The following is a 51,480-nucleotide window of genomic DNA, read 5'->3' as shown; positions in this document are numbered from 1 at the left end:
CCTGTTCGGGCTTCATCTGCCCTTGGCCCGGGAAAGCCTGCTGCGGGTCCTGGTCGTAATCCTTGAGCCACTTGCGCAGCACATTCAGATGGATCCCCAAGTCCCGGGAGGCTTGCGCCACCGATGTTCCCCGCTCCCGCACCAGCTTGACCGCCTCAACCTTGAACTCTCGGGTAAAGGTCCGCTTTGCCATTTGCCACCTCCGGTTTCATCATCACACCTAAACCAGGTGTCTGTGAAACCGGCAGCAGTCCACTGTCAGTCATCGCAGGACCGCCATACTGATGCTGCTGAACCAGAAACTACGACTTTCATTCTCACTTGCTATCTCGCTCTCGCCGATACTGATCAGATCAGTAAGGGAATACTCCTACTGAATCCGCCAAGCATGGCTACACCCGGAATAATAGACCCAGCAATTCCCCCTGCCATTTGCATCCTCACAACGCTTCATCGCTCTAGCTGTTGCTTCTTCAATAGTCGGCGCACCAGATGCAAATGAACTTTGAGTGCTCGACCCCACAGCAGCACATTGGTTCTTAAAGACCAAGCTCACACTGCATGTCCCACCTCGTTTGCGACATTCGTCAACAGCAGCAGCTTTAGCCAATCGCTTACTTCTCAAGTCGGTGACGATACCGAACACGCCTTTAGCGTCGCTAGCTATTGCACCCCAACTATCTACCCATACAGCTTGAGGCTCAGGCGGCATATCTCTGGATAAATCACTGGAATCAACCAGAGAAGAAGGACCACACTGCGCACCGCCAGCCGCTACACCCTGCGGGCAAGCCGTCTGCGCTCCGGCGGCAGCAGATGTCATTAACAGCATCGTAGCAACTAGCAATTCAGCCTTCATCTCACGTCTCCGGAAACTTGAACTCCTTCTTAGGTACCGCCTGCTGATGCGGTGATGAATCAGCTCTGCTCGCAATACGACCACCGCGATCTGATGCGTAGCTGGAACCGACACGTGTACCGGCGAGAGGATCGCTATCAAGACGTGCTTGCGACCCTGGCTGCACGCCACCCGGGTTCCCCCCATGCCCCGGTGGATAGCTGTTGCCTCCACCCCAACGACCGTCTCGCGAGGCACGAGCGCCACCATCGCTGCTGAAGGCGGTATAGGGAGTGAACGCACCCAGCATGCCTTGGAAAAAGGCCGCAGCCATCGGCGGAGCCGTCACGATCAAGGCCGTCAGAATCAGCCCCAGGCCACCTTGTTGCAACGCCATGCTGTTGACGCCTTCCGTACTCGCGCCGGTGAATTTCCCCACCCAGAATGCAGCGGACACTGCCAGCACCATCTTCAAAGCAATAGCGACCATGACGCTCAACAGCGCCAGCGAGAACATCGTTCCGATGCCATAGAACAGCCATTTACTGAACAACTGCTTGGTCTGCTCAAACAGCAGGCAGAGGATGAACATGGGCCCCAGGCCAATAAACAGTGCCATCGCCACCTTGTTGAGCAGCAGCATCGCACCACCCGTGATCGCAGGGCCTGCAATGCCGATTCCCGTAAACCAGAGATTGCGATTCTTTGCCTCGTTCACGATCTCGCTTTCACCGACGTCGATCGAGTCGATGCTCGAAAGCGCAACCTGCATATAGGCGAGGCTCCGGTCGATGTCGTCGTAGGCATCGGTGTCCCGGCCGGTCACGACAGCAGTGATTGCCGCGTTCACATCGTTGCTGAGGAACTCGAAGATCCGCGGACCGCCGAACGTCATGCCGGTAGCAATGCCGACAATCAGCGTTGCCCGCAGGGAATCGCTGACCAGCGCCATCAGCGAATCCCGCGATCGCCCTGTTACGATCCGCCAGCCTTGCAGCATGATCCATATCGTCATTGCCGACAGCGCAACCAGCCCGATCCAGCGCAGCGTTCGCCCCAACAGCTCGATTCCGAACTGATCGATCTCATGCTGCAGAAAATCATTGACGAGCTTGAAGAAGACGATGTTGGTCGTATCCTCAAACAGGGCGATGGGATACTGGAGCCACCCCAGCCAACCGGCATCAAGCACTCCGCTGATCAGTTCCATTGCTTCCACTTCCTATAACCGTTCGTCATCGGAATCTGCACCAGCCGCTGTTCCAACCATGCTCGGCTCGGAACCTGGCAGCGCCCACAGCCACGCGCTACTCCTGTATCTTCAGCGCGGCCTTCAGGACCGCGCCTTGCACCACAGAGCCGAACACGCGGTTCTCACCGCGCATCGCCTTCTGGGCAAGATACTGTTGGTCCTTCCGGAGCGACGCGATGTATCCGTCATAAGCAACCAACACGGTTTGGGTGTACTGCATGTCCATCGAACCACGGGCAACGAATCGTTCGATGTCGTTGCTGTTGCTTGTGATTTCCCCGGAGGTAGCGCCGGCACCCATCGCTTCGCGCGCCCTGGCGAGCCTTTCAAGCTTGCCGCTTTCCTCCATGATCCGCTCGAGCATTCGTACTTGTTCGTTGTAACGCTCGCTCTCGGCCAACACAATCCGCATGCAGATCTCGAGCTGCTGTTCCGCAATGTCGCCGGACATGTCGGGTATGAATGGCTTCCACAGACTCGAAAGACTGGGCGTGTCCGACGCGCCCGGACACCGCTCCCTTGTGATTCTCGCGATGTCGGCAGTCGATCGCTCCTTGAAGCCTGCGCCCATCTTCATGGAAGCGTCCATGAAATTCGCCATGGAACTCAGCTTAGCCTCGTACTCCTTCACCATCTGTGCAAGGTGGCGGGCCTGCTCCGCTTTGTCCCAGCTGTATTGGGCGGCATCCTTCGCCTCGGCCCACAGCTGGGTGAAGATGTTCTGGATGGTATGAACGACGTCATGGAAAACGAATGCGTTGGCACTCCCGACGGGAAGGACAGCCGCCAGAAGCGCTGCCAGCAACGCGGCCTTCCTCCCCGCTTTCGCGGACCCTGTGGATTTGCCATTGACGGGTGCAATCTTCTTGATGTCCATCGCGCAGATCTCCTGACTCCATGATGAAGGTTCAATCCATTCGGATGCTGATGCACAGATACCGCACAGGATCCGCCCTACGTTGTTCTCACAACAATCCCGATCAGCCGCTCGCTTCCGCAAGACGAGTTTCCCCGGCTACTTGACTCCTTCCAGACCCTTTGCGCATTGAATAGAACGTCTCGAGCCACTGCTCCGGCTTCAGCTCGTCGGCATTCATGCCAAGCTCACCGGCGTTCTCTTCCAGCACGTTGTGCATGATCTCGATGTTGTCCGTGGAAGCAGAAATGACGGCCAAGGCATCATCCATTCCACGCAGATTGAGCTGGCATACGCTGGACGCGTGGCCCTGCTTGACCAGGAAGCAGCGCGACCGTTCGTCCAGGCTCTTGACAACCTGGTACTCGGCATCGGTGAGCTTCAGTCCTTCGACGTAGTCCTCGCGGCTTGCGTTCGGGTTCGGCAGCAGCACGAGCGTTGCAGTCTGCTCGATCAGTGCGGCTGAGATATCGCTCTGCAATGCATCTTCGGGGCTTTGCGTGGCGAAGATTCCAAGCCCGTTCTGCTTGCGGATCGTCTTCTGCTTGTTCTTGGCGAATTCCTTGAGGCCGCCGCTGCCGTCGAGGATCTTCCAGAACTCGTCCATGACGTAGATCAGCGGGCGCCCGTCGATCAGTTCCTCGAGGCGATGCAGCAGGTAGTTGATGACCGGAATCCGGACCTCGGGATTGTCGATGATGTCCGTGTAGTCGAAGCCGATGATGTTGGCCTTCTGCAGATCGATGGTGTCGACCGGATTGTCGAACACCCAGCCCAGCGAGTTCCCGGCGGTCCACTTGCGCATCCGCGCGAAGAGACCGTCATCGCCCATGTTGGGCAGGCTCTTCTGGAAGTTCGTCATGCTGCGCAGGTGCATGGGCGTGTCGAGCATGTTCTCGACCGCGCGGTAGATGTCTTCCTCGTCGCGCGCCGTGTAGACACTTTTCGCGGCCAGCACCTTGGCGAGATCGGCGAGGAACTGCACGTTGGCCGCATTGCGTTCGCACTGGAACGGATTGAATCCGGTTGATCGGCCATTCTCGAGCGCCAGGTAGTTGCCCCCGCAGGCCCTGACGAAGATCTCCGCACCGCGATCCTTGTCGAAGAAGAAGATCGTCGGCGAGGGCTGGAGCTTCTGTACCTGGCTCAGCAGGAAGTTGATCAAGGCCGTCTTGCCGGTACCGGACTTGCCAATGACCATGGTGTTCGCGATCGCCTTCTCGCCGAAGGAGTTCTCGCCCGGGTGAGTTGCGTGGAAATTGAAGTAGTACGGTTGTCCGTTCGTCGTCTGCAACGTCGTGACGCAATCACCCCAAGGGTTGTTCTCCTTCTTGCCCGTCGCAAAGTTGTGCAGGGGCGACAGGCCGAGGAAGTTGAGCGAGCTCACGTTCGCCAGGCGCGTGCGGTACTTCCAGTTCCCCGGAAACTGGGAATAGAACGACGACACCACGGCCAGGTCTTCCTTGGCCGACACGAAACCGGCATTCGACAGTTCGGCGCGCGCGGTCGCGATGTTCTGCGAAAGCCTGTCCTGGCTGTCGGCATAGAGGGTCAGGATGAAGTGATACTCGCCCAGGACGAAATTGCCCGATGCAAGCTGGTCCATCGCCTGGTCGAGTTCGATGATCTGACTGACCGCCTTGTCGCCCGACGAGATCATCATGCCCTTGGTGCGATCCAGCACCTTCAGCGCGTCCTGTCGCCCCATGGGGCTGAAGGAATGGGTGATGACGTACTCGAAGTCGAGGTATTTCAACCCGTTCATGATGCCCGGGTGTGTCGTGTCCGAGTATTCCTTGATGTTGAGAATCGCGCCGAAGTGGTTCGCGCCCACCGGCGTGTTGATGATGAAGTCCCCGGTCTTGTCCGAGAACATCAGCCGGCTGACCGGCAGGTACCTGCCGATGGGCGCCTTGAGCACCGGAACCGGTTCGTCGACACGGTTCAGGACATAGCCGAAATGCTCCAGGACTTCGGAGAACACGATGCCGTTGGGGGCCTCGTACATCCCGAGGCGGGTGGGCGCGTACTCCTTCAGCACCGCCTCGAGGTTGCTTGCCAGCTCCTGCAGCTTGGCAATGGCCTGGTCCTGCTGCGACTGCAGCAAAGCTGTGTCGGCGGACTTCTCCACGAACCGCTTGCCCGATACAACGGGCCTGTACAGCATGGTCAGGTACAACTCGTTCTGCATGATCTTCCGGGATGACAGCGCTTCGAAGTAGGCGTCGGACATTGCCTGGTTGAATGCCTGCTCGAACCGGCTGCGATCGCGGATCTTGCGTTTTCTCCGGATGTCGTGCACCCAGAACGCGACATTGACGAAATCCGGGGCGCGCAACGTCTGCAACAGGCGATTGAATGTGTTGTGGCGATGCTCGATCTCCCATTCCTCGCGACCGACGAATGGCAGACCGCCAAGATGCCAAACCATCAGGTAATCACCACCCGCCGTCTTGACCACTGTCGGAGCGACATGGGCCGAGAAGGGAATGAACTCTTCGATGGTGGTATCTGGCTTGAACATCAGGTAGCTGTTGCCTTGGTTCTTCGTGTTGCCCTGGATTCGCCTGGCATGCATCCGTTGCCGGAGGGCCTGCCGATCTAATCGATCGGCAGGCGTCGTCATGCCGCGTGTGTCATTTGCCGGCCGGCTTGCCTCGGTAAAGATTGGGCGAGAACACCCACATCCCGTCATGCAGTGCCCGGTTGCGCGTCCGCAGCTTGAGTTGCCACCTGAGGCCGAGCAGCCGGAAGATCATTTCGTCCCTGCGCGCCATCTGCCGCATCACGAAGATGACGGCAGGCAGCAACAGCAGGCAGAAGAAGTTCACGTACACCGCCAGGAGGAAGCACCCGCCCGCGCCGAAGGCGAAGGGAACGTAGGGCACGCCCATGATCATGGCCGGGCGCGTGCAACCCCTGAACAGGACGTTCTTATGCATAGATCGGCTGCAGGGACTGGATCAGCATCGCCATGTCGCCCAGGCACTGGTCACTCTGGTTGGGCATGAGCATCTTGGCGAACTGGGCAGCACCACCGATCAGCAAGCCACCGATCAGTACCGGAGCGACGTCGGAAATCCGCTTGTGGGCGAACGCGATCTGGTAACCGGCAAAGATCACCGCGATGGTGACGACCGCGATCGACGCGATGTTCAGGATGTTGTTGATGTTCGAGAAGAACTTGCAGACCGCCCCGTTCTCGCCGATCGCATCCTGTGCCCAGGCCGACGCCGGCATCAGCGCGAACAACGCGACGATTATCGCCTTCTGGGCATCCGACCACGCCGCTCCGGCCTTGTTGACGAAGTTGCTCTGCTTCATGGAGTTTTTCATTGCTGGTCCCTCAGTTGGGTGGTGTGGAAAGCTTGCGAACTCCGCACGACCGTGCGGCACTGCTAGAAAACAAAGGCCGTATCGATACTGTCCTGCTCGCGCCCCGCGATTGCAGCACCAGTCCCCGGTGGCAATGCCGCGACGATGGTCGGGGCCGTTGCCGGGCGACTCTCCCTGGCCTCACTGGCAACCGGCCCGACGAGTGAAACGCGCGCGGGGATACCTGGCGATGGGCGCAAGGCTGCTCCTGGGGCGGCATCGTGAATCCGCTCATCGGTGGGCCAGGTTGGAGCATGCCGCTCTACATCCCCTCGCTCCCCGATTCGGCTTGGAGAGTCCGCGCGCCCCCGGGCGCCGGCCGTTCTCCGGTCGACAACATCAATGGCCAGGTTCTGGTCCGACGACCTGGAATCCGCCATGCGAATCGACGCATAGATCTTCTGCACGTAACCGTGCCGGAACCCGGTGGTGAAATCCCCGGAGTAGTAGCAACTAAAGGATTTCGGCCAACTCTCGTTCGAACGCGAATAGCATTCGGCTAGAATGCGCGCGCCGGCCTGCAGGTTGGGGCACGCCTGGAATGCCTTCTCGTAGGAGTCGAGGCCGTACTTGCCGAGGTTTTTCCGGTTGACCTGCGCCAGGCCAACGGAAAAGTTGTACCCGCGCTGCTCGAGCATCCGGACGGTTGCCAACGCTTCGGGCAGGGTTTTGGGCTGGCGTACCAGTCGTCCGCCGACCACACCGATCGCGTACGGATTGAATGAAGATTCAACCCGAACCACGTGCTGCATGACTTCTGCAGGCACTGCCAGATCCTGGCATCCCATGAGTTCCATTCCCGGGAACACAGCCGCCCCTTATCCTTCAGCCGACTTGAATACTACGTGCCTGCCATGGCACGTGCCAGACATCATTATGAGACGTCGCCCACAGTACTCGAGTAACACCACGCGGCTAATCGCTGTCGGATCGTCGCCGGACTCCCTCTTCCGGATGATTGCGGACAGTCCAGCAGACATGCAAACGCGCAGCACAATCATTCCGAGATCCCCCGCTGCGGATTGAAATCGATTCCCGTGATGTAGCGGCGTCCGCCATGCGCCTTGATGTGGACGAGGATGTCGATGGTCATCATCAGAAGACGCTTGATGACCGAGAACTCCAGCCCCGCTCCCTCTGCAGAGGCTTTCACCATCAGCGCGAGCTGGTCCCATGTCTGCGCGGTGCTGCCGGAATGGCAGCTCGTGATCGAGCCGGGATGTCCGGACGCGCAGTTGCGGATGAAGTAGAAGGATTCGTCGCCACGCAGTTCCGCCAGGATGATGCGGTCGGGCTTCATTCGCAGGCAGGCCTCCATGCAGCTCTTGGCCGTGACATTGCTCGCGCTCTGGCCGCCCTTGGAGTACAGCAGGTGCACCACGTTGGGCTGGGTGATGAAAAGTTCACGGGCATCCTCGATGGTCACCAGGCGCTCGTCGTCGGCGATGTGGTTCACCAGCGATTTCATGAACGTGGTCTTGCCGCTGCCGGTCGCGCCGGATACGACGATATTCTTGCGGTAGTGGACCGCCTTCCTGAAGAACTCGGCAAACTGGCTGCTTCGTCGCAGCTCCAGCAGCTCGCGATCGTGGTCGCTCAGTTCGTCGGTGGCATCGAGAATTTCGTCGAAGAAGCCATCCTGCTGGTACTGCTGCAGGGTTCTTGTCTGCTTCGACGGCAACCGGATGGTGATCGACACCTTGCCCGCGTCGCACGCCGGCGGAATCACGAACTGCGCTCGTTGCCCCGTCGGGAACGTCAGCGACACTACGGGATCGGCGTCGGTGATGCGCTGCCCTGTATTGCTCTCGTTCACCACGGCCGTGCAGAACTGGCGCGCCCGTTCGAACGTGAGGTTCGGGACTTCGACGCGGCTCCAGCCGCCCGCACCCTCGAGGTACACTTCACCGGGGCGATTGATGCATATCTCGGTGACGTCCGGAGACGCCATGTATCCCAGGATGCCGAGGACTTCGTACTGGTAATCCAGGAAGTCGTTGGAAATCCTGGCCAGGGGAGTGTTGTCGGCGTCCATGCCCGGCTCCGTGTAATGACTGCCCGCGTCAATTGACGCGAGGCAGCACTCCCGTGAAGTCGATGTCCTGGGCGACGTATACGTTCAGCACGGTGCCCTGGTTGACCGTGACCGTCGCGGGTCGGCTGGCACTGCGTTCGACCGCCTGGTCGGCGAGTCGCTGCATCGCCCGCGCCGTGTTGCTCTCGAACGGTTGCTCGACCACCGCGCCATTGCCGTAATAGGCGGTGGTCCTGGGGCCGTTCTTCTCGCCGGCGTACTTGAACCCGTCGCTGATCAGGCTGATCAGAAGAGCCGAGGCAATCCGGCTGGGCCAGTGCGCGCTGTAGTCGCCAGGATGCCCCGCACCGCCGAGGCCATCGACACCGGGACTGACCATGTTGATATCGATCCCCGTCGGTGTGGTGATGCGGTCCCAGATCACGGCCACGCGCGGGCCGGTAGCATCCGTGTCATACCGCCCCAGGATCCTGGACCCCTTGGGAACGAGCGTCCTGCGGCCATTGAACGAGTAGACCGGCTCGGCCACCACGCACGAGGTGAACCCGGGAATGTCCGTCACGATGCGCATCGCAAGCACGCAGCGGATGTATGTCCCCCTGACGAGAAGCGCGTCGGGGTTGTTCAGGAATTGCGCCGTACCTTTCTCGTTGGAAGGCTTGGATTCGGCCTTCGCAGGCGCCAGACCGTTGGCCTGCAGCATGGCCTGGACGAAAGGATCCTGCGCCTGGGATTCGGCGCCAGATTCCTGCTGCTGTGCCCCGGCGGTGCTGGCCATCCTGCGCTCCATCAGCGTTGATTGCCTGGGCTGCTGCGCAAGGTCGCCCGGCCCCGGCTGCGGCATTCGCGAGCTGTCGCCCATCGGCAGTGGTGGCAACTCGGGTTCCTCGCGTTCGGGAGTCCGGGCGAGCTCGATGGGTGGGGTCGGCTGCGGCAGTTCGCGCGGCAGTTCGGGAATCACGACCTGCTCTTCGACCGGCCGCCGCTCTTCTTCCTCGCCGGAAGTCGCACTCCTGTAGATGAAAATCGCCGCCACCACCAGCAGCAGGATGATGCCCGCGAGAAAGCCAAGCGCCTTGCGGTTCAACCTCTGGTCTTCGTTCGAGCGCAGGAACGGCGCGTTCGCATCCAGGTCGGGAGCGCCTTGCTCCTGATGGCCGGCGAAGTACGGATTCGCCCCTTCGCCGAACTGACCCGTACCGCGGGAGTCCTGCGCCGACTGGCCGTGGGGATCATTCTGTCCGGGAGGAGTGTTCTGGCTCACTGTTCTGTGTTCCTTCTCAGGCCGACAACCTGCTTGCCGTAACGGATCACAAGGTAACGATAGGTTCCGTGCACCACGATCGTGTCGTTCTCGACCGTGGTGTTCACGACGTAATCGTCGCCACTCTCGCGTTCCCTGGCAAAGACCGCCGGGAAGTTCCCGGTCGGGATGTTCCGCAGGTCGCTCATCCGGATGTAGGTGAACTGCCCGTCGTCGTAGACGTTCACCGGAACGAGCCATGCGCTTTTCTTGCGTGCGGAATAGTCGTAATTGAAGTTGTAGACACGATCGCTTGCCAGCGCAGTATCAAGTTCCGGCGCGGTGTCCGCCTCGGCAACGAACTCGGTGTTGCCCGGATACTTGAAGGTGATCTTGTACTGGACGCCATCCCGCTTGGCCTGTTCCAGCGCCTGCCAGTCGGTGGCCACGACCTTGAGTTCGAAGATGTAGGAATGGGTCGCGGTGCGAACCATCATGTTGGTGTCCACGTCCACGTTCCTGGGCTTCAGGTAGAACACGTTCTCGCGCCTGTTGAGCTCCCAGCCGCTGCTGAAGCCCGTGCTGTAGTCGATGATCTTCTCGTTGGGGCTCAGCTCGATCTGGGTCGTGATCCCGAGACCGGTGCGCACCGTATAGATCTTGTCCGGCTCGTACACGTACTCCTGGATCGCCTGAGCCTTGGCGGTGAGCGCCAGGGCCGAGGTCGCCAGGCAGGCGATGGCGGCGAAGCCGCGGAAAGTCTCGCGGTTCATCGGGTAGCGGCTCCGTTGGTGCTGTTCGTGTGCGCGTCGCTGGTGGCGGTTCCATCGCCATACTCCGGCGCCGGCGGAGCAGCGTCCTCCGGCTGGAAGACTTCTGCTGCCGGCATCGCAACCGTGGGATCGACATCCATCGAGGAGCTCAGCGGCTGGATCGGCGAGGCCGTGGAATAGTCGTTATCGACCCGGTAACCGGTCACCTGGAATCCGAGCGGGTTCTCGATGCGATAGCGGTCATCCATCTTCAGGTTGTTCTTGTAGGAAAACAGCATCGTGATGATCTTGTTGTCCAGCGCATTGGAGCTGCCATTGCCCTTGTTCACGACACGGCGTTCGATGCGAACGGTGGCCCCGCGCGGGGCGCCGCTGCCGTCCTTGGTCAGGACGATGCTGGAGATCTTCACGCGAACCGCCTGACTCGTCCCGTAGAGCTTGCGTGGGTTCATCGGATTATCCGCGGAGAACTGGGCGCGGTACTCGCCTGCAATGTTGCCGGCGGACATCGCGTACACGGTGACCCAGTCGCGCAAACCCAACAGCACGCTGTCGTAGGATTCGCGGGCCAGCACGTAGTGCGACACGTTGCTGCGGTTGATCGCCTCCTGCGCGGTGATCTGGTTGCTGGCGAAATCGCCGCGCAGTCGCGCCACGGTGCTGGTCCCGGTATAGGCATCCGCCATCACCAGGTAGGGCACCTTCTCCTTCAGCGGCAGCATCAGGAAGTAGCCGCAGGCCAGGATCAACGCCATCAGGATCGCGCTGAACGCAACCCACCACGCTCGACGCTCGCTCCTGCGCGCCAGATCGGCAACAGTCACCTCGAAGTTGACGGACCTCGAGACAATGTTGTCGATGTTCGGCGTTGCTGTTTTTTTGCTGAGCTTCATGAAATGCTCGAAATGAGAATGTCGCGGGAACTCATGCGGCAATCCGGCTCACGGTTCACTGGCACGCTCATGGAGTGTCAGCGCCGCCACCGACGCCGTCGCCGCCCGTGCGCAACCTGACGACGATTTGACGATCGTCGCTCGTGATCGAGACACCTTCCGCGGAGTAGGCGGAGTTGAGGCGTGAAACAGCGTCCTCGAGGTTCGTCGTCCGGATATCTGCGACGTCGCGGTACAAGGTGAAATCGGACGAATGCAGGTATGACAGCGTCCGCTTCGAATCCTTCGCCCAGCGCGTCAGCATCGACTTCAGCGTCCGGTCCATCGGCGACGGATAGAACACGTAGTCCTGATAGAGCGGAATGGACTGTGGCGCCTCCGCAAAATGATTCACCGGACGCCAACGGCCATTGATGTCAGGCGCGTGGGTCACGCAGCCTGCCAGGGACAGGGCGAACAACAGGAGCGGCAACATGGGACCGAGTCTGGATTTCACGCTTCACCCGTCAGAATGGTTCGAAAACGAGCAACAGCGCTGTTGCGTGCTGTGCGCAGGCAAGCCGGCAGGTGACCGGCAGCGGAACCGCTACGGCCGTCTTGGATTCGAATGAGATCGAGTGAGGCTGCGCGCAGATCCGTTCGGCGCTCGCACTCGATGCAGATGACAGAGCCCCGGCGCCAATCCACCCGGATCGGCACGCACGCAAGAATCGCCGGAACCGCGTCCCCCTGTGGGCGGACTTGCCTGTCCTCATCACCATCCGCTTCCGTTGCGTCCCCAATAATGACCGTCGTCACAAGCACGATCATGCATGAACAAAAACTATCTGGAATGTAAATGCCGGTCAAGCGCCTTTCTGTGGAAAACCATCCATCGCACCCGATTCCCCGGAACCAAAACGCTAAAGTTTGATCTGCGGCACATCTATCTTCGGTAACAGGCGCCTGGTGAAATGGCGATCCTGGTAGTACTTGATCTTGTCGCACATCACCGGGTGAGGAATTCCCTCGTAGAGGAATACCTCCTTGTCGAATCCCATCGCCTTGAGCTCCTGGGGCAGCATCAGGGCACGACGTTCTTCCGATTCATTGCGCGAGAAATCCCGCCCGCGCGTGAGGTTGTGCTTGCGCACCGTCGTGTAACCGAGCATTTCCGAGTAATCGTTGGCGTCCTGCTGCTCCCGGGGTGCATAGATGATCTGCAGCGCGTGGTTGGTGATGATGCTGCGCGCGACATCCTTCCCGTAGGTGGCGTCGAGTTGCGCCATGCTCTGGATGATCGGAAGCAGGCGGACGTTGTAGCCCGCCATGTAGGCAACCGCGGAAGCGATGATGTCCACCTTCCCGATCGACGTGAACTCGTCCATCAGCAGCAGGCATTGATACCTGAGCTCGGGATTGGCCTGTGGCAGCTCCCGCGTGTTGAGATTGATAACCTGGCTGAAGAAGAGATTCACGATCAACCGGCTTTCAGCGAGCTTGTTGGGCTGGATGCCGATGTAGATCGTCATCTTCTTCCTGCGCAGGTCCGTCAGCAGGAAGTCGTTCTGGCTCGTTGCTGCGTCGAGCACCGGGTTGATCCAGGCATTCAGCGGCTCCTTGAACGTCCCCATGATCGAGGCAAACGTTTCCTCCGCCTGCGACAGCAGGTTGGCAAACGCGCCTCGTGCGTTGGCGCTGAGGAAATCCTTCTTCGACAAGGCCTGGAGATAGGTTTTCAGTTCGGAGCCATCGCCGGATGACAGGCGATAGACCGCGCCAAGCGTCGGCACGCAATGCTGGCTGGGGAAGCCGGATTGCTTCATGTCCTCCCAGTTCTCGAACAGGTACAGGGAGAACGCCATGAACGCATTCCTGGCCTGGCTTACCCAGAACTTCTGCTCGTCGGCGCCGTCCGGATACAGCATCGCGGCAATGCTCATCAGGTCTGAAATGCGGAAGGCGGGGTCATTGGAGACATAGGTCAGCGGATTCCAGCGATGCGTTCGTCGATCCTCGGCGAACGGGTTGAACAGGAAGACCTCCTGGCCCTGGCTCGCCCGCCAGCCGCTGGTCAGTTCGAAGTTCTCCTGCTTGATGTCCAGCGCGACAATCGATTCGCGATAGTCGAGCAGGTTGGGAATGACGATGCCGACGCCCTTGCCCGACCGGGTCGGTGCGGCGAGGATCACGAACTGCTGTCCGCCCAGGCGCAGCAGGCTGCCATTGTGCTTGCCGACGATCAGCCCGGTGTCGGACTCCCTGAACATGCCGTGCTTCGCCAGGTCACCAGAGTTGGCGAAACGCGCGTTGCCATGGAGCGACTGCTTCGAAGGCTTCAGAATCAGGACCAGCAGCGCGGCACAGGCAAGCAGCGGCAAGCCGAACCCGATGTAGCCGGCCATCCTGATTCGCCCGGCATAGGGCGCAACTTGCGGCAGGTCCAACGCCTTGATGTAGGCGTAATAGGTTCCAAGCCCGGCCGCATTGGTATTGAGCTCGAGGAAAAGAAGCGCGAGGAAGCCGGAGAGATAGGCACCGGCCGCCAGTGCAAGCGCCGTGACGAACAAGGCGAAACCCAGTTTCTTCTTTTCAAGCCGCATGCTGATGCATTCCATGTTCCCTGGTTGGCGTCGATCCTGGCGCTAGCGCCGAAGCCGTGTTTTCCGCGGCCGCGGCCGGGTCTTTCGCGGAGTTGCGGCCTCCTCGTCGACCAGTCGTTCCATCCACGACCTTGCGTCCTCGAGCGTCCGTTCGTGATGCAGCCGCGCGCCCGACATTGTTGTGACCACGAATGCGATGACCTTGCCGGGGTCGTAGGTGTCACCCTGCGTCAATGCGACAAGCTGGTATCCACCCATCGTCAGGATCGGGTGTGCATGCTCGGTCATCGCGCGTTCCTTCGTTCCATCAAGCCACCCTCGCCCTCCATTCACTTCATTCCCGAAGCCCGTGGATGGACTCCACGGCCCCAGGCATTTCCGGATGCCACCGGGGCACGGATGATTCCGGGTGCGCTGCGCCGCCTGGTTGCCGGTGGTCATCGGCGACATATCCGCTGTCGTTCTCGGCTTCTTCGCCGGCGTCGTCCATGCCGGGCCATCCGGAATCGCCTGTGGCCTGCGCTCCGCCCTGCCTGCCACGCCGCCCCAGCCACCATGCCAGCGGAAGGAACACCGCGAATGCAGCAGTCAACCAGGGCCACGAGGCGGAGCGACTTGCCGATCTCGCGGCAAGCTCCGCATCCTTGAGGACAAGCAGCGCCTGCTGGTCACGATTCAACTGGTCGAGCTCCGCGACACGGACATGCAGTTCCTGAAGTTCCGCGCTGTGCTTCGCGCTTGATCCGGCAGATCGCCCGGCAGCGATCCGGAGGCCGTCCCGACTTCCGGAGGGCACGGCGCCCGATGGCGACATCGCCAGGCGTTCGACCTCATCGGGAGCCGGTGATATCTGGAGGCGCGCCGCGGCGACACCTTGCCCATCCGTTTTCATCGCAGGCTTCGCCGGTCGGCTTGGCAGCACAGGTAACGCCGCGGGCTGCGGGGGAACGGGCTTGCCGTCGCGCCAGTTGCGGATCTGTTCGTCGACCATCGCGGCAGCCTGCGCGGGGTCATACCGGGACAACTCGGCCGTCGATGGTGCGCGCAGGATCTCGCCGCGCCGGAGAAGGTTGATGTTGCCGCCAATGAACGCACCTGGATTGACGCGAAGCATGGCCAGCATTGCCTGGTTCAGTGTGTGCCGGTCATCGACGTAGGCGTCTGCGATCTGAGACAGCGTGTCGCCGGCACGCACGGGGCCGTAGTCGCCCGGCGCCGGCTGCTCGTCCCGCTGTGGCCGCGAAGGTGCGCTGACCGGTGTCGTTGGGGGTGGCAGCGCCGGTTTCGTCATTCTTTTGGGTGGCTGCGCGGATGAAGGTCCCTCGGCCGGTGCCGCCAGCGGAATCGGTTGCGCTGCTGCTCCACGCGCCTGCGGCACATGGGCGGCGATGTCTGCAGCCACGGGAATCGCCATCGGTTGCGGATCCGGCGCACGCGCGATCGCACCCGCCGTGGCGATTGCGGGAATCGGCAGCCCGATGGATGGCGGCATCGGCGCGGCAATCGCATCGGGCGCCGACAGGGCAACGGAATACTCGCGCACCATGCGCCCGTCACCCCAGTCCACCTGGACGAGGAACGTCAGGAAATCCTGTTCGACCGGTTTCACGCTGGTGACGCGGATGACCGGCCGCCCACGCGCGTCGCTCGCCACGTGGAATCGCAGGCTGGCCACCAAGCCATGCGGTCGCTCGAGGCCGATGCGCGCGAATGTCGCTGGCGAAGCCAGCCGCACCTGCAGTTGCCGAAGTTCGGCCGAATCCGCGGAGACAATCGGGATCTCGGCCAGCAACGGCTGCCCGATCCCGGATTTAAGTTCTATGCGATCGACATCCAGCGCCGAGGCTGGCAGCGACACCGCCAGCGCGGTGAACGCGAGTAAAGACAGCTTTCGCAGCATCCCGGCCACGCCCCTGAATCATCCTTGCCTGAACTGTAAGCGTCCGGGGTCGGTGTTATCAATGCCTGATACAGCATGCCAGCGTGACCGCACGCACATTCATGTCAACGGTGGTGACGTTCGCCCAGCGATTTCCGAATCATGACCATGACCCAGCGCGCCACGGTCGCCCTTCCCGCCAGAACACCAGCACATACACGCCCACCGTCCACGCCAGCGCCGCCGCCCAGCCGGCGAGGATGTCGGACGGGTAATGCACGCCCAGGTACACGCGCGACAGGCCCACCATCGGCACGAACACCGCCATCGCCGCGAGCACCGGCCAGCGCCAGCGGGTGGGCCAGGCCAGCAGCACGACCACGGCGGCCAAGGTCATCGAGCCCATCGCGTGGCCGCTGGGGAAGCTGTAGTTGTGCTCCGGCGCGATCGATTGCCACAGGCTGGGGCGGTCGCGGGCGAAGGCCTGCTTGGCAGCGAGGTTGAGCAGCGCCGAGCCGCCGGTGGCGAAGGCCGCGAACACGCTCTCGCGATAGTGGCGGTGCAGGGCCAGCACCAGCACCAGGACGATGTCCACCGGCACCACGCCGTACTCGTAGCCAAGCGCGGAAAACAGCAGGAACAGCTGGTCGAAGCCGCCGCGCGCGATGTGGTTGGCGGCCAGCAGGATCGGCTCGTCGAACGGGAAGCCCTCGGCTTCGCGGACTTCATCGGCCAGCTCGACGAATCCCCACAGCGGCAGCAGCACGCCGGCGAACAGCAGCAGCAACCGCCTGCCGTGGCGGCGCAGCAGCGAGGCGCTGGTGCGGGCCTCCTCGCGCAGCGCGCGCGAGGGGCGTTCGATCCGTGGCTCAGGCCGGTTCGGCGGCACGGCCGTAGCGGCGCTCGACGTAGCCGTCGATCAGGGCGACGAACTCGTGCGCGATGTGTTCGCCGCGCAGGGTCACGGCCTTCTGGCCGTCGATGAACACCGGCGCGGCCGGGGCTTCGCCGGTGCCGGGCAGCGAGATGCCGATGTCGGCGTGGCGCGACTCGCCGGGGCCGTTGACCACGCAGCCCATCACCGCCAGCGTCAGGTGCTCGGCGCCGGGATGGGTGATCTTCCACTCGGGCATCTTCGCGCGCACGTGCTCCTGCACCACCTTGGCCAACTCCTGGAAGAACTCGGATGTGGTGCGGCCGCAGCCGGGGCAGGCGGTGACCATCGGGGTGAACGCGCGCAGGCCCATGGTCTGCAGCAGCTCCTGCGCGACGACTACTTCCTGCGTGCGCGGCGCGCCCGGCTCGGGCGTGAGCGAGATGCGGATGGTGTCGCCGATGCCTTCCTGCATCAGCACCGCGAGCGCGGCGCTCGACGCCACGATGCCCTTGCTGCCGATGCCGGCCTCGGTGAGCCCCAGGTGCAGGGCGAAGTCGCTGCGCCGGGCGAGGTCGCGGTACACCGCGATCAGCTCCTGCACGCCGCTGACCTTGCAGCTGAGCACGATGCGTTCGGCGGGCAGGCCGAGATCCACGGCGCGCGCGGCCGAATCCAGCGCCGAGCGGATCAGCGCCTCGCGCAGCACGCGGCCGGCATCCCACGGTTCGGCCCGCTGCGCGTTCTCGTCCATCAGCTGCGCGGCGAGCGACTGGTCGAGCGAGCCCCAGTTGGCGCCGATGCGCACGGGCTTGTCGTACTGCAGCGCGAACTCGATCAGCTGCGCGAACTGGGTGTCGCGCTTCTTGCCGAAGCCGACGTTGCCGGGATTGATGCGGTACTTGGCCAGCGCCTGCGCACAGGCCGGCTCGCCCGCGAGCAGCTGGTGGCCGTTGTAGTGGAAGTCGCCGATCACCGGCACCTCGATGCCCATCATCGCCAGCTTCTCGACGATGCGCGGCACCGCCGCGGCGGACTCGGGGTTGTTGACGGTGACGCGGACCAGTTCGGAGCCGGCGCGCCAGAGGTCGGCCACCTGTTTCACGGTCCCGGCGACATCGACGGTGTCGGTGTTGGTCATCGACTGCACCACCACCGGCGCGTCGCCGCCGACGAGGATGTTGCCGATGCGCACCTGGCGGGTCGCGCGGCGCGGCGCCGGGCCGAAGGCCCAGTCCGACAGGGGCTGGACGATGGCGTGGCCGGCGACAGGGTCTGCGTTCATGGCGCCATTTTAGTCGGTATGGAGCGCATGGCGGCGGCAGGAGCGCCCGATGGTGCCGCCGACGCCGGCAGCGCCTGCGCGCGGCCCCGGGGCACGGACGTGCCGGGCCGCACGTGGGCGGTCCGCCGCGCGCGCCCAGGGGGCGCGGCGGCAGGCGCATGCGCTTGCGCGCAGCGCCCCGAAGCGCCGCTGCTCGTGCAAGCTGCGCAGTCGTTTGTCGACGACCAGGAACGACATGTACGGGTCCCGTTCGACGAAAGCCCGCTCCAGCCAGGTCCAGCGCCCGCGCGTGCTCGCCCAGCGCCAACGCCCAAGATCCGGAAGGGCAGCACGACCCCGATCGGCGGCGCGCCGAAAACTGGCGGCCACGGCTAGGCGCCGCCCTCCGCGACCTCATCCACGACGCCGCCGGCATCGGCCTTCTGCTCGGGCAGGTGCAGGTCGAGCTGGGTAAGCAACGCCCGGAACCGCGGCTCGTCGTCGAGCACGCGCCAGCGGCCGTCGACGATCAGGAACGCCATGCTGGCATCGCGCTGGCGATAGCCTTCGTCCAGCAGGTCCAGCGCCCGCTCGCGATTGCCCAGCGCCAGGTTGACAAGCGCGCGCCGCGTGGCCGGGCTGTAACCATCGCGCGCGCGCTGCTCCAGCTCGGCGAGGATGGCCTCGGCACCGGCGCGGTCGCCGTTCCAGACGCGCACGGCGGCCTGCACCGCGCGTACGTGGCTGCAGCCTTCGCACGCCCGGTCCGCGTGCGCAAGATCACGCGTGCCGGCGGCCTTGTCGCCGCTGCGCAGTTTGTCCATACCGCGCAGCATCAGCGCCACCCAGAAGTCGGGGTTCAGCTCCAGCACCCTGTCGATGCGCTGGCGGGTCTGCGCCTGGTTGTCGCGGGTCGCCAGCACGCTGGCCATGATCGTGTTGACCATCGGCGACATCGGGTCGAGGAGAATCGCCTTGCGCGCGTAGGGCAAGGCTTCATCACTGCGGCCGGTGTCGCCAAGCAGGTTGGCGATGCCCAGGTAGGCCTCGGGCGAATTGGGGTTCAGCGTGATCGCGCGGCGGAAGGACGCTTCCGCGGCCGCCCAATCCCATTCGTACCAGTACTCGATGAAGCCCTTCGAGGCATGGGCCTCGGCGGAGTTGGGGTCAAGCGCCAGCGCGTTGGCCACAGCGGCCTCGGCCTTGGGGAACAGCACGCGCGGGTCGCCGTCGGCGGTCATCACCTGGGCGCGGTAGGCAAAAGCGATCCCGGCCCATGCCCGCGCGCAGCGCGGATCGCGCTCGATCGCGCGCCGGAACGCGGCCACGGCCGCGACCAGGTGGTCGCGGTCGGGATGGTTCATCATGTCCCGGCCGCTCAGGTAGTCGCGATAGGCGTGCGCATCACTACCGTCGCAGGCACTGGCATGACGCGCTGCGCTCGAGTACTTCAGCGAGATCACCGACGACATGCCTTCGGCGATGGCATCTTGCAGGGTGAAGATCCGCTCCGGCGCCTGGTCGAACGTACCCGCCCACACCGTGCGCCCGTCCGGCATCGACATCAGGCGCGCGTTGACCCGGATTGCGTTGCCCACCCGCTGCGTGGACCCGTCCACCACGTAATCCGCCCCTAGCGCCATCCCCGCGCGCAGCGGATCGGACGCCTCGCCGGCAGATGCCTGGGTGGATGCCAGCGCCAGCACGCGCAGGTTGGTGGTCTGGCTCAGGTGCGTGATCAAAGTATCCGCCAACCCCAGCGCCAGCATGGCGTCATCCGGGCCGGCGCCGATCTGCCGGAACGGCAGCACGGCCAGGGTGGCGGGCGGCTCGCTCCCCTCCTGCAAGGCGGGCCGGTGCCACTGCCGCAGCGCAGTGATCCCGACCACCCCCACCAACAGGACGAGCAGCAACACCAGCCGCCAGCCGCGCGTGCCACGCAAGGACTCGCCAGTCGCGATGGCCGGAGGGTCGTCAGCGCCCGCAGGCGCGTGCGCGGGCGCGCCCGGCACATCCCAGTCAGCGCCCTCCGCCGGCTCAAGCGGCGCCACGAAGCTGTAGCCGCGCCCCGATACGGTGACGATGAAGCGCCGGTCGCCCGCGCCGGTGCCGAATGCGCGGCGCAGCGCCGACACCGCCTGGGTCAGGTTGTTCTCCTCCACCACGCGGCCGCGCCAGACCTCCGCCAGCAGGTCTTCCTTGTCGACCACGTCGCCCGCGTTCCGGACCAGGTGCACCAGCACGTCGAAGGCCTTGCCCGTAAGCGGCAGCGCGCTGCCGTCCGGTGCCCACAGCCTGCGGAACGACACATCCAGCCGGTACCCCGCGAATGCAAAGCGCTGCCCTGCGTTCCCCATGGCCGTCTTTCCGGAACCTTCAGGATTCTTAAGCGGATTCTGCAGGAATTTCAGGCCATCGCCAGCGGATGGTGGCGGCGTGGTACGGACCACGCCAACGGAGAATCCCGTGAAACTGCATTGCACCCTACTCGCCGCCGCGCTGGTTCTGGCTTCGAGCCAGACAGCCGCATCCGAACCCAATCCACTGGACCGCGGACTGCTGCCGGTACCCGCCAACCGCATCGTCGGCTTCTGGCACGCGAAAGTCTCGATCGGCCCGTGCGCCGGCGGCCCGGTCAACACCTTCCTCGGCCTCAACACCTTCATGGCCGGCGGCACGCTCAGCGACACCAACACCTTCCAGCCAACCTCGCGAGGGCCCGGCATGGGCGTATGGACCTACCTCGGTCGCGGCACCCGAGGCGCGAGCCGCTACAAGAACCACTTCCAGTTCGCACGCTTCAAGCCCGACGGCAGCTTTGATGGTCTGCAGGACGTCTACAACGACATCACCCTGCAAGCCGACGGCAGGACCTGGACGGCCAACGTCCACGCGTACGTCCTGAACGTCGACGGCAGCGTCCGTATGGAAGCGTGCGGCTCGGCATTGGCCGACCGCGTCACGATCAACTGAAGATCATCCCGCGTGCACTCAATGGCCGCGCCTTCGGGCGCGGCTTCTTTTTTTTTACTTGCCCGGCCGGCTGGGGTACGGTGCCGCGATGCCCGCGCCCGCCGACAACGTCCTGACCCCGAGCCAGCTCAACGCGCTGGCGCGCAGCCTGCTCGAGGACGCCTTCCCGCTGGTGCAGGTCGAAGGCGAGATCGGCAACCTGGCGCGCCCGGCGTCGGGCCACATCTACCTCACCCTCAAGGACGCGCGCGCGCAGGTGCGCTGCGCGCTGTTCAAGCCCAAGAGCCAGTGGCTGAACTTCCAGCCGCGCGACGGCCTGCGGGTGCTCGCGCGCGGCCGGCTCACGCTGTACGAGGCGCGCGGCGACTACCAGCTGATCCTCGATTCGCTGGAAGAAGCCGGCGAAGGCGCGCTGCGGCGTGCGTTCGAGCAGCTCAAGGCGAAGCTGCAGGCCGAGGGCCTGTTCGACGCCGAACGCAAGCGTCCCCTGCCCGCCTGGGTGCGCCGGCTGGGCGTGCTGACCTCGCCCTCCGGCGCGGCGGTGCGCGACGTGCTGAGCGTGCTGGCGCGCCGCTTCCCGCTGCTGGAAGTCGAAGTGCTGCCGGTGCCGGTGCAGGGCGCGACCGCCGCGGCGCAGATCACCTCGATGCTGCAGCGGGCGGATGCCAGCGGCCGCTTCGACGCGCTGCTGCTCACCCGCGGCGGCGGCTCGCTGGAAGACCTGTGGGCATTCAACGACGAGGCGCTGGCGCGGGCAATCGCCGCGTCCGGGGTGCCGGTCGTGTCGGCGGTCGGCCACGAAACCGACTTCACCCTGGCCGACTTCGCCGCGGACCTGCGCGCGCCGACGCCCTCGGTGGCCGCCGAACTGCTGGTGCCCGAGCGCGGCGATCTCGCCGCGCGCCTGCGCACGCTGCAGCAGCGCCTGCAGTCCCAGCACCTGCGCCGCCTGCGCGACGCCATGCAGCGCGCCGACCGCGCGGCGCTGCGGCTCAACGCCATGCGCCCGCAGGCGCGCCTGCAGCAGTTGCATGCGCGGCAGCAGGTGGCGATGCAGCGGCTGTCCAGCGCCTTCCGCGCGCAGGAAGAACGCAGGCGAGCGCGCCTGCGCCACGCCGAAGCCGTGCTGCGCGCGATGGCGCCCGGCCGCCGGCTGGCGATGCTGCGCGAGCGCCTGGCGATGCTGCAGCCGCGACCCCAGGCGGCGATCGTGCGGCACCTGCAGCGCGACGCGCTTCGCCTGCGCGGACTGGCGCGCTCGCTCGAAGCGGTGAGCCCGCTGGCCACGGTGGCGCGCGGCTACGCAATCCTCCAGCACGAAGACGGCCGCGTGGTGCGCGCCACGGGCGATGCACAAGCGGGCGACCGGCTGGATGCGCGCCTGGCCGACGGCACGCTGCGCGTGAGGGTGGAAGGTTCTTCGTAAGCCGCGGAAGCGGCGGAAGCCGCGAGCCTCGGTACCTGCAGGAGCGGCGGAAGCCGCGATCCTCGGCACCTGTAGGAGCAACGGGAGCCGCGATCCTCGGCACCTGTAGGAGCGGCGGAAGCCGCGATGGCTTTACCGGGAAAGCATCGCGGCTTCCGACGCTCCTACGAGATCAGGTCGGAAGCTCGCGGCTGAAGCCGCTCCTACAGGGCTTTAACGCAGGGCGCGGGATGCTGCCGGCAAAGGAGACATCGATGCTCGACAAGACCTACCCGTACTTCCTCGCCGGCAAGCCGGTCGCTGCCAACACCGACTTGGAGGTGTTCGACAAGTACTCGGGAAAGCGCGCGACGCGCGTGGCGTTCGCGGATGCGGCCACGGTGCGCAAGGCGATCGCCGCCGCGCACAAGGCGGCGCCGGCGATGGCGGCGTTCCCTCACGACGCGCGCCGCGACGTGCTCGAACACTGCGTGGCGCGCTTCACCGAGCGCCACGAGGAACTCGCGCTCGCCCTGTGCATCGAAGCCGGCAAGCCCATCCGCGACGCGCGCGGCGAGGTCACGCGCCTGATCGACACCTTCCGCATCGCCGCCGGCGAAGCCACCCGGCTGGGCGGCGAGGTGATCGACATGGAGATCTCGAAGCGCACGCGCGGCTATCGCGGCATGGTCAAGCGCGTGCCGGTCGGGCCGTGCGCCTTCATCACCCCGTTCAATTTCCCGCTCAACCTGGTGGCGCACAAGGTGGCGCCGGCGATCGCCGCCGGCTGCCCGTTCGTGCTCAAGCCTGCGGCCAAGACGCCGGTCGGCGCGCTGATCATCGGCGCGGTGCTGGCCGAAACCGACCTGCCGAAGGGCGCGTTCTCGATCCTGCCGTGCAGCAACGACGATGCCGGCCTGCTGGTCGAGGATGCGCGCATCAAGCTGCTCAGCTTTACCGGCGGGCTGGTCGGCTGGGACCTCAAGGCGCGCGCCGGCAAGAAGAAGGTGGTGCTGGAACTCGGCGGCAACGCTGCGTGCATCGTCGACGACGACCCGGGCTCGACCTTGACGCGGTGGCCGAACGCATCGTCTTCGGCGCGTACTACCAGTCCGGGCAAAGCTGCATCGGCGTGCAGCGCATCTTTGCCCACGCCGACGTCTACGTGGCGCTGCGCCGCAAGCTCAAGGCGGCGGTGGCGAAGCTGAGGATGGGCGACCCGCGCGAAGAGAAAACCTTCATCGGCCCGGTGATCGACGAGGCCGCGGCCCGGCGCATCGAGTCGTGGATCGACGCGGCCAGGAAGGGCGGCGCGAAGCTGCTCGCCGGCGGCGCGCGCAAGGGCAACATGCTGCCGGCGACGCTGCTGGAGAACGTGCCGCATGACAGCGACCTGTACCGCAAGGAAGTTTTCGGGCCGGTGGCGGGCATGGAGTCGTTCGACGACTTCGACGATGCGCTGGCACGGGTCAACGACAGCGAGTTCGGCCTGCAGGCCGGCGTGTTCACCGGCCGCCTGGCCCATGCGATGCGCGCGTGGGACCGGCTCGAGGTCGGCGGCGTGGTGATCGGCGACGTGCCGAGTTTCCGCGTCGACAGCATGCCCTACGGCGGGATCAAGGACTCCGGCCTCGGCCGCGAGGGCGTGCGCTACGCGATCGAGGACATGACCGAACAGCGGCTGCTGGTGATCCGCGATCCCGCGTGATCCCGGCGCCGTCGGCGACGCCGCGCAGCGCGGCATCGCCCTGCGCCACCGATCCACCGATCCCTTGCTTCACCGCCGGCGCGTGGCCGGCGCTGCACTGCGCCGGCGCGCCTTCACTTCGCCGAGGCGACCTTGACCTCGCCGACCGCCACGCGGCCGTTGCGGCTCCAGTCGGACAGCGGCTGCAGCCACTGCGTGCGCGGTGCGTCGAACAGCGCTGCGCCGTGGCCGGTGTGCAGCACCATGTCGCGCCGCTCGCCGAGCCGGGGCGCATCGCGCCACAGCCGTCGGCATGACTGCGATGCGTGGTCGTCCGCGTCGCGCAGGCCCAGCACGCGGCCGCTCATGTGGAAGCCGGGCATCTCGGCCAGGCGGTCGTCGCAGTTGCCGAGCAGCGCGTAGTTGACGTGGCGGTTGCCGGTCGTCGCCGAGGCCAGCGCAGCCACGGGCGACCCGGTGCCGGCGCCGACCACGGTGATCGCGCCTGGCGCGACGCCGCTGGCGATCAGCGCGCGCACTTCGTCGCGCACGCGCCGGGCGTGGGTGAGCGCGTCCTCGCCGGCGTAGGCGAGCGTGACGACGGTGAAGCCGTTGTCCTCGAACGCACGTATGTTGGCCGTCTGGTCGACCGCGGCCGAGCGCGACGGCACGTAGACAAGGTAGCGCTGGACGTCGACGCCGCCGTCGCTGGTTGCTCGGGCGGCGGGCGCCATGGCAGCCGCCATCGCCGCGGCAGCCACCGCGGCGAACAGGCTGCGGCGGTAGAAGCAGTGGATCGATCTCATGGCACACCTCGCGGGGGGACGGGGTGTCGGTGGACGCGGGATGCATCGCCGCCGGCAGCACCGTTCTCCCCCTTTCCCGGCCGCCACGACAGTCCGGGATGGCACAGTGACCGATGGCTTTCCGACAAGCGGTGCAACCACCGCGAGCCGCGCGGCCTAGCCGATGCGCCGGTACCGCGTCTCCACCGCTTTCGCCTCGCCGACGCCGGGGATGATGTTGAACATGGTGATGACCAGCGTGTCGGCATCCGGCTGGTCGATCTCGGTACGCCAGCCCCAGTCCGGTCCGCCCTTTCCGTCGCTGTAGTGGGTAAGCACGGCGAAGCGCGCATCGGCGCCGGCCGCCGCCGCGGTGGAGAACAGGATCGAGGAGCCGGTGTGGAAACTGTCCACCCAGGCGCTTTCGAACGCGCCCGCATCCAGGTGCAGGCCGTAGAGCGCCACGCCCTCCCCGGCCTGTTCGCCCTCGCCGTAGCGGTACTCGTGGAGCATGAAACGCCCGCCCAGCGCCGCGCGGATCGTGCCGTCCTGGGTGACGTCCATGACCGGCGGCTCGTCCGGCTTGAACCACACCCGGGTAGTGCCCTGCCATTGGCCGGCCATCGTCCCGAGCCGACGGTGTCCGCCGCGCTGCAGCGAGTCTTCCAGCTCCGCCTTGCCCATGCCGCGCTCCCGTTCTTGGTCCGGCGGCACTTTAACCCCGTCCGGCGCGGCGGTGCGTTTGCCTGCCGCGACCACCACGGAGATTCCCGCATGCAACGCCACGCCCTTGCCACCGCCCTGCTCTGCACGCTCGCCCTGTCCGCCTGCAACACGGTGGGCAACGAACAGGATTCCGTCGCCACCGGCCAGCTCGTTCCGCCTCCACCCGCGGCAGCGGCCGAAGCCGCGCAGGCGGCCAGGGCCGTGCGCGCACTCGAACGCACCCGGTCGGCCGCGAGGCGCGTCCACGCCGCGCCCATGATGGCCGCGGATGCGTACGCCATGGCGCCCGCCCCGGCACCGATCGGATACCAGCAGCCGGCCAACACCGAGAAGTACGCCGCGCACGACGACAATCCCGTGCATCGCACCACCGAGCAGCCGGTCTCGACGTTCTCCATCGATGTCGACACCGGCAGCTATGCCAACGTGCGCCGGATGCTCAACGACGGCGCGCGCCCGCCTGCCGACGCGGTGCGTGCCGAGGAGATGATCAACTACTTCCGCTACGGCCATCCCGCGCCTGTTTCGCCTGACGTGCCCTTCCGCGTGACCACCGAACTGGCCGCCGCGCCGTGGAACGCAAAGCGCCAGCTGCTGATGATCGGCATCAAGGGTTACGACGTGCCGAAGGCGACCCTGCCGCCGGCCAACCTGGTGCTGCTGATCGACACCTCCGGCTCGATGAACACCCCGGACAAGCTGCCGCTGCTGAAGCAGTCGATGAAGCAGCTGGTCAACCAGCTGCGGCCGCAGGACCACGTTTCCATCGTCGTCTACGCCGGCTCCGCCGGGCTGGTGCTGCCACCGACGCCCGGCAACCGCAGCGGCGAGATCCTGGCGGCGCTCGAACGGCTCGAAGCCGGCGGCTCCACCAACGGTGGCGACGGCATCCGGCTGGCCTATGCAATGGCGAGGCAGGGCTACGTCCAGGGCGGCGTCAACCGCGTGATCCTCGCCACCGACGGCGACTTCAACGTCGGCACCGTCGACCAGGGCGCGCTGGAAACGCTGGTCGCCGACCAGCGCAAGACCGGCATCGCGCTGACCACCCTCGGCTTCGGCCGCGGCAACTACAACGACGCGCTGGCCGAGCAGCTGGCCGACATTGGCGACGGCAACCACGCCTACATCGACAGCCTCGCCGAGGCGCGCAAGGTGCTGGTCAGCGAAATGGGGTCGACGCTGCTGACCATCGCCCGCGACGTGAAGATCCAGGTCGAGTTCAACCCCGCCGTCGTCTCCGAATACCGCCTGGTCGGCTACGAGAACCGCGTGCTGCGCAACGAGGACTTCGCCAACGACAGGGTCGACGCCGGCGACATCGGCGCCGGGCACGAAGTCACCGCGCTGTACGAGATCACGCCGGTCGGCTCCGGCGCCGAACAGCTGCCGGCGCTGCGCTACGGGGCTGCTTCGACGCCGGCCGGCGCGTCCGCGGGCGCGGACCGCACGGGAGAAGTCGCGCACCTGCGCCTGCGCTACAAGCGCCCCGGCGAGGACGACAGCCGCCTGGTCACCACGCCGATCGCGCGGTCCTCGCTGCAGGCGACGCCCAGCGACACCCTGCGCTTCGCCGCGACCGTCGCCGCCTACGCCGACGCGCTGCGCGGCGGCAGCCGCATCGGCGACTGGGGCTGGGTCGACATCCTGCGCAGTGCGCGCCAGGTGCGCAGGAACGATCCGCAGCGGGCGGAGTTCGTCGCCCTGGTCGAAACCGCGCAATCGCTTGTCGACGCCGACCGACGCGAGACGGCGGTGGCGGACTAGCGAATCGGCGGGCGAAGGGGTGCGCCGGCCGGGGGCCGAGTGATGGGGAACACGGTGTCGGGGCATGGCCCCGACTTACGCACTGTGGTTGCGGTAGCGGCTTCAGCCGCGAGCTTTTGATCTCGCCGCGTTCCTTCCGAACAGCTCGCGGCTGAAGCCGCTCCTACCAAGGTTTGTTTGCTTCTGTTGTTGCCTTGCTCTTCGCCCTTGACCTCCGGGGCCCCTCCGAAGCGGCGGAGACGGCTGGCCAAACCCCGCAGGGGCGCCGCACATGGATGTGCGGCGTTTTCCGCGAGGGCAGGATGCCCTCCCGGAAAATTCCCGCCGGCTCCGCGAACCCGGTGCGCAGCGCCGGGCGCGCAGGCGGGGTGTGTTTCTTCGGGCCACGTTTCTTTGCACAAGCAAAGAAAGGTGGCTCGCGCCGTCACGGCGCGAAACGCTCTCGCTCCAGGGCAAAAACAATCATCGTCACACCGCAAACATCGCAGCCGTGGACTCCAATCGCTTGCAATCCAGGCCACTAGGTGACCAGACGGTCGTCTGTTGAAAACCCCGCGTTGGCGGGAATGACGATCGAGAGCGTAGTTGCCCACGCCTTTCCCGGCTCTGGCTCGCGCGCCGGCCGCGGAATGGCATACCCCTAGCGCGACTTGCGGGACGACTCCCGCTCCGCATCATCACCATCGCTGCCACGCAGCTCAGGCGACGGCTTTCCATAAAGGAATCCCTGCCCGTATTCGCAGCCCAGCTGGCGCAGGATGTCGCGCTGCTCGACGGTCTCGATGCCCTCGCCGATCGCATCGATGCCCAGCGTCCCGGCGAGCGCAAGGATCGCGCGCACCAGCGCCAGGCTTTCGGCGTGCATTTCGCCGCCCAGGCCGGCGACGAAGCTCTGGTCGATCTTGAGCGCCTGGATCGGGAACCGGTGCAGGTACGACAGCGCGGAGAACCCGGTGCCGAAATCGTCCAGCAGCGCCAGCACGCCACGCCCCCGCAGCACGTTGAGCATGCGCAGGATGCGCGGCGCATCGTCGAGCAGCGCGACCTCGGTGATTTCGATCCGCAGCCGGCGCGGATCGGCGCCGGCGTCGTCGAGCATCTGCAGCAGCCGCTCGGCGAACGTTTCGGAATGGAAGTGGCGCGGCGAGACGTTGATCGAGACATAGCCGCGGTGGTGCCGGGTCATCCAGTCGAACACGCGGCGGTACATCAGCCAGTCGACCTGTTCGATCAGCCCGCTGTCTTCGCCCACGCCGATGAACTCGCCCGGCGGCAGAGGTCCGTGCAGTTCGTGGTTCCAGCGCAGCAGCGCCTCATGGCCCACCACTTCGCCATCGGCCAGCCGCACGATGGGCTGGAAATGCGGTTCGAAGGCGTCGTTGAGGATCGCTCGGCGCAGGTCGGCCTCCAGGTCCAGCAGGCGCGTGGCCTCGGCGCGCATCTCCTCGTCGAACAGCGCGCTGCGGTCGCGCCCATGGGCCTTGGCGCGGTACATCGCGGCGTCGGCGTCGCGCAGCATGTCCTCGCCCTGGCGGTAGCGCGGCTCCCACAGCGCGATGCCGATGCTGGCCGAGGGAAACAGCTCGCGGCCGGCGATCCACATCGGCTTGCCCAGCTCCGCCAGCAGCGCCGCGGCCAGCGCCTCGGCGGCAGCGTGGTCGCCGACCTCCTCGACCAGCACCGCGAACTCGTCGCCGCCCAGCCTGGCGACCAGCGTCTTCTCTCCGAGCGTGGCGGAAATGCGGCGGCCGGCCTCGACCAGCATCTCGTCGCCGGCCGCGTGCCCGGCGCTGTCGTTGACCAGCTTGAAGCGGTCCAGGTCGAGGAACAGCACGACGAAGCGCTCGCGCTGCGGGTCGCCCATGCGCGCGATCGCGGCGTCCAGCCGTTCGAGCAGCAGGACGCGGTTGGGCAGCCCGGTCAGGCCGTCGTGGCGCGCCAGGTGGGTGAGCTGCTGCTCGGCGCGCACGCGCTCGCCGATCTGCGCGCGCAGTTCGCGGTTGGCGCTTTCCAGCTCGCGCGTCCGTGCCTCGACGCGGAATTCCAGTTCGGCGTGCGCGGCCTTGAGGTGCTCCTGCGCCCGCTTGCGCGCCAGCGCGCCGTCGATGTGGTGGGCGACGAAGGTCAGCAGCGCCTGGTCGCGCGCCTCGAAGCTCACCTCGGACGTGTAGCTCTGCACCACGATCACGCCGACCACCATGTCCTCGCGCTTGAGCGGCACGCCGAGCCAGCAGTGCGCCAGCGGGCCGAAACTGCGCACCGTGCCGCTGGCCTCGAGGTCGGCGATGGTGGCGCGGTCGGCCAGCAGCGGCTCGCCGGTGGACAGCACGTACTCGGTCAGGCCCTTGGCGAGGAGGCGGGATTCACGGCTCCGGTCGCGCTCGTCGACCGAGTACGGGAACTCGATGTGCTCGCCGTCGCCTGACAGCAGGGCGATGTAGAAGTTGCGCGCGTACAGCAGCTCGCCGACGATCGAATGCACATCGGCGTAGAAGCGCTCCAGGCTGCCCGCGGTGACCGACAGCTCGGTGATCCGGTACAGCGCCCGCTGCAGCTTCTCGGCGCGCTGGCGCTCGACGATTTCGGTCTGCAGGATCATGTTGGCCTGCTGCAGTTCGCGGGTGCGCTCCTCGACGCGGCGCTCGAGCTGCTCGCGCGCCTGGCGGCGGTCGAGCGCGGTGAGGATGTGCTGGGCCACGTATTCCAGCAGGGTGCGGTCCTCGTGGGTGTAGCGCGCGGCCTGGAGGTAGCTCTGCACGACGATGGCGCCGCTGACGCGGCCCTCGCGCCGCATCGGCACGCCGAGCCAGTCGGCGCTGTCCGGGCCGTGGCTCGGGTCGTGCGGCACGTCGAGCGCTTCACGGATCCGCGCCGACGGCCCGAACATCGGCTGGCCGTGCCGCAGCAAGGCCACCGTCAGGCTGTTGCCCATCGCGTCCAGGCCCAGTTCCTCGTCGGGCTCGGCGACGTAGGGGTCGCGCTGGTCGGCGAAATACAGGAACCGCAGCGTCTCGCGGACATCGTCGTACAGCACGATGTAGAAGTTCTCGGCCGGCATCAGCCCGCCGACGACTTCGTGGATCCGCCCGAGCATGTCCTGCATTTCCAGCCCGGAGCCGGCCAGGTCGGCGATCTCGTACAGCGCCTGCTGCAGGCGCTCGGACTTCTGCAGCGATTCGATCCGCGACTGCGCCTGCGCAGCGGTGAGCGTGGCGCCGATGGTGCGGCGCGCGAGTTCGAGCCACGCCGCGTGCAGGCCGGGCGGCAGCGGCTGCGAGAGGTCGGCCGCCAGGGCCATGCGCGTACCGGCATCGCTCCAGGCATCGACGATCTCGGCATCGTGGCCGCCGGGCAGGAAATGCTCGAGCGAATCCCGGGCGCGGGCAATCAGGGCGTGCGACGCGGCGCCGGCGTGCGAGAGCCCCCCGCCGATGCGGACATCGCTCCACGCCACCGCGAGCCGGGATTCGGGCGGCAGCGTTGCAACCAGCAATTCGGCGAGGCCGGAAGCCCCATCTTCCGACGCCGTGGTTCTCGTTGTCTGCGCCAAGTTTCGCAAGCCACTGTTGCCCCGCCGCCATCATTGAACATAACGGGCGTTTTTTCCATTACCTGCAACCCCGATGCGCGCCGATGGCCGTTTGGTTCGGGCATGAACGGTGTCCACGCGAGCATGGTGGCGATCAGGCCGGGCGTGCCGCCGGGGGCGCGCCCGGCCGCGGGCTTTTCCTGCGTCGCGGCAACGCTTAACCTGCGGCCAATGAATGATGTCGCCACCCCGCAAGCCGATGCCAGCGACGACACCAGCGACGAGACGCTGATGCTGGCCTACGCGGCCGGGCGGATGGCCGCATTCGAGCAACTCTACGCACGCCATCGCGCCCGCCTGTACCGCTTCCTGCTGGGCCAGCTGCGCGACGGAGCGCTCGCCGACGACCTGTTCCAGGACATCTGGCAGCGCGTGATTGCCGCGCGCGCCGGCTGGACCCCGGACGCTTCGTTCGCCAGCTGGCTCTACCGCATTGCCCACAATCGCATCGCCGACCACTGGCGCGCCCAGCAGTACCGCCCGCCCGCGCCGGAGAACGCCGACGAACGCACCGCACGCATCCCCGATCCCGACACTCCGGAACGCACGCTGTCCGAGTTCGAACAGCGTCGCGGCATGCAGCTGGCGCTCGACGAACTGCCCGACGAGCAGCGCGAGGTGATCATGCTGCGGCTGGAACAGGAACTGACCCTGGAAGAGATCGGTGCCATCACCGGCGTTGGCCGGGAAACGGTGAAGTCGCGCCTGCGCTACGCGATGGACAAGCTGCGCGCGCGCCTGGGAGACGCCGGATGAGCACCGAATCCCGCCACCCGGATACAAGCCGCGACGCGCTCACGCCGGAGGAGCGCGCGCTGGCGCAGCGCCTGTCCCGCCTCGGCCCGCAAGGCGAACCGTCACCGTCGCTCGATGCGCGCATCCTGGCGGCCGCCCGCGCCGCAGCCGAAGCGCCCTCGGCCGCCGCCGCCGCGCGGACCACGCCGCGACGCAGGCAGCGGCGCTGGCCGGTTGCCTTCGGCGCCGCCGCCACCCTGGTCATCGTCGGCGGGCTGGCGTGGCAGCTGCGGCCAGTCGATGACATCCATGTCGAATACTCCGAAGCGCCGCGCGTGGCCACGGGCGTGCCTGCCGAAACGGCTTCGGCCAAAGTGCCACCGCCGCATCGCGGCGATGAGGCAATGCCCGCCCCCGCGCCGGTGGCGCTGCCGGCACCGGTGGAGGACGAGGCTGCGCGCGCGGCCGGCAGCGTCGCACCGCCGCCGCCCGCTGCGCCGGCAGCGCGGCACGAGTCGGCTCCAGCAGCCGAACGCTTCGCGGAAGCGCCGGCCGAAGCCGGTGCGCAGGCCGCACCGAAGGCATTCGCATCGAAGCCTGCGCCCGCTCCCGCGGAACCGCCGGTGGTCTTCGACGAGCCGTCGCCGATGGACACTCCGTCGCCGGCGCGGGAGATCCGGCAGCTCGCGCCGCCTGCGCCTGTCCCTCCTCCGTCCGCCGCGGCCGCCACGCAGGCAGCCCCGGCAACTGCGGCGATCGTCGTGCCCCAGGCGCCCGCCTCCGGCAGCGCGTCCCGGGCGGCAGCCGCGGCGACTGCGGAACAGGCGGCGCGCGCGCAACGGGCGATGCAGGTGGAACCACCGGCACGCCGCACGCGCGCCGCGCAGGTTGCGTCCGGTGCCACGGCGCAACCGGCGAGGCCGGCCAGCGCGACGGCCGCCGCCGATGCCAGCACGCTCGATCGCATCGATGTCGCCAACGCACCCACTGATGCATCCGGCGCGGAACGCGATGAGGTCGATGACGACGCCGGCGACCAGCCGCTCGACGACCAGCCGCCGGCATCGGTCGATTCGCCGCAGGTCCGGCAGGCCTGGCTGCAGCGCGTGCGCCAACTCGTTGCCGAAGGCAGGCCCGACGCCGCGCGCGACAGCCTGCGCGAATACCAGCGCCGCTATCCGAAGGCCCCTTTGCCCGAAGACCTGCGCGCGCTGCTGCACCAGTGACCAGGCCCCCGTGAGCCTGCACACGCTGGCAGCACCCGCTACGCATGCGATCGAGGTCAGGCACAGCCGCTTCGTCGCCAACGCCTTCCCGGTCGAAAGCGCCGAACAGGCCATGCACGCACTGGCCGCGGCCTCGGTCGCGGACGCCACCCACAACTGCTGGGCCTGGCGCATCGGCGAGGACTACCGCTCCAACGACGACGGCGAACCGGCCGGTACCGCCGGACGCCCGATCCTCGCCGCCATCGATGGCCAGGGCATCGACCGGGTGGTGGTCGTGGTCACGCGCTGGTTCGGCGGCATCAAGCTCGGCGCCGGCGGGCTGGTCCGCGCCTACGGCGGTGCCGCAGCCGAGTGCCTGCGGCTCGCCGAACGCGTGGCGCTGGTCGCGATGCGCGATATCGCCCTGCACGCGCCGTTCGAGGACCTGGGCAGCGTCCACGCGGCGTTCGCGGCCTTTTCCGCCGAGAAACTCGCCGAAACCTTCGATCCCCACGGCGTCCGCCTCACGCTGCGGCTGCCGGAGGACAGCGTCGATGCCTTGAAACTGCGCCTGCGCGACGCCACCCGTAATCGGGTGCGTTTCGACGACAATGGCTGATGGCTGAAATCCCAGAGCACGATACCGACGCCGGCGCGACGGCTCATTCCCAGGCAGGGCAGGACGCGGCGGGCAAGCCGAAGCCCCGTCTCGGCAGCCTGCGCGCGCTGTGGCCCTTCGTCATGCGCCAGAAGGGCCTGCTGGTGGCGTGGTTGGTCGCATTGGCCGCATCCAGCAGCGCCACCCTGAGCCTGCCGCTGGTGGTGCGGCGGATGATCGACCACGGCTTTTCCGGCGACGGCAACATCAACGCCACCTTCGCGCTGGTGTTCGCGGTCGCGCTGGCGCTGGCGATCGCCACCGCGGCGCGCTTCTTCTTCGTCTCGCTGCTGGGCGAACGCGTGGTGGCCGACCTGCGCGAGCGGCTGTATTCGCACCTGGTCGGCCTCGACCAGGCGTTCTTCGAGCGCAACCGCAGCGGTGAACTGGTCTCGCGCCTCACCGCCGACACCGAACTGCTGCGCAGCGTGGTCGGTTCGACCGTCTCGGTGGCGCTGCGCAGCGTGGTGATGGTGATCGGCAGCCTGGCGATGATGATGGCCACCAGCCCGCGGCTGGCCATGTACACGCTGATCGGCATCCCGCTGTGCGTGCTGCCGCTGGTACTGGGCGGACGCCGGCTGGGGAAGATCTCGCGGCAGAGCCAGGACCGCGTGGCCGATGCCAACTCGCTGGCCACCGAAACGCTCGGCGCGATTCCCACCGTGCAGGCGCACGCGCGCGAGCCCTACGAGCGCGGACGCTTCGCCGCCGCCATCGCCGCGTCGGTGGCCACCGCGCGCAGGCGCATCGGCTGGCAGGCCGTGGTCACCGCGATGGCGATCTCGCTGGTGTTCGGCGCGGTCACGCTGGTGCTGTGGTCGGGCGCGCACGACGTGATCGACGGCCGGCTCACGGTCGGCACGCTCAGCCAGTTCGTGCTGTACGCGGTGCTCGGCGGCGGCTCGGTCGGCGCGCTCGCCGAAACCTGGAACGAACTGCAGAAGGCCGCCGGCGGCATGGGCCGGATCGGCGAACTGCTCGACGAACGCGCGGTCATCGCCCCGCCGGCGCAGCCGCGATCGCTGCCGTCCCCGGTGCACGGCGCGCTGCGCTTCGACGACGTCACGTTCCACTACCCCTCGCGGCCCGATGCGCCTGCGCTCGAGAACTTCAGCCTGCAGGTCGCGCCGGGCGAGACCGTGGCCCTGGTCGGCCCGTCCGGTGCCGGCAAGAGCACCGTCTTCACGATGCTGCTGCGCTTCCACGATCCGCAGAGCGGGCGCATCGAGGTCGATGGCGTGGACATCCGCACGCTCGACCCGGCGCAGCTGCGCGGTGCCATTGCCCTGGTGCCGCAGCAGCCGGCGATCTTCGCCAGCAGCGCGCGCGACAACATCCGCTACGGCCGGCTGGAAGCCAGCGATGCCGAACTCGAAGCCGCGGCGCGCTCCGCCGAGGCGCACGAGTTCTTGTCGGTGCTGCCCAACGGCTACGACGAGCAGCTCGGTGAACGCGGCGCACGCCTGTCCGGCGGCCAGCAGCAGCGCATCGCCATCGCCCGCGCGCTGCTCAAGGACGCGCCGGTGCTGCTGCTCGACGAGGCCACCTCGGCGCTGGACGCGCAGAGCGAGCGCGCCGTGCAGCAGGCGCTGGAGCGGCTGATGGAAGGCCGCACCACGCTGGTGATCGCGCATCGGCTGGCCACCGTGCTCAAGGCCGACCGGATCGTGGTCATGGACCACGGCCGCATCGTTGCCCAGGGCACGCACGACGAACTGCTGGCCCAGGACGGGCTGTATGCGGAGCTGGCGCGGCTGCAGTTCCTCGACTGAGCGCTTCACCCGGTGGGAGCGGCCGCTACATCGGCCACGCGCGCGCGATCGGCATGGCGAAGTCGGCGTCCGCCGGCAGCGTCCCCAGCGCCAGCCCGTGCCCGCCGCCCAGGCGGCTGCGGCAGAACAGCCCGGCCAGCGGACTGTTCGCCCGCAGCAGCAGGCCGGCCTGGAGCGCCAGGGCGAGGCGCTCGACCAGCATGCGCGCGCCGGCTTCGTCCGTGCTCCGAAGAGATTCGCGCAGCGCGGGGAGCGCCGCGTCGTAGTCCCGGTCTTCGCACGAAGCGGCATCCAGCTCCGCCACCAGCGCCTCCGCGGATTCCGGCTCGCGCGCCAGCGCGCGCAGCACGTCGAGGCACTGGATGTTGCCGCTGCCCTCCCAGATCGAGTTGAGCGGCGCCTGCCGGTACAGCCGCGGCAGGATCGACTCCTCGATGTAGCCCGCGCCACCCAGGCATTCCTGCGCCTCGTTGACGAAGGCCGGCGCGCGCTTGCAGATCCAGTACTTGCCGATCGCGGTGGCGATGCGCGCGAGGGCGGCCTCGCGCGGGTCGCGTGGCGATGCATCGACCGCTCGCGCGACCCGCATCGACAGCGCCAGCGCGGCCTCGGATTCGATCGCCAGGTCCGCCAGTACGTTGCGCATCAGCGGCTGCTCGATGAGCCGCTTGCCGAACGCCATGCGATGGCTCGCATGGTGCAGCGCCTGCGCCAGCGCCATGCGCATCTGCGCGGCCGAGCCGAGCATGCAGTCCAGGCGCGTGAGCATCACCATCTGCAGGATCGTGGCGATGCCGCGCCCTTCGGCGCCGATGCGCCACGCCCGCGCCTCCATGAACTCGACTTCGCCCGACGCGTTGCTCCAGTCGCCGAGCTTGTCCTTCAGGCGCATCAGCGCGAAGGCATTCTTTGCGCCGTCCGGCAGGCGTCGAGGCAGCAGGAAACAACTGAGGCCGCCCGGCGCCTGCGCCAGCACCAGGAAGCCGTCGGACATCGGCGCCGAGAAGAACCATTTGTGCCCGACCAGCGCGTACTCGCCGTCGCCGAGCTGCGTGGCCGTCGTGGTGTTGGCGCGCACGTCGCTGCCACCCTGCTTCTCGGTCATGCCCATGCCCAGGGTCACGCCGGGCTTGCCGTCGATGGCGACGTCGCGCGGGTCGTAGCGGCAGGCAGCGACCTTGTCCGCCCACTCGCGCAATCCCGGCGCCTGCCGCAGCACCGGCACCGCGGCGTGGGTCATCGTCAGCGGGCAGCTGGTACCGGGCTCGGCCTGGTTGTGCAGGTAGCACAGCGCCGCGCGCGCGACGTGCGCGCCGGGCGACGCGTCCGCCCATGACAGCCCGGCCACGCCATGTTCGACGGCCGCGGCCATGATCCGGTGATAGTTCGGGTGGAACTCGACGGTGTCGATGCGATGCCCGAAGCGGTCGTGGCTGCGCAGGCGCGGCCGGTCGCGGTGGGCGTCGAACGACAGCGCAAGCAGCTCGCCACCTGCCAACGCGCCGTAGCGCGCGACCTGCCCTGCGTGGGCATCGCCACCTTCGCGCACGAGCGCCTCGCGCAGGGCGATGTCGTCCTGCCACAGGTCGCGCGGCGCGAACTCCGGCGGCTGGTTGTCGACAGCGTGGGTCTGGAAACGCGACATGACCGGGCCCTCCATGCGATGCGCCGATTCTGGCGCAATCCGCGCGGCGGCGCCGTTATCGCCGTGCGTGGCCGGCAAGGGCGTCGACGAATGCAGCCTCCAGCCCGACCTTCCCGAACATTCCGCGCTGCGTGCCCCTGAGCACGTGCAGCATGTGGCCGCGACCGCCCGGCAACCGTCCCAGCGGCAGGAATGCGATGTCGCGCAGCGCGGCCACGAGGTCGCGGTCGGACTGGAAAAGCGGCGTGAGCCAGCGGCTCCAGAACTGGTAGATGCGGACGTGGCGGCGACGCGCGTGCTCGTACGCGGCGAGCGCCGCGCCGATGTCCGGATGCGCGCGCAATGCGTCGCGCAGCGATAGCGCATCCATCAGGGCCATGTTCACGCCCTGCCCCAGCTGCGGGCTCATGGCGTGCGCTGCGTCACCCATCAGCACGACGCGGTCGCGATGCCAGCGGCGCGGCACCGCGTCGCGATAGCTGGCGCGCGCCAGCGAATTTTCTTCCACTCCGCCCAGGCGGGCGAGCGCCTCGGGCCAGATCGAGCGTACCTCATCGATCCACGCCGCCATCCCGCGCGCGTGCCAGGCATCGAAATCGTCGCTGCGCAGGCTCCAGAAGAAGCTCAGGCGCGGCGTGTCGTCGCCCGGGCGCGTGCCGACCGGCAACAGGCCGATCATCCGGCGCGCGGCGACATAGCGCTGGCGAAGTTCGTCTTCCCACGGCCAGTCGCCGCGCGGCACCAGGCACCACAGCGCGCCCCAGGGATAGGGCCGGTCAAGCCCGCCGGCATCGACGTGCCGGCGCAGGCACGACCCGGAGCCGTCCGCCGCGATGACCAGGTCGAACGGACCATGCCAGCGCCCGTCCGCATCGCGGATGCGCCGCGTGTCATCGTCGATCGCGATGATCCGCGTGCCCCGGTGCATCGAGTCGATTCCGTCCCAGGCCTGCGCCAGCAGGGAGAACAACGCGCCGCGCTGCATACCCAGGCCGCACAGCCGTGCATCCAGGCCGGCATAGCGCATGTCCATCACCGCGCGCCCGCAGGGCGTCTCGCCGTACAGGCGACGCACCGGCGCGCCATGCGCCAGCGCTGCATCCAGCAGGCCCATCGCCCACAGTACCTGCAGGCCGGTGGGCTGCAGCAGGAAGCCCGCTCCCACCGGCCCGGGCTGCGGCGCCTGCTCGAACACCTCGACGCGGTGCCCGTCTCGCGCCAACAGCACGGCCGCCGCCTGGCCCGCAGTGCCGTATCCAACGATTGCAACGTGTCGTGGTGTCATCGTCGAGGTGGTGCCGCACAAGAAAAAGCCCCGCCTGGAGGCGGGGCTCAAGCGTCGCGATGCGCGTGGGTCAGGCGACCGGCTGCACGCCTGCGGCCTGTGCGCCCTTCGGGCCCTGCGTGACCTCGTAGCTGACGCGCTGGCCTTCCTGCAGGCTGCGGAAGCCCTTGGACTCGATCGCCGAGAAGTGCACGAAAACATCCGCGCTGCCGTCCTCGGGTGCGATGAAGCCGAAGCCCTTGGCGTCGTTGAACCATTTCACTGTGCCGTATTGCATGACTCTCCCTACCTCGTCTGGATGCGGTGTGCGTGCGCCCCCTTGCGGTCCCCTGGCGCACGGTCGCGAGTATGCAAAGCAAGCCCGGCGGTTGCAATCACCCGGACAGCATTTCCGTGACGAGGGCCGGCAGCCCAGACGACGCCGCCGCGACGTTGGCGAGCACCTCGTCGAGCGTGATCACTTCGTCGACCACCGGTCCCGCGCCGGCCGCCCAGTTGGCGACGATGGCCAGGCAGGCATAGTCCAGGCCAAGTTCGCGCGCCAGCCCGGCCTCGGGCATGCCGGTCATGCCGACCAGGTCGCAGCCGTCGCGGCGCATGCGCGCGATCTCGGCGCGGGTCTCCAGGCGCGGCCCCTGGGTGGCGCCGTAGCAGCCCCCGTCGACCAGGCCGACGTTCGCCGCACGCGCCGCTTCGAGCACCCGTGCGCGCAGCGACGGCGTGTAGGGTTCGCCGAAATCGACGTGCAGCACTTCGGTGCCTTCCTCTTCGCACAGCGTCGAGATGCGTCCCCAGGTGTAGTCGATCAGCTGGTCGGGACACGCCAGCACGCGCGGGCCGAACGCTTCGGTGATCCCGCCGACGGTGTTGAGCGCGAGCACCCGGGTCGCGCCGAGCGCCTGCAGCGCAGCGAGGTTGGCGCGGTAGTTCACCTTGTGCGGCGGCACCGAGTGTCCTTCCCCATGGCGCGCCATGAACGCCACGCGCCGGCCTGCCAGCGTGCCCAAGCGCACCGGCCCGGACAGCGCGCCGTAGCGCGTCACCGGCTGGTGCGTCTCGATGTCCTGCAGGCCCTCGAACTGGTACAGGCCGGTGCCGCCGATGATGGCGAGCGCGATGTCGGGCTGGGGCATGGGGTTCATCGTTCGTGGCTGGAGGGGCCGATCATCCGGAATCGCGGGGCGCGACGCAAAGACGCGCTCCCGGGCGCGATGCTCAGCGCGGTGCGATGTAGCCGCCGGGCACGCCGCGCGGCGACAGCACCAGCTGCCACAGCTGGATCCGCCGGGCACGGAAGCTGGCCATCGACGCGGCCAGGTAATAGCGCCACATGCGGCGGAAGCGTTCGTCGTAGCGGGCCGGCAGTGCGCCCCACGCCGCTTCTATGTTCGCGCGCCAGGCCTGCAGGGTGAGGTCGTAGTCGGTGCCGAAGTTGTGCCAGTCCTCGGTCACGAACAACCCTTCGGTCGCGGTGGCGATCTGCGCCGCCGAAGGCAGCATCGAATTGGGGAAGATGTACTTCGCGACCCAAGGATCGGTGTGGGTGACCGATTTGTTGCTGCCGATGCAGTGCAGCAGGAACAGGCCGTCGTCGCCGAGGCACTGCCGCGCGACCTCGAAGAAGCGGCGGTAGTTGCGGAAGCCGACGTGCTCGAACATGCCCACCGACAGGATCCGGTCGAAGCGCTCGTCCAGCTCGCGATAGTCCTGCACGCGGATCTCGATCGGCAGGCCCGCGCACAGCTCGCGCGCGAACGCAGCCTGTTCCCGCGAGATGGTGACGCCCACGCCAGAGACGCCGTAGCGCTGCGCGGCGAACTTCAGCGCCTCGCCCCAGCCGCAGCCGATGTCGAGCACGCGCATGCCCTCGCGCAGGCCCAGCTTGCGGCAGATCAGGTCGAGCTTGGCTTCCTGCGCGTCGTCGAGGTTGCCGGCCTGCCGCCAGTAGCCGCAGCTGTAGACCAGCCGCTTGCCGAGCATGGCGTGGTAGAGGTCGTTTCCAAGGTCGTAGTGGCGCTCGCCGACTTCGAAACTGCGGCGCCCGGCCTGCAGGTTGAACAGGCGCGCGCGCAGCGCTTCGCGGATATCGGCCGGGCCGTGCTTGCGCTCGTCGAGGCGGGCGTCGAGCATGTGGAACAGCAGGCCGTCGAGCGACGTCGCATCCCACCAGCCATCCATGTAGCTCTCGCCGAGCCTGAGCGAACCGCCGGCGAGCAGCCGCGCCGGCAAACGGGAATCATGCACCTGCATGTCCCAGGGTCGGTCGCCGTCGATGCGGATGTCGGCATCGGCCAGCAGGGCCTGCAATCGATCGCGGAATGGATGCGCTGCGGACATGCTTCTCGGTGGCGTTCCGGAAAGCGGATGGCACCTAGATTAGCGCCGCCGCCAACGCCGCGTCACCGACGTGGCGGCAACGCTGCGTTGTCGCCCCGTGGTGCCGGCGCGCTACGCCCCCGGCGCGGCAAGCAGGCCGCGATAGGCCTCCGCCACGTGCGGCAGCAGCACGCTGGCGGGCACTTCGGCCGTCTGCACGCCATCGGAGTACGGACCCACCTGGTAGGGCGGGAACACGAAGCGCAGCGCGGTGATGCGGCCGGCGGCATCGAGGACCGGTTCGAACTGGCCGAAATTGACTGCATCCGGGCCGGAACCCTCGTCGATCATCCTGAGCCCGGACTTCAGCATGCGCGCGCGGTCGGCCGGCTCGATCTCGTCGGCGTCGATGCGCTGCGAAAGCGATGCGTGCAACTGCTCGCGGACCGCGTCGGATATCGCGCGCCAGCCGTCCTTGTCGGCAATCAGGCTCCCGGCCTGCAGCAATTCGTTGCGCTGCGGCAGCCAGACGAAACGGGCGACCAGCGGATTGCCGTGCGCGCCGCCGGTGTAGCTGCTGCCCGCAGCGGACACCGACACCACCTGCGGCGTTTCCGCCAGGACGTTGAAGGCCAGCGAGAGGTCGTAGGGCGCGGTGGGTTTCTCACCGCCGAGGCCGTCGACGGCCTGCATCAGGTCATCGCGCGCGGCCCCGGCGTAGCGCTGCAGTTCGGACGCCAGCCCCGGGTACTTGTCCATGCCCTGCGGATAGCTGATGCCGATGATGTAGCGCGGATCGCGCTCGATGACGTCCTTCAGCTCGACCGGCCCCGGTGGCGCGGCCTGCGCCTGTTCCGCGGGCGCTGATGCCGGTGCCTGCTGCGCCGGCGGTGCGGGGGTTTCGCGCTGGCAGGCGGCGAGCCCCAGCAGCAGGAGGCAGGTCGGCAGGCGCTTCATCGTGGTTCTCTCCCTGTTTCATGGCATTCCGGTGATCCGGACGCGCGCAGTCTAGGCGGCAGCGCGTGATGCCGGGCTTGACGCCCTGGTTGCGCACGCGGATCCGGGACAACGGTTCCGTGCGCGCATGTAAAAAAGCCCCGGGCGTTTCCGCCCGGGGCTCTGGTGTCGCGACTGACGGGTGCTGGCTTACTCGGCCTGCACTTCGTCGGCCTGCAGGCCCTTCTGGCCCTGCACGACCTTGAACGAGACCTTCTGGCCTTCCTGCAGCGACTTGAAGCCGCTGCCCTGGATCGAGCGGAAATGGACGAACAGGTCCTGGCCGCTTTCCGGGGTGATGAAGCCGAAGCCCTTGGCGTCGTTGAACCACTTGACGGTACCGGTCTGACGATCGGACATGATGTGTTACTCCTTGGAACAGTTTTTGAGGTTTACACGGTCCGTTTCAGGCGGATCCGCGACTGTGTCAGCAAGGGGTAACGCGAAGCGATGGAGCGGATCGGCAGATCTACCGCATCGAAACCACGATGTACCGTGATCCCGGCTTTGAACAGTGGGCGCACCTTACCGCACTTTTCGCCAGAAGTGTGAATGGGGTGAGCGGGTGCGCTTGGCCGGTGCCTGCAGGCATCGGCGCACCCGCGAACGCGCGGCCATGGATCGCCGGGCCGGGCATTCGGGAGCCCGGGCCGTCGCGCCATGGACGGCAGCGCGAACAGTTCCGGCCGCTGCCCGGGGGCGCAGGAGCCTGGCAGGGAGTCATTGCCCACCGGGGCTGGGTTCTTCGACAGAAGCTTGCGGCCATGGGCCGCTCCTGCGGGGTGCCGCGCGGATCCCGGCTACCACTGTTCCCGCTGCGGCAGCAGCCCGTGCAGCTCGGCATCGGTGAGGTTGCGCCACTGGCCGGGCTTCAGGCGCCCCAGTTTCACGCCGCCGATCCGCACCCGCACCAGCTGCTTGACCCGGTACCTGAAGTGCGCCGCCATCAGCCGGATCTGCCGGTTCAGGCCCTGCACCAGCACGACGCGGAAGCCGAACTTGCCCAGCTTCCCCGTCTTGCACGGCAGCGTGGTCTGCCCGTGGATTGGCACGCCGCGGGCCATGCCGCGCAGGAATTCCTCGGTGACCGGCAGGTTCACCGCCACCAGGTACTCCTTCTCCAGCTTGTTTTCCGCGCGCAGGATGGCGTTGACGATGTCGCCGTTGCTGGTCAGCAGGATCAGGCCCTCGGAATCCTTGTCCAGGCGGCCGATCGGGAAGATCCGCTGTTCGTGGCCGACGAAGTCGACGATGTTGCCCCGCACAGCCGATTCGGTGGTGCAGGTGATGCCGACGGGCTTGTTCAGCGCGATGTAGACGTGCCTGCGCTGCCCCTTGGCGGCGCTGCGCGCGCGCAGCGCCTGGCCGTCGAGGCGGACCTCGTCGCCCTCGCCGACCTCGGCGCCGACCCGCGCGCGCTGGCCATTGACCGTGACCCGGCCTTCGCCGATCAGCCGGTCGGCCTCGCGGCGCGAGCAGAACCCGGTGTCGCTGATGTGCTTGTTGAGTCGCATCCGGATAGGCATGGCGGCGGGCGCGCAGTCTCGCAGATTGGCCGCGCCACGGCACGCGACGCGCGCCGGACCTGCCCGGCTCGAGCTACCTGCGCCTGTCCCGCACGCAGCAGCACTTGACACGCAAAGTTTGTGATGCAAACCTATTTGCACCAAGCAAACGAGCCGCCAAGATGCAAACCGACGCCGACTCCCTGTCCCGCCTCGCCGAGAACACCAGCCGATATGCCTGCTACTCCCGCAGCGCCGGCGGGCTGAGCCTGGTGATCGGCGGCCTGCTGTGCCTGGCCACGTTCGTGGTCGGTGCGACCGTCGAGCTGACCCCTGCCCTGCGCTACGCGCTGGCCGGTGCGCCGCTGCTGTGGCTGCTGTCGAAGGAACTGCTGCGCGCCTTCTACTACCAGCGCGCGGGTGCCGCCCGCGAGCGGCTTTCCGGCAAGCAGCGCCGCATGCACCTGTGGATGGTGGCGTACCTGGCGGCGATGTCGCTGCTGATCATCGCCGGCGTGGCGTGGACCGCCGGCGCCCGCGCCTGGCAGTGGCCGGGCATCGCCTACGTCGCGATCGTCGCGGCGATGCCGCTGGTCGCGGCGCGCTGGTTCTGGTCGGTCGGCGATTTCCTGGTCGGCGTGCTGCTGGTCTGCCAGGCGGCAGTGGTGATCGTCGGCCTCCACTACCCCTGGTACTGGATCCTGCTTGCCGCGCTCTATGCCGCCATCGCCATCACCACCGGCTGGCGCGAACACCGCGACTACCTGCGGCTGCGCGACGAACTCGGCCTGTCGAACCGCAGCCACGGCCGGGGTGCCGAAGCATGAAGAGCGGCACCCAGGACGCGATCGACGCGGTACTCGCCGTCGACCGGCTGGTCCACGAGCCGGCGCGGCTGGCGATCCTCACCGTGCTCAGCGGGGCCGAGCTGGTCGAGTTCGGCTTCCTCGAAACCGTCTGCCGGCTCAGCAAGGGCAACCTGTCGAGCCATCTGTCCAAGCTCGAGGCCGCCGGGCTGGTGGCGATACACAAGAGCTTCCGCGGCAAGCGCCCGCTGACCCGCGCGGCGATCACCGACACCGGCCGCGAGGCGCTGCAGCGCTACCGCCGTCAGATCGCCGCGCTGATCGATTCCGGTGCACCCACCAACCAGGAGCAAGACTGATGTCGAACCCGATCCTTGCCGCCGCGCTGTCACTGGCGCTCGCGGCACTTCCGCTTGCCGCGTCGGCGCAGTCCGCCGCCCAAGCCACGCCCGCGGCCGATGCCGCCGCGAAACCCGGGATGCCCGAGGGACGCGAGCTCTCGCGCCTGTTCCTCGCCGGCGACACCGCGGCGGTCTGGGCGCGCATGGCCGCGCCGATGCGCGAAGGGCTGGGCGATGTCGGCGCGCTCGCGCAGTTCCGCGCGCAGCTGGCGCGCGAGCTGGGCGAGGAGCAGTCCGTGCTGGACGAGCAGGCGGTCGAGCAGTCGGGACTGCGCATCTACCTGCGCGTCGCGCGCTGGAGCAAGGTGCCGATGCCGATCGTGATGCAGTGGGCGGTCGATGGTGACGGCAAGGTGCAGGGTTTCTTCGTGCGCCCACAGCCGGAAACCGCGCCCTCGCCGCACCTCGGCTACCAGACCAAGGCACACCTGCGCCTGCCGTTCGACGGCGCCTGGTACGTGTTCTGGGGCGGCCACGACATCAGCCGGAACTACCACGCCGCCGTGCGCGGCCAGCGCTTCGCCTACGACCTGGTCAAGCGCGTCGACGGCAGCAGCCACCGCGGCGACGGCAAGGCGCTGGAGGACTATTACTGCTGGAACCAGCCGATCCTCGCGCCGGCCGACGCCAAGGTGCTGGAAGCCGTGGATGGGCTGCCGGACCAGGCCATCGGCACGCGCAATCCCGAAGCGGTCGCCGGCAACCACGTCATGCTCGATCTCGGCCACGGCGAATACGCGATGCTCGCCCACATGCGACAGGGCAGCGTTGCGGTGAAGGCCGGCCAGCAGGTGGCCGCGGGCGACGAACTGGGCCGCTGCGGCAACAGCGGCAACACCAGCGAGCCGCACCTGCACTTCCACCTCCAGGACGCGCCGGAGTTCGGCGAAGGCGACGGCCTGCCGGCGTTCTTCGAGCACTACACCGCCGATGGCAAGGCCGTCGAACGCGGCGAACCGGTACAGGGGCAGACCATCGCGCCGATGGCGCCGGCCGGTTCGGACTAGCCCCGCAATCCAGGGGCATCGCGAGACACGGCCCCGCGATCCACGACGCCATGCGCCCTGCTCATCCGCGCCACGCATCGCGGTCGCGGACGGCCCGCTGGACAGTCACGCCGGAGCGAGCAGGTCCGCGTAGTCGGGGTGGCGCCGCATGTAGGCGGCGGCATAGGAGCAGTCCGGCCGCACTTTCAGGCCTTCGGTCCGCGCATGTTGCAGCGCGGCTTCCACCAGTTTCCCCGCGATGCCGCGGCCGCCGATCTCCGGGGGCACGATCGTATGGGTGATGACGAGCACGTCGCCTTCCCGCTCGTACTCCACGAAAGCCTCATGGCCTTCCTGGGATGTCGTGAAGCGCCGGCCTTCGCTGTCGTGCCTGATTTCCTCGGACTCCACCATGCTCTCCTGTCGTGCGGACTCAGCGATTATCGCGCTTGCCCTGGTTGTGGCGGTCCTGGGTACCGATGCTGCCCTGGATCGCCTGGAGCCGGCTCTCGGCCGCATGCAGTTCGGCGGCCTTCGCGGCGGCCTCGTCGGACTGGTAGCCGCCCTGCACGCCAGCGGCATGGCTGCCGTCGAGCTGCTGCCAGACCGGCGTCTGGCGGTCTTGCTCATGCTTGGCTTCGAGCAGCTTGCGGGTGTTCTCCAGCGCCTGCTCGGGGGTGATGCCGGCAGGCGGCTTGGCCGCGCGCTTGCCGACCGGCCTGGAGCGTGCCGGATTCGCTGATGCCTTCGCGTCTTTCCCCTGCCCGGATGCCTGCTTGCCCGCGGTCTTCGCCACCGCCTTCTTCGCGGCCTTCCTCGCCACGGGGCTTGCGGCTGCCTTCTTCACCGAAGTCTTCTTTGCAGCCGTGCGCGAGGGCGCTTTCTTCGTGACCACCTTTTTCGCCGCGGTCCGCCCGGCTGCCTTCTTCACGGCGGTCTTGCGGGCCGAGGTTTTCTTCGCCAACTTGGTCGGCGCGGCCTTTCGCGACGAGGCTTTCGTCGACGCCGGTTTCCTGGCCGCGGTCTTCTTCGCAACCGCCTTTTTCGCCGTCGGCCGTTTCGCCGCGACCTTCTTCGCAGGCGCCTTGCGTGTCGCGGCCTTCTTCGTTAAGCGCCTGGACGCGACCGGCTTGGCGGCCGTGGCGCGCTTCGCGCTCGTTTTCCGTGCAGGCGCCTGCTTGCGCCCCGCGGTAGCGGATTTCTTCGTGGTCGTGGTGGCCTTCTTCACGGTCCGACTTGCCTTGCGGGTGGTCGCCATTTCGCCTCCGTTTCCTGGGGGTGGTTTGCGGCGACAGCAATAGCATCGCGGCCATTCACTCCAAGTGAGCGCGTCTGTCCGGCCTTGGGATGTCATTCAGCGGCCCGCTGCGCGGATAGCTGACACGTTGCGTCACGTGCCGCCGATGCCGGGGCCGCGCGAAGCCTTTGGCACGCTTGCTGCTTCCTCTCTCGATCAAGAGAGGAGACCGACATGTACGACCACAGCGAGAACGCGGAACACGAAGCCGTCACCCGGCTGTTCGAACTGGCCCGCAACGGCGAGACCGACAACTGCGAATACAGCCAGCTCGATTCGATGATCTACGGGCGCCTGGCGCAGGCGTACGGCGGCGCCGAGCAGGTCGCCACCCGGGCAGGCTCGATCCAGGTCCAGACCGCCGCAGCCTGATCCGGCCACGGCCTGCGCTGCTCGCTAGCCGAACGCCGGATTGGCGAGTTCGGCAAGGAAGTGCCGGAACAGCCCCGGCTCCATGACCAGCGCGAACAGCACGCCGTAACCCGCGCCCCACAGGTGGGCGCTGTGGTTGACGTTGTCGGTCCCGCGCCGGTCCATCCAGATGCTGTAGCCGACGTAGAACACCGCGTAGAGGATCGCCGGGATCGGGATCGGGATGAAGAAGATGTAGATTCCCGTCCACGGCGCCATCAGGATGAAGGCGAACAGCACCGCCGACACCGCGCCCGACGCACCCAGGCTGCGGTACTGCGCGTCGCGGCGGTGCTTGAGGTAGGTGGGCAGGATCGCGACCACGATCGCCGACAGGTAGAACAGCACGAAGCCGGGCGCGCCGATGCGCTCCACGAACACCTGCTCGACCGGCCGGCCGAAGAAGAACAGCGTGATCATGTTGAACAGCAGGTGGCCGAGGTCGGCATGGATGAAGCCGTGCGTGACCAGCCGGTCGTACTGCTTGAACCGGTCCACCGCGGGCGGCCACAGGATCAGGCGGTCCAGCAATTGCCGGTTGTTGAACGCCAGCCACGAGACCAGGCAAGTGGCGGCGACGATGATGATCGTGATCGAGATGTTCATCAGGCGGCCCGGTAGTTGTCCTGCATCGGATAGCGCCTGGCGTACAGCGCGAACACCAGCGCGGTGAGCAGCGCGAACACGGCGAAGAAGAACATCAGGAACGCGTTCTCGGTCATCCCGGTTCCCGCGATCTGCGTGGTCACCGCCTCGTTGCGCACCGCGGCATTGGTGATCAGCACCCACAGGTTGCCGTACGACACCGACAGCATCCAGAAGCTCATGATCGCGCCCTTCATCGACGGCGGCGCCTGGCTGTAGGCGAACTCGAGGCCGGTCGCGGAGACCAGGACCTCGCCCAGGGTCAGCAGCGCGTACGGCGCGATCTGCCAGGCGATCGACACCGCGTCGCCGCCATCGATCGCCAGCTGGATCATGCCCGCGACGATCCACGCCAGGCCCGAGAACGCAATGCCCGCGCCCATCCGCCGCAGCGAGGTGATCTCCATCCCCATCCGCCGCAGCGCCGGGAACAGCACCAGGTTGTTGAACGGGATCAGCAGCATCACCAGCAGCGGGTTCAATGCCTGCATCTGCGCCGGTGCCTTCACCAGCCAGCTCGGCCACCACCACTGGTCGTGCGGCATCGTCATCGCCCCGCCCTGGATCACCCAGGTCGAGGCCTTCTGGTCGAAAAGCGACCAGAACGGCGTTACCAGCGCGAATACGATCAGGATCCGCAGCACCGCGCGCGCGCCTTCGACCGCATGCGCCGGGTGCACGCCGCGGGCGCGGTCGATCTGCATCGAGGCGCCGATCCCGCCGGCCGCCATCAGCAGGCCCAGTGCCAGCAGCACCGCGATCACGAAGTCGTCGCGCACCAGCCACGCCAGCGCGCCTGCCGCCAGCACCGCGCCGATGCCGAACACCACCAGCCCGGCACGGCCCTGCCCCGGCGCATGCGCGAACAGCGCCGTGCGCACCACGCGCAGGAACGAGTGCGGGTCCGGCGGCGCGGGCGGCACGTGCACGTACTTGTTGCGGCCGCTCCAGAAAATGATCGTGGCGACGAACATCAGCGCGCCGGGGATGCCGAACGCCACGCTGGGGCCGTATTCGCGCAGGAACAGCGGCATCAACAGCGACGCGAAGAACGAGCCGAAGTTGATGATCCAGTAGAACGCGTCGTAGACCACCTTGGCCAGGTGCTTGTTGCTGCGGTCGAACTGGTCGCCCACGAACGCCGACACCAGCGGCTTGATGCCGCCCGACCCCAGCGCGATCAGGAACAGTCCGGTATAGAAGCCGGCGCGGCTGTCTTCGAACAGCGCCAGGCAGGCATGGCCCGCGCAGTACACCAGCGACAGCCACAGCACGGTGTTGTACTTGCCGAAGAAGCGGTCGGAGATCCAGCCGCCCAGCAGCGGGAAGAAATACACGCCGATGACGAAGGTATGGAAGATGTCCTTCGCCGCGCCGCCGCGCTCGGATTCGGGCAGGTAGGCCAGCAGCAGGCTGCTGACCAGGAACGGCACCAGGATGTTGCGCATCCCGTAGAAACTGAAGCGCTCGCAGCCTTCGTTGCCGATGATGTAGGGGATCTGCCGGGGCAGTTTCGCGGTGCGGTCTATGGCCGCGGCGGGTGTGGTCATCCGGGAGTCTTGGTCAGGATCAGGTGGCAAGCGTAACCGATGGCGATGCCCGGGCCACGCCGCGCCGGCCACCCTTGGCGAATGGCCGACCCCGGCCCTTTGCAACCGTGTGCATCAGCGCTTCAGGCCCACTCCGCCAGCCCTTCGCGCGCATACAGCGCCCGGAACGACGGCAAGGCCTTCATCCGGCCCGCCAACGCCTCCAGCCGTGGCCACGCCGTCGCCGGGCGCGGCATGTTGCGCGACCAGCGCATCAGCATCACGAGGTAGAAGTCCGCGACGCTGGGGGACTCGCCGAGCAGGTACGGCCCGTGCTCATCGAGGTGGGCGTCGATCAGCGACCATTCGGCCTCGATGCGCGCGCGCGTGGCGCCGTGAACCGCCTCCTCGTGGCCCTCGCCCGCCGGCTCGTGCGGGTACCACCACATCCGGAACAGTGGCTGCAGCTCGTTGGCCAGGTGGAACATCCAGCGCAGGAATTCCAGGCGCAACGGCGCGTCGACCGGCGGAGAAAGCCGCGCCGCCGGATGGGTATCGGCCAGGTGCACCAGCAGCGCCGCGGCCTCGGTGTGCGGCTGGCCGTCGATCACCAGCGTCGGCACCACGCCTTTGGGGTTGAGCGCGAGATAGGCGGAAGACTTCTGCGCACGCGTTTCGAAGTCGACCAGCGACAGTTCGTGCGCGATGCCCAGTTCGATCAGCAGCCAGTGCACCACCATGCTGGCGGCACCGGGCGAGTAGTAGAGCGTGTGCATGCGCATGTGCTCCGGGGGAAGCGGCCCGCGCATTATGCGAGGCGCCGCCATCCCCGGCAAAAAGCGGCCCGCGGCCGCACGAACCCCGCCGGATCCACGCGATCCGTGGAAACCGGCACTGCCTGCAGGCCGGCGTTGCGGCATTATCCGGGTTCCGCCCCACCTGGTATCGACATGCGCCTGCTGCCGTCTTTCGCCCCCCTGCTCCTTGCCTCCGCGCTGCTGCCGATGGCCGCGCCCGCGCAGGAGGCCCCGCTGACCACGGTGGCCGAACGCTCCGGCTTCGTCCAGACCGGGCGCTACGACGAGGTGATCGCGCTGTGCGCGCAGTTCGCGCAGCGCTATCCGGATGCCGTGCGCTGCATCGAGTTCGGCACCACCCCCGAGGGCCGCCCGATGAAAGCGCTGGTGGCGACCCGCAGCGGTGCGTTCACGCCCGAGCAGGCGCGTGCGAAAGGCTTCCCGGTGCTGCTCGTACAGGGCGGCATCCACGCCGGCGAGCCCGACGGCAAGGACGCCGGCTTCCTCGCCCTGCGCGAAGCGCTCGAAGGCGAAGCCGCGGCCGGCGCGCTCGACCGCCAGGTGCTGCTGTTCGTGCCGGTGTTCAACGTCGACGGCCACGAGCGCTTCGGCCGCTGGAACCGCCCCAACCAGCGCGGCCCCGAGGAGATGGGCTGGCGCACCACCGCGCAGAACCTGAACCTCAACCGCGACTACGTGAAGGCCGACGCGCCCGAGATGCAGGCGATGCTGGCACTGGTGAATGCCTGGGACCCGATCGTCTACGTCGACCTGCACGTCACCGACGGCGCCAAGTTCCGCCAGGACGTGTCCTACCAGATCGAGCCGGTGCACGCCGGCGACACGCAGTTGCGCGCCGACGGCCTCGCGCTGCGCGGCGCGATCGTCGATGCGGTCGCCGCCCGGGGCGCGCATCCGCTGACGTTCTATCCGTCGTTCGTCGAGGAAGACAACCCGGCGTCCGGCTTCGTCGACGGCGTCGCGCCGCCGCGTTTCTCGCACGGCTATTTCCAGCTGCGCAACCGCTTCGGCATGCTGGTCGAGACCCACTCGTGGAAGGAGTATCCGGTGCGGGTGAAGATCACCCGCGACACCATCGTCGCCCTGCTCGAACAGACCGCGGCGCATGGCAGCGACTGGCTGGCCGATGCCCGCGCCGCCGACGCACGCGCGGCGAAGCTCGGCGGCACCGCGGTGCCGCTGGACTGGAAGGCCACCGGCAAGGTCCGCACCGTCGACTTCCTCGGCTATGCCTACACGCGCACCCCGTCGGACATCTCCGGCGCGCTGATGACCCGTTACGACGAAGCCACGCCGCAGCTGTGGAAGCTGCCGCTGCGAGACGAGATCGTGCCCGGCCGCAGCATCGTCGCACCGAAGGCCGGCTACCTCGTACCCGCCGCGCACGCCGCGTGGGTCGGGGCGAAGCTGGCGCAGCACGGCATCGAGTTCCGCAGGCTGGACGCAGCCCTGCCGGCCGCGGAAGTCGAAGCCTTCCGTGCTGCCGAAGCCACCTTCGACGCCAGGTCGGTCGAAGGCCACCAGCGCCTCGACGTGACTGGCAGCTGGAAGCCGGAATCGCGCGACGTCGCCGCTGGCGCGCTGTTCGTGCCGATCGCGCAGGCCAAG

General features: G+C 67.3%; 49 protein-coding genes and 1 pseudogene. 14 read left to right on the top strand and 36 right to left on the bottom strand.

Annotation, left to right across the window (positions count from 1 at the left end; all coding sequences use genetic code 11):
- The 20 genes from H570_RS0110000 to H570_RS0109910 form a co-directional block, all read right to left on the bottom strand.
- Positions 1-193, bottom strand: a 193-nt coding sequence (locus tag H570_RS0110000) for an IS3 family transposase (RefSeq protein WP_027080572.1), incomplete at its 3' end; no start/stop codon positions are given.
- Positions 194-370: 177 nt separating this feature from the next.
- Complete coding sequence (locus H570_RS18615; protein WP_169447761.1) at positions 371-859, bottom strand: DUF4189 domain-containing protein; 489 nt, start codon at positions 857-859, stop codon at positions 371-373.
- 1 nt (position 860) lies between these two features.
- Entirely contained in the window at positions 861-2,048 is a 1,188-nt protein-coding gene (locus H570_RS17175; protein ID WP_051176295.1) for a TrbL/VirB6 family protein, read from the bottom strand.
- A gap of 97 nt (positions 2,049-2,145) precedes the next feature.
- Positions 2,146-2,967 (bottom strand): hypothetical protein, encoded by an 822-nt coding sequence (locus tag H570_RS18230; RefSeq protein ID WP_027080609.1) that lies wholly within the window; start codon positions 2,965-2,967, stop codon positions 2,146-2,148.
- A gap of 103 nt (positions 2,968-3,070) precedes the next feature.
- Positions 3,071-5,530, bottom strand: coding sequence for a VirB4 family type IV secretion/conjugal transfer ATPase (locus H570_RS0109985; protein WP_027080608.1), 2,460 nt, complete (start codon positions 5,528-5,530; stop codon positions 3,071-3,073).
- 112 nt (positions 5,531-5,642) lie between these two features.
- Positions 5,643-5,948, bottom strand: a complete 306-nt coding sequence (locus H570_RS0109980) for a VirB3 family type IV secretion system protein (protein ID WP_084500062.1) — start codon at positions 5,946-5,948, stop codon at positions 5,643-5,645.
- The gene (locus H570_RS0109975; protein ID WP_027080606.1) at positions 5,941-6,330 is read right to left on the bottom strand and encodes a TrbC/VirB2 family protein; all 390 of its coding nucleotides are present in this window, start codon (positions 6,328-6,330) and stop codon (positions 5,941-5,943) included. Before H570_RS0109975 ends, H570_RS0109980 begins: the two co-directional genes overlap by 8 nt.
- Before the next feature lie 74 nt (positions 6,331-6,404).
- A complete protein-coding gene (locus H570_RS18610; RefSeq protein WP_156899941.1) occupies positions 6,405-7,178 on the bottom strand; it encodes a lytic transglycosylase domain-containing protein in 774 nt (257 codons plus the stop codon).
- Between the two features lie 200 nt (positions 7,179-7,378).
- On the bottom strand, positions 7,379-8,416 hold the full coding sequence (virB11, locus tag H570_RS0109965) for a P-type DNA transfer ATPase VirB11 (protein ID WP_027080604.1): 1,038 nt from the start codon (positions 8,414-8,416) through the stop codon (positions 7,379-7,381).
- Between the two features lie 28 nt (positions 8,417-8,444).
- Complete coding sequence (locus tag H570_RS0109960) at positions 8,445-9,680, bottom strand: TrbI/VirB10 family protein (protein ID WP_027080603.1); 1,236 nt, start codon at positions 9,678-9,680, stop codon at positions 8,445-8,447.
- Positions 9,677-10,432: a TrbG/VirB9 family P-type conjugative transfer protein gene (locus H570_RS0109955; protein ID WP_027080602.1), complete on the bottom strand. Its 756-nt coding sequence runs from the start codon at positions 10,430-10,432 to the stop codon at positions 9,677-9,679. Before H570_RS0109955 ends, H570_RS0109960 begins: the two co-directional genes overlap by 4 nt.
- The gene (locus H570_RS17165) at positions 10,429-11,325 is read right to left on the bottom strand and encodes a VirB8 family type IV secretion system protein (protein WP_051176293.1); all 897 of its coding nucleotides are present in this window, start codon (positions 11,323-11,325) and stop codon (positions 10,429-10,431) included. The genes H570_RS0109955 and H570_RS17165 overlap by 4 nt, the downstream gene beginning before the upstream one ends.
- A gap of 67 nt (positions 11,326-11,392) precedes the next feature.
- Entirely contained in the window at positions 11,393-11,800 is a 408-nt protein-coding gene (locus H570_RS17160) for a hypothetical protein (protein WP_051176291.1), read from the bottom strand.
- Between the two features lie 17 nt (positions 11,801-11,817).
- Positions 11,818-12,174 (bottom strand): hypothetical protein, encoded by a 357-nt coding sequence (locus H570_RS18930; protein ID WP_156899940.1) that lies wholly within the window; start codon positions 12,172-12,174, stop codon positions 11,818-11,820.
- A 53-nt stretch (positions 12,175-12,227) separates the two neighbouring features.
- Positions 12,228-13,907 carry a type IV secretory system conjugative DNA transfer family protein gene (locus H570_RS0109940; protein WP_084500065.1) on the bottom strand — a complete coding sequence of 560 codons (1,680 nt, stop codon included), beginning with the start codon at positions 13,905-13,907 and terminating at the stop codon, positions 12,228-12,230.
- A gap of 42 nt (positions 13,908-13,949) precedes the next feature.
- Complete coding sequence (locus H570_RS17155) at positions 13,950-14,195, bottom strand: hypothetical protein (protein WP_051176290.1); 246 nt, start codon at positions 14,193-14,195, stop codon at positions 13,950-13,952.
- A 46-nt stretch (positions 14,196-14,241) separates the two neighbouring features.
- The gene (locus tag H570_RS17150; protein ID WP_051176286.1) at positions 14,242-15,807 is read right to left on the bottom strand and encodes a type IV pilus assembly protein FimV; all 1,566 of its coding nucleotides are present in this window, start codon (positions 15,805-15,807) and stop codon (positions 14,242-14,244) included.
- A 139-nt stretch (positions 15,808-15,946) separates the two neighbouring features.
- Positions 15,947-16,627 carry a phosphatase PAP2 family protein gene (locus tag H570_RS0109925; RefSeq protein ID WP_027080600.1) on the bottom strand — a complete coding sequence of 227 codons (681 nt, stop codon included), beginning with the start codon at positions 16,625-16,627 and terminating at the stop codon, positions 15,947-15,949.
- A 28-nt stretch (positions 16,628-16,655) separates the two neighbouring features.
- Positions 16,656-17,945 carry a flavodoxin-dependent (E)-4-hydroxy-3-methylbut-2-enyl-diphosphate synthase gene (gene ispG, locus H570_RS0109920; protein ID WP_084500059.1) on the bottom strand — a complete coding sequence of 430 codons (1,290 nt, stop codon included), beginning with the start codon at positions 17,943-17,945 and terminating at the stop codon, positions 16,656-16,658.
- A gap of 371 nt (positions 17,946-18,316) precedes the next feature.
- On the bottom strand, positions 18,317-20,614 hold the full coding sequence (locus H570_RS0109910) for a winged helix-turn-helix domain-containing tetratricopeptide repeat protein (RefSeq protein ID WP_211219104.1): 2,298 nt from the start codon (positions 20,612-20,614) through the stop codon (positions 18,317-18,319).
- Between the two features lie 34 nt (positions 20,615-20,648).
- Between H570_RS0109910 and H570_RS19210 the strand changes: the two genes are divergently transcribed.
- From H570_RS19210 to H570_RS17145, 3 genes and pseudogenes are all read left to right on the top strand, one after another.
- On the top strand, positions 20,649-20,897 hold the full coding sequence (locus tag H570_RS19210) for a hypothetical protein (RefSeq protein ID WP_084500053.1): 249 nt from the start codon (positions 20,649-20,651) through the stop codon (positions 20,895-20,897).
- An 88-nt stretch (positions 20,898-20,985) separates the two neighbouring features.
- A complete protein-coding gene (gene xseA / locus H570_RS0109900; RefSeq protein WP_027080595.1) occupies positions 20,986-22,323 on the top strand; it encodes an exodeoxyribonuclease VII large subunit in 1,338 nt (445 codons plus the stop codon).
- Between the two features lie 254 nt (positions 22,324-22,577).
- Positions 22,578-24,010, top strand: a pseudogene (locus H570_RS17145) (aldehyde dehydrogenase family protein).
- 113 nt (positions 24,011-24,123) lie between these two features.
- Here the strand turns inward: H570_RS17145 and H570_RS0109890 are convergent.
- Together H570_RS0109890 and H570_RS0109885 are read right to left on the bottom strand one after the other, a co-directional pair.
- Positions 24,124-24,795: a hypothetical protein gene (locus H570_RS0109890; RefSeq protein WP_027080594.1), complete on the bottom strand. Its 672-nt coding sequence runs from the start codon at positions 24,793-24,795 to the stop codon at positions 24,124-24,126.
- A gap of 156 nt (positions 24,796-24,951) precedes the next feature.
- Positions 24,952-25,458 (bottom strand): DUF1579 family protein, encoded by a 507-nt coding sequence (locus H570_RS0109885; protein ID WP_027080593.1) that lies wholly within the window; start codon positions 25,456-25,458, stop codon positions 24,952-24,954.
- 90 nt (positions 25,459-25,548) lie between these two features.
- Here H570_RS0109885 and H570_RS17140 point away from each other — a divergent pair, with 90 nt between their 5' ends.
- Positions 25,549-27,267, top strand: coding sequence for a vWA domain-containing protein (locus H570_RS17140; protein WP_036135905.1), 1,719 nt, complete (start codon positions 25,549-25,551; stop codon positions 27,265-27,267).
- Between the two features lie 640 nt (positions 27,268-27,907).
- Here H570_RS17140 and H570_RS17135 read toward each other — a convergent pair.
- The gene (locus H570_RS17135) at positions 27,908-30,760 is read right to left on the bottom strand and encodes a sensor domain-containing diguanylate cyclase (RefSeq protein WP_245559589.1); all 2,853 of its coding nucleotides are present in this window, start codon (positions 30,758-30,760) and stop codon (positions 27,908-27,910) included.
- A 267-nt stretch (positions 30,761-31,027) separates the two neighbouring features.
- Between H570_RS17135 and H570_RS0109870 the strand changes: the two genes are divergently transcribed.
- Genes H570_RS0109870 through H570_RS17130 form a run of 4 tightly spaced genes read left to right on the top strand, consistent with a single transcriptional unit; the run spans position 31,028 to position 35,232 of the window.
- Complete coding sequence (locus tag H570_RS0109870; protein WP_036135902.1) at positions 31,028-31,612, top strand: RNA polymerase sigma factor; 585 nt, start codon at positions 31,028-31,030, stop codon at positions 31,610-31,612.
- Complete coding sequence (locus H570_RS19410) at positions 31,609-32,817, top strand: hypothetical protein (RefSeq protein WP_027080591.1); 1,209 nt, start codon at positions 31,609-31,611, stop codon at positions 32,815-32,817. Before H570_RS0109870 ends, H570_RS19410 begins: the two co-directional genes overlap by 4 nt.
- Before the next feature lie 10 nt (positions 32,818-32,827).
- Entirely contained in the window at positions 32,828-33,418 is a 591-nt protein-coding gene (locus H570_RS0109860; RefSeq protein WP_027080590.1) for an IMPACT family protein, read from the top strand.
- On the top strand, positions 33,418-35,232 hold the full coding sequence (locus H570_RS17130) for an ABC transporter transmembrane domain-containing protein (protein ID WP_051176282.1): 1,815 nt from the start codon (positions 33,418-33,420) through the stop codon (positions 35,230-35,232). Before H570_RS0109860 ends, H570_RS17130 begins: the two co-directional genes overlap by 1 nt.
- A gap of 25 nt (positions 35,233-35,257) precedes the next feature.
- On the opposite strand, the gene H570_RS0109850 is transcribed toward H570_RS17130, so the two are convergent.
- From H570_RS0109850 to H570_RS0109815, 8 genes are all read right to left on the bottom strand, one after another.
- Entirely contained in the window at positions 35,258-36,892 is a 1,635-nt protein-coding gene (locus tag H570_RS0109850; RefSeq protein ID WP_027080589.1) for an isovaleryl-CoA dehydrogenase, read from the bottom strand.
- Between the two features lie 40 nt (positions 36,893-36,932).
- Positions 36,933-38,162 (bottom strand): FAD-dependent oxidoreductase, encoded by a 1,230-nt coding sequence (locus tag H570_RS0109845; RefSeq protein WP_027080588.1) that lies wholly within the window; start codon positions 38,160-38,162, stop codon positions 36,933-36,935.
- A gap of 70 nt (positions 38,163-38,232) precedes the next feature.
- Complete coding sequence (locus H570_RS0109840) at positions 38,233-38,439, bottom strand: cold-shock protein (protein WP_027080587.1); 207 nt, start codon at positions 38,437-38,439, stop codon at positions 38,233-38,235.
- Positions 38,440-38,536: 97 nt separating this feature from the next.
- Positions 38,537-39,295 (bottom strand): S-methyl-5'-thioinosine phosphorylase, encoded by a 759-nt coding sequence (locus H570_RS0109835; RefSeq protein ID WP_027080586.1) that lies wholly within the window; start codon positions 39,293-39,295, stop codon positions 38,537-38,539.
- An 82-nt stretch (positions 39,296-39,377) separates the two neighbouring features.
- Positions 39,378-40,499: a cyclopropane fatty acyl phospholipid synthase gene (gene cfa / locus H570_RS0109830; RefSeq protein ID WP_027080585.1), complete on the bottom strand. Its 1,122-nt coding sequence runs from the start codon at positions 40,497-40,499 to the stop codon at positions 39,378-39,380.
- Positions 40,500-40,610: 111 nt separating this feature from the next.
- On the bottom strand, positions 40,611-41,435 hold the full coding sequence (locus H570_RS0109825; RefSeq protein WP_027080584.1) for a DUF3298 and DUF4163 domain-containing protein: 825 nt from the start codon (positions 41,433-41,435) through the stop codon (positions 40,611-40,613).
- A 189-nt stretch (positions 41,436-41,624) separates the two neighbouring features.
- Positions 41,625-41,834, bottom strand: a complete 210-nt coding sequence (locus H570_RS0109820) for a cold-shock protein (protein ID WP_027080583.1) — start codon at positions 41,832-41,834, stop codon at positions 41,625-41,627.
- Between the two features lie 440 nt (positions 41,835-42,274).
- Complete coding sequence (locus H570_RS0109815) at positions 42,275-43,000, bottom strand: pseudouridine synthase (RefSeq protein WP_036135899.1); 726 nt, start codon at positions 42,998-43,000, stop codon at positions 42,275-42,277.
- Positions 43,001-43,161: 161 nt separating this feature from the next.
- Here H570_RS0109815 and H570_RS0109810 point away from each other — a divergent pair, with 161 nt between their 5' ends.
- Genes H570_RS0109810 through H570_RS17125 form a run of 3 tightly spaced genes read left to right on the top strand, consistent with a single transcriptional unit; the run spans position 43,162 to position 45,193 of the window.
- Positions 43,162-43,806: a hypothetical protein gene (locus H570_RS0109810; protein WP_027080581.1), complete on the top strand. Its 645-nt coding sequence runs from the start codon at positions 43,162-43,164 to the stop codon at positions 43,804-43,806.
- Positions 43,803-44,144: a transcriptional regulator gene (locus H570_RS0109805; RefSeq protein ID WP_027080580.1), complete on the top strand. Its 342-nt coding sequence runs from the start codon at positions 43,803-43,805 to the stop codon at positions 44,142-44,144. Before H570_RS0109810 ends, H570_RS0109805 begins: the two co-directional genes overlap by 4 nt.
- Complete coding sequence (locus H570_RS17125; protein ID WP_036135895.1) at positions 44,144-45,193, top strand: M23 family metallopeptidase; 1,050 nt, start codon at positions 44,144-44,146, stop codon at positions 45,191-45,193. The genes H570_RS0109805 and H570_RS17125 overlap by 1 nt, the downstream gene beginning before the upstream one ends.
- Before the next feature lie 105 nt (positions 45,194-45,298).
- On the opposite strand, the gene H570_RS0109795 is transcribed toward H570_RS17125, so the two are convergent.
- Both H570_RS0109795 and H570_RS18925 read right to left on the bottom strand, forming a co-directional pair.
- Positions 45,299-45,586 (bottom strand): GNAT family N-acetyltransferase, encoded by a 288-nt coding sequence (locus H570_RS0109795; RefSeq protein ID WP_027080579.1) that lies wholly within the window; start codon positions 45,584-45,586, stop codon positions 45,299-45,301.
- Between the two features lie 19 nt (positions 45,587-45,605).
- Complete coding sequence (locus H570_RS18925) at positions 45,606-45,968, bottom strand: hypothetical protein (RefSeq protein WP_156899938.1); 363 nt, start codon at positions 45,966-45,968, stop codon at positions 45,606-45,608.
- On the opposite strand from H570_RS18925, the gene H570_RS18920 reads away from it, so the two are divergent.
- On the top strand, positions 45,949-46,473 hold the full coding sequence (locus H570_RS18920) for a hypothetical protein (protein WP_156899937.1): 525 nt from the start codon (positions 45,949-45,951) through the stop codon (positions 46,471-46,473). The genes H570_RS18925 and H570_RS18920 overlap by 20 nt on opposite strands.
- A gap of 170 nt (positions 46,474-46,643) precedes the next feature.
- Positions 46,644-46,841, top strand: coding sequence for a hypothetical protein (locus H570_RS18210; protein ID WP_027080577.1), 198 nt, complete (start codon positions 46,644-46,646; stop codon positions 46,839-46,841).
- A 24-nt stretch (positions 46,842-46,865) separates the two neighbouring features.
- On the opposite strand, the gene H570_RS0109775 is transcribed toward H570_RS18210, so the two are convergent.
- The 3 genes from H570_RS0109775 to H570_RS0109765 all read right to left on the bottom strand — a co-directional run bounded on the left by H570_RS0109775 (position 46,866) and on the right by H570_RS0109765 (position 49,830).
- The gene (locus H570_RS0109775) at positions 46,866-47,486 is read right to left on the bottom strand and encodes a rhomboid family intramembrane serine protease (protein ID WP_036135889.1); all 621 of its coding nucleotides are present in this window, start codon (positions 47,484-47,486) and stop codon (positions 46,866-46,868) included.
- Entirely contained in the window at positions 47,486-49,075 is a 1,590-nt protein-coding gene (locus H570_RS0109770; RefSeq protein ID WP_036135887.1) for a POT-type proton-dependent oligopeptide transporter, read from the bottom strand. The genes H570_RS0109775 and H570_RS0109770 overlap by 1 nt, the downstream gene beginning before the upstream one ends.
- Before the next feature lie 122 nt (positions 49,076-49,197).
- Entirely contained in the window at positions 49,198-49,830 is a 633-nt protein-coding gene (locus H570_RS0109765) for a glutathione S-transferase family protein (protein ID WP_036135911.1), read from the bottom strand.
- A gap of 183 nt (positions 49,831-50,013) precedes the next feature.
- Here H570_RS0109765 and H570_RS0109760 point away from each other — a divergent pair.
- Positions 50,014-51,480, top strand: a 1,467-nt coding sequence (locus H570_RS0109760; RefSeq protein ID WP_027080573.1) for a M14 family metallopeptidase, incomplete at its 3' end; no start/stop codon positions are given.

It is taken from the genome of Luteimonas mephitis DSM 12574, assembly GCF_000422305.1.
Classification (GTDB): domain Bacteria; phylum Pseudomonadota; class Gammaproteobacteria; order Xanthomonadales; family Xanthomonadaceae; genus Luteimonas; species Luteimonas mephitis.
This window is presented reverse-complemented; position numbering and strand designations above follow the sequence as displayed.

Coding starts and splice junctions, on each gene's coding strand:
- H570_RS17165 (WP_051176293.1), bottom strand. CDS start 11,325: ATGAAGCTCAGCAAAAAAACAGCAACGCCGAACATCGACAACATTGTC.
- H570_RS17130 (WP_051176282.1), top strand. CDS start 33,418: ATGGCTGAAATCCCAGAGCACGATACCGACGCCGGCGCGACGGCTCAT.
- H570_RS0109885 (WP_027080593.1), bottom strand. CDS start 25,458: ATGGGCAAGGCGGAGCTGGAAGACTCGCTGCAGCGCGGCGGACACCGT.
- H570_RS17155 (WP_051176290.1), bottom strand. CDS start 14,195: ATGACCGAGCATGCACACCCGATCCTGACGATGGGTGGATACCAGCTT.
- H570_RS0109840 (WP_027080587.1), bottom strand. CDS start 38,439: ATGCAATACGGCACAGTGAAATGGTTCAACGACGCCAAGGGCTTCGGC.
- virB11 (WP_027080604.1), bottom strand. CDS start 8,416: ATGGACGCCGACAACACTCCCCTGGCCAGGATTTCCAACGACTTCCTG.
- H570_RS0109795 (WP_027080579.1), bottom strand. CDS start 45,586: ATGGTGGAGTCCGAGGAAATCAGGCACGACAGCGAAGGCCGGCGCTTC.
- xseA (WP_027080595.1), top strand. CDS start 20,986: ATGCCCGCGCCCGCCGACAACGTCCTGACCCCGAGCCAGCTCAACGCG.
- H570_RS18615 (WP_169447761.1), bottom strand. CDS start 859: ATGAAGGCTGAATTGCTAGTTGCTACGATGCTGTTAATGACATCTGCT.
- H570_RS19410 (WP_027080591.1), top strand. CDS start 31,609: ATGAGCACCGAATCCCGCCACCCGGATACAAGCCGCGACGCGCTCACG.
- H570_RS0109980 (WP_084500062.1), bottom strand. CDS start 5,948: ATGCATAAGAACGTCCTGTTCAGGGGTTGCACGCGCCCGGCCATGATC.
- H570_RS0109810 (WP_027080581.1), top strand. CDS start 43,162: ATGCAAACCGACGCCGACTCCCTGTCCCGCCTCGCCGAGAACACCAGC.
- H570_RS0109940 (WP_084500065.1), bottom strand. CDS start 13,907: ATGCGGCTTGAAAAGAAGAAACTGGGTTTCGCCTTGTTCGTCACGGCG.
- H570_RS0109985 (WP_027080608.1), bottom strand. CDS start 5,530: ATGTTCAAGCCAGATACCACCATCGAAGAGTTCATTCCCTTCTCGGCC.
- H570_RS17125 (WP_036135895.1), top strand. CDS start 44,144: ATGTCGAACCCGATCCTTGCCGCCGCGCTGTCACTGGCGCTCGCGGCA.
- H570_RS17150 (WP_051176286.1), bottom strand. CDS start 15,807: ATGCTGCGAAAGCTGTCTTTACTCGCGTTCACCGCGCTGGCGGTGTCG.
- H570_RS17175 (WP_051176295.1), bottom strand. CDS start 2,048: ATGGAACTGATCAGCGGAGTGCTTGATGCCGGTTGGCTGGGGTGGCTC.
- H570_RS0109975 (WP_027080606.1), bottom strand. CDS start 6,330: ATGAAGCAGAGCAACTTCGTCAACAAGGCCGGAGCGGCGTGGTCGGAT.
- H570_RS0109775 (WP_036135889.1), bottom strand. CDS start 47,486: ATGAACATCTCGATCACGATCATCATCGTCGCCGCCACTTGCCTGGTC.
- H570_RS18230 (WP_027080609.1), bottom strand. CDS start 2,967: ATGGACATCAAGAAGATTGCACCCGTCAATGGCAAATCCACAGGGTCC.
- H570_RS0109805 (WP_027080580.1), top strand. CDS start 43,803: ATGAAGAGCGGCACCCAGGACGCGATCGACGCGGTACTCGCCGTCGAC.
- H570_RS0109770 (WP_036135887.1), bottom strand. CDS start 49,075: ATGACCACACCCGCCGCGGCCATAGACCGCACCGCGAAACTGCCCCGG.
- H570_RS17160 (WP_051176291.1), bottom strand. CDS start 11,800: ATGTTGCCGCTCCTGTTGTTCGCCCTGTCCCTGGCAGGCTGCGTGACC.
- H570_RS18610 (WP_156899941.1), bottom strand. CDS start 7,178: ATGGAACTCATGGGATGCCAGGATCTGGCAGTGCCTGCAGAAGTCATG.
- H570_RS0109820 (WP_027080583.1), bottom strand. CDS start 41,834: ATGTCCGATCGTCAGACCGGTACCGTCAAGTGGTTCAACGACGCCAAG.
- H570_RS17140 (WP_036135905.1), top strand. CDS start 25,549: ATGCAACGCCACGCCCTTGCCACCGCCCTGCTCTGCACGCTCGCCCTG.
- cfa (WP_027080585.1), bottom strand. CDS start 40,499: ATGTCCGCAGCGCATCCATTCCGCGATCGATTGCAGGCCCTGCTGGCC.
- H570_RS18210 (WP_027080577.1), top strand. CDS start 46,644: ATGTACGACCACAGCGAGAACGCGGAACACGAAGCCGTCACCCGGCTG.
- H570_RS0109845 (WP_027080588.1), bottom strand. CDS start 38,162: ATGACACCACGACACGTTGCAATCGTTGGATACGGCACTGCGGGCCAG.
- H570_RS0109955 (WP_027080602.1), bottom strand. CDS start 10,432: ATGAACCGCGAGACTTTCCGCGGCTTCGCCGCCATCGCCTGCCTGGCG.
- H570_RS0109835 (WP_027080586.1), bottom strand. CDS start 39,295: ATGCCCCAGCCCGACATCGCGCTCGCCATCATCGGCGGCACCGGCCTG.
- H570_RS0109850 (WP_027080589.1), bottom strand. CDS start 36,892: ATGGAGGGCCCGGTCATGTCGCGTTTCCAGACCCACGCTGTCGACAAC.
- H570_RS0109890 (WP_027080594.1), bottom strand. CDS start 24,795: ATGAGATCGATCCACTGCTTCTACCGCCGCAGCCTGTTCGCCGCGGTG.
- H570_RS0109765 (WP_036135911.1), bottom strand. CDS start 49,830: ATGCACACGCTCTACTACTCGCCCGGTGCCGCCAGCATGGTGGTGCAC.
- H570_RS0109815 (WP_036135899.1), bottom strand. CDS start 43,000: ATGCCTATCCGGATGCGACTCAACAAGCACATCAGCGACACCGGGTTC.
- H570_RS0109870 (WP_036135902.1), top strand. CDS start 31,028: ATGAATGATGTCGCCACCCCGCAAGCCGATGCCAGCGACGACACCAGC.
- ispG (WP_084500059.1), bottom strand. CDS start 17,945: ATGAACGCAGACCCTGTCGCCGGCCACGCCATCGTCCAGCCCCTGTCG.
- H570_RS19210 (WP_084500053.1), top strand. CDS start 20,649: ATGGGCGTATGGACCTACCTCGGTCGCGGCACCCGAGGCGCGAGCCGC.
- H570_RS0109825 (WP_027080584.1), bottom strand. CDS start 41,435: ATGAAGCGCCTGCCGACCTGCCTCCTGCTGCTGGGGCTCGCCGCCTGC.